This window comes from Janthinobacterium sp. NKUCC08_JDC (assembly GCF_019345575.1).
Classification (GTDB): Bacteria; Pseudomonadota; Gammaproteobacteria; order Burkholderiales; family Burkholderiaceae_D; genus Janthinobacterium; species Janthinobacterium aestuarii.
Genome location: NZ_JAHKQW010000003.1, coordinates 223,085 through 279,159 on the forward strand (window position 1 = coordinate 223,085; position 56,075 = coordinate 279,159).

A 56,075-nucleotide genomic window follows, 5' to 3' on the forward strand; every position below is an offset into this window, starting at 1 on the left:
CCATTGGCCGTACCTTCCAGGAATCGTTCCAGAAAGCCTTGCGCGGCCTGGAAGTGGGCGTGGACGGCATGAACGAAAAGACCAAGGACCGCGAAAAGATCGAAGAAGAACTGGGCGAGCCTGGTCCTGAGCGCATCTGGTACGTGGGCGACGCGTTTGCCCAGGGTTTCACCCTGGAAGAAGTGCACCAGCTGACCAAGATCGACCCATGGTTCCTGATCCAGATCAAGGAAATCGTCGACTTGGAACTGTGGCTCGATACGCAGAAACTGGAAAACCTGGACAAGAACACCCTGTACAAGTTGAAACAGAAGGGCTTCTCGGACCGCCGCCTGGGCTTTTTGCTGCAGACGACCGACACGGCCGTGCGCCAGCAGCGCCATGCGCTGAACATCCGTCCCGTCTACAAGCGTGTCGACACCTGCGCGGCCGAGTTCTCGACCGACACGGCGTACATGTATTCCACGTACGACGAAGAGTGCGAATCGAACCCGACCGACAAGAAAAAGATCATGGTGCTGGGCGGTGGCCCGAACCGTATCGGCCAGGGTATCGAGTTTGACTATTGCTGCGTCCACGCTGCCCTCGCCATGCGCGAAGACGGCTACGAAACCATCATGGTCAATTGCAACCCGGAAACCGTGTCGACCGACTACGACACTTCTGACCGTTTGTACTTCGAGTCCCTGACCCTGGAAGACGTGCTGGAAATCGTCGCCATCGAAAAACCGGTCGGCGTGATCGTGCAGTACGGCGGCCAGACGCCTTTGAAGCTGGCGCTGGACCTGGAAGCGAATGGCGTGCCGATCATCGGCACCTCGCCCGACATGATCGATGCGGCCGAAGACCGCGAGCGTTTCCAGCAGATGCTGCACAAGCTGGAACTGCGCCAGCCGCCTAACCGCACCGCGCGCACGGAAGCCGACGCTCTGGCGCTGGCGCAGGAAATCGGCTACCCGCTGGTCGTGCGTCCATCGTACGTGCTCGGTGGCCGCGCCATGGAAATCGTTCACGAGCAACGCGACCTCGAGCGCTACATGCGCGAAGCCGTCAAGGTCTCGCACGATTCGCCGGTGCTGCTGGACCGCTTCCTGAACGACGCCATCGAGTGCGACGTCGATTGCATCTCCGACGGCGAAACGACGTTCATCGGCGGCGTGATGGAACACATCGAACAGGCTGGCGTCCATTCGGGCGACTCGGCTTGCTCGCTGCCGCCATACTCGCTGGCGCCGGAAACCATTGAAGAACTGAAACGCCAGACGGCGCTGATGGCCAAGGGCTTGAACGTGGTCGGCCTGATGAACGTGCAGTTCGCGATCCAGAAGCAAGAGATCGATGGCGAAATGAAAGACGTCGTCTTCGTGCTGGAAGTGAACCCGCGCGCGTCGCGCACCGTGCCTTTCGTTTCGAAAGCCACCGGTCTGCAACTGGCGAAGATCGCCGCGCGCTGCATGGTCGGCCAGTCGCTGGCCTCGCAAGGCATCACGCAGGAAGTCGTGCCGCCTTACTTCAGTGTCAAGGAAGCCGTGTTCCCGTTCGTCAAGTTCCCTGGCGTGGACACCATCCTGGGCCCTGAAATGAAATCGACGGGCGAAGTCATGGGCGTAGGCCTGACGTTCGGCGAAGCGTTTGTGAAATCGCAACTGGGCGCCGGCGTGAACCTGCCAAAATCGGGCAAGGTCTTCATCAGCGTGAAAGCGTCGGACAAGCCGCGCGCCGTGCAAGTGGCGCGTGATCTGGTCGAGTCCGGTTTCACCGTGGTCGCCACCAAGGGTACCGCCGCCGTGATCGCTGCCGCCGGCATCGCCGTCACGCCAGTGAACAAGGTGATCGAAGGCCGTCCGCACGTGGTCGACATGATCAAGAACCATGAAATCGTGCTGGTGATCAACACCGTGGAAGAAAAGCGCAGCGCCATCGTCGATTCGCGGGCCATCCGCACCTCGGCCCTGGCGTCGCGCGTGACGACCTACACCACCATCGCGGGCGCGGAAGCGGCCGTCGAAGGCATCCGTCACCTGGATGAGCTGCGTGTGTACGATTTGCAAGGCCTGCACAAGACCCTGCAGCAAGCGTAGTCCGTGTGCCATTTGCAGTGACCGCCGTTAGGCGGTACACTGCATGCTTATCAACCACAGAGTTCCGTGCAGAGCAGCGCGCGGCCTCTGTGGTTTTCACTTGGTAAGGCCGTTAAACGTGGCAACACACTGCAACGGCGCCGATAACTAGCAGATAGTAGAGATAACATGACCTCAGTCCCATTGACCAAATACGGCGCAGAACTCTTGAAAGAAGAGCTGCATCATTTGAAGACCAAGGAACGCCGCATCGTCATCGATGCGATCGCCGAAGCGCGTTCGCACGGTGATCTGTCGGAAAATGCCGAGTACGATGCCGCCAAGGAGCGCCAGGCGTTCGTGGAAGGCCGCATCGCCGAACTCGAAGGCAAGCTGGGCGCAGCGCAAATCATCGACCCGACCGCGCTCGACGCGGAAGGCCGCGTGGTGTTTGCCTCGACCGTGAACCTGGAAGACCTGGAGTCGGGCCAGAAAGTCACGTACCAGATCGTCGGACTCGATGAAGCCGACCTGAAAATGAACAAGGTGTCCGTGACGTCCCCGATCGCCCGCGCGCTGATCGGCAAGTACGCCGGCGACGTGGTGGAAGTGCAGGCGCCATCCGGCCCGCGCGAATACGAAATCCTGGAAGTACTGTACATTTGATGCTCGCCCGCATGCGCATCCTCGTTGCCACCCTGTGGGCCGGCAGCTTGTGGACCATCGGCTTCATCGTGGCGCCGACCTTGTTCGCTACCTTGAGCGACCGCGTGCTGGCAGGCAATATCGCGGGCAGCATGTTCCGCGCCGAGGCCTGGCTGTCCATCGCGTGTGCGCTGATAATGCTGGCCTTGCTGCAATGGGCGCCCGGCGCGCTGGAACTCAAGCGCCGCCGCCTGCTGGGGGCGCTGGTGCTGTCGATGCTCGTGTGTGCGCTGCTCAGCCATTTTGGTATTTCGCCGCTGATGGCCGAACTCAAGGCGCAAGCCCCGTCGGGAATCATGGACGAGGCCATGCGCAGCCGCTTCGGCATGCTGCATGGCGTGTCGACCGTGATCTTTGCCGTGCAGAGTGTGCTGGCGGGCGTATTGATCTGGAAACAGCAGTAATTGTTGCCGTGTGTGTCGGATTACGCGCTGTGCGCTAATCCAACCTACCGATCGATGCGGTAGGTCGGATTAGCGGCGCCCTGGCGTCGCGTAATCCGACAAGCGCAATTGCAATAAAAAAGCGGAGCAGGGAAGATCCCGTGCTCCGCTTCTTGTTTCAACAGCCTTGCGGCTGCTGAACGACAGGCTTACTTGTTGCCCAGTGCGCTTTTCTTGGCGCTTTTCTGACGTGGCTTGGCACGCTTGATGGAACCGCCTTCGGTAACGCGCTCATTGCCCTTGATCATGACTTTCGTCACGCTCGGGCGCTTGGTGCCGCTGGCGCTGGCCTTGACGATGGTCACTTCGCGCATGCCTTTGCCGGCGCTGACCTTCTCCTTAACCACTTCTTTTTTCGGACGGTAGATTACCAGCAGTTTGCCAATATGTTGTACCGGGGCGGCGCCGAGATTGCCGCAAATCGTATCGTACATTCCGACGCGGGCTTCGCGGTCGTCGCCGAACACGCGGACTTTAATCAGACCGTGCGAATCCAGGCCAAGGTCGATCTCTTTGAGGACAGCAGGTGTCAAGCCCGCTTCGCCAATGATGACGATAGGCTTCAGCGCGTGTGCTTCGGCGCGCAGTGCGCTGCGCTCTACGGGTGTAAGTTTTAGCATAATAATATTTAGTAATTCCCTTAAAAGCAGTATTCTACGCGAATGGCAAAGAAGAAATTAAACAAAAACTGGTTGCACGACCACATAAATGATCCATATGTGAAGTTGGCGCAAAAAGAGGGCTACCGCGCCCGGGCAGCATACAAGCTCAAAGAAATCGATGAAGACGAAAAACTGATCAAACCTGGCCAGGTGATTGTCGACCTTGGTTGCACTCCTGGCAGCTGGGCTCAGTACACGCGGCGCAAGCTGGCCGGCAAGGACGGCGGCGGGGTCAATGGTACCCTGATTGGCCTGGACATGCTGGAAATGGAGCCGATCGCCGATTTCCACTTCATCCAGGGCGACTTCCGCGAAGCGCGCGTGCTGCGTCAGCTGGAAGTGGTGTTGCAGGGCCGCAAGGTGGACCTGGTCCTGTCGGACATGGCGCCCAACCTGTCGGGCATCGCCACGGCCGACGCCGCGCGCATGGAGCATCTGATCGATCTGGCCATCGAATTTTCGCAATTGCACCTGAAGCCGTCTGGCGTGCTGCTGGTGAAATGCTTCAAAGACATGGGTTTCAGCCAGATCGTGGAGAAATTCCGCGCTGAATTCAAGGTCGTGGTGCAGAAAAAGCCCAAGGCCAGCCGCGATAAATCGTCGGAAATCTTCCTGATGGGCCGTGGAATCAAGAATCCGCTGAAAAATGCCGTTGAAGAAGATGATTCCGCCCTTGATATTTAAGCGGGAATCCGCACATGGGAACGAGAAGTGCAGTAGCGTCTGATGGTATAAAAGCCTAAATTGTTTATACTGCATTTTTTTGCGTGAACGCGATTTTTTCGCGCGCACGGATCGGCGGGCTTTGGCACGGCCCGCTTATTGCGAGTAAAATCGTGTTTCTAGCTATAGGTAAAGAGATGCGCACTGCATCCAAGGAGTCTTCGTGAATAACATGTTTTCCAAATCTGCCATCTGGGTAGTCGTATTGCTGCTGTTGTTCATGCTGTTCAAGCAATTCGACAGTCATGGCGCCACAGGCGGCAGCAAGGCCATCGCTTATTCCGATTTGCTGGATGAAGTCAAAGCCAAGCGCGTCAAGGATGTCGTGATCGAAGGTTCGTCGATCACCGCCAAGCTGATGGACGACACCAAGGTGCGTACCACCGCCACCAGCCTCGACAAGGGCCTGATCGGCGACCTGCGCGACAATGGCGTGCATTTCGATGTGCGCCCGCCTGAGGAAGCGTCTTTCCTGCAAACTATTTTTGTTTCCTGGTTCCCCATGCTGCTGTTGATCGGCGTGTGGGTATTCTTCATGCGTCAGATGCAAGGCGGCGGCAAGGGCGGGGCATTCTCGTTCGGCAAGTCGAAGGCGCGCATGATGGATGAAGCCAGCAACACCGTCACCTTCGCCGATGTCGCCGGTTGCGACGAAGCGAAAGAAGAAGTCAACGAAGTGGTCGACTTCCTCAAGGATCCGAGCAAATTCCAGAAACTGGGCGGCCGCATTCCCCGCGGCGTGCTGATGGTCGGTCCTCCTGGCACGGGTAAAACCCTGCTGGCGCGCGCCATCGCCGGTGAAGCCAAGGTGCCGTTCTTCTCGATTTCCGGTTCCGACTTCGTGGAAATGTTCGTCGGCGTCGGTGCCAGCCGCGTGCGCGACATGTTTGAAAACGCGAAAAAGCATTCGCCGTGCATCATCTTCATCGATGAGATCGACGCTGTCGGCCGTCACCGCGGCGCCGGCATGGGCGGCGGCAATGACGAGCGCGAACAGACCTTGAACCAGTTGCTGGTCGAGATGGACGGTTTTGAAGCGAACTCCGGCGTGATCGTCGTGGCCGCCACCAACCGCGCCGACGTGCTCGACAAAGCCTTGCTGCGTCCGGGCCGTTTCGACCGTCAAGTGTCCGTCGGCTTGCCCGATATCCGCGGCCGCGAACAGATCTTGAACGTGCACATGCGCAAAGTACCTATCGGTACTGACGTGAAGGCCGATATCCTGGCCCGCGGCACCCCTGGTTTCTCGGGCGCGGACCTGGCCAACCTGGTCAACGAGGCAGCCCTGTTCGCGGCACGCCGCAGCAAGCGCCTGGTGGAAATGATCGACTTCGAAGATGCGAAAGACAAGATCTACATGGGTCCTGAGCGTAAATCGATGATCATCCGCGAGGAAGAGCGTCGCAATACGGCTTACCATGAGTCCGGTCACGCCGTTGTCGCCAAGCTGCTGCCGAAGGCCGATCCCGTGCATAAAGTCACGATCATGCCGCGCGGCTGGGCCCTGGGCCTGACGTGGCAGTTGCCGGAACACGACAATCTGTCCGCCTACAAGGACAAGATGCTGGAAGAAATTTCCATCCTGTTCGGTGGCCGTATCGCCGAAGAGATTTTCGTGGGACAAATGTCCACGGGCGCGTCGAACGACTTCTCGCGTGCCACCAAGCTGGCCCGCTCCATGGTGACCCGCTTCGGCATGTCCGACAGCATGGGCGTGATGGTCTACGAGGATAGCGAAAACGAAGGTTTCTTCGGTGGCGCCACCAAGACGATCTCGGAAGCGACCCAGCAAAAGGTCGATGCTGAAATCCGCAACATTCTCGACAAGCAATATGCTTTGGCGCGCACCTTGCTGGAAAGCAACCGCGACAAGGTGGAAATGATGACCAAAGCCTTGCTGGAATGGGAAACCATCGATGCCGAGCAAATCAATGACATCATGGCCGGCCTGGAGCCGCGTCCACCGAAAGTCATTCCGCCACGCCGCAATGCGGGCGACAGCGGCACGGGCGGCATCTCGCCAAACGTAACGGCGCCAGCCTGATAAAGGCCGCCCTGACGGGCGACACGCAAGGGTATGGCAAGAACGAGGGTAAGGAGCAATCCTTGCCCTTTTTCGTTGCCGCGGCAGTTTTTTCCTGACGACTACAAAGATTCACATGCGACATTATTTGCAATTCGGCCGTTTCGGCTTCAACCTGCAAGGCACGCAGGCGCTGGTGATGGGTATCCTGAACATCACGCCCGACTCGTTTTCCGATGCGGGCCAGTATCAACACCTGGAGTTTGCCATCTCGCGCGCCGAGCAGATGATTGTTGACGGCGTCGACATCATCGATATCGGCGGCGAATCGAGCCGTCCCGGCGCGCCGCCGCTGCCGCTGCAGGACGAGCTTGCGCGCGTCATGCCGGTGCTGTACGCCTTGCGCGACTGCGGCAAGCCCCTGTCCGTCGACACGTACAAGCCGGAAGTGATGCGCGAAGCCATCTTGGCGGGCGCCGACATGATCAACGACATCAATGGTTTCCGTGCGCCGGGCGCCATCGAGGCCGTGCGGGACAGCGACTGCGCGCTGTGCATCATGCACATGCAAAGCGTGCCGCAAACCATGCAGGACCAGCCGCAGTACGAAGACGTGGTGCGCGAAGTAATTGCCTTCCTGCGCGAGCGCATCGACACGATGACGGTGGCCGGCATCGCCCGCGAACGCCTGTGCATTGATCCCGGCTTTGGCTTTGGCAAGACGGTGGAACAGAACTATGCCTTGCTGCGCGCCACGCGCCAGCTGCGCAGCGAACTGGGCCTGCCTGTGCTGGCAGGGCTGTCGCGCAAGTCGATGATCGGCGCCGTCACGGGCCGTCCCGTCGAGCAGCGCTTGGCCGGCAGCGTGGCCGGCGCGCTGGCTGCGGTAGCGCAAGGCGCGGAAATTATCCGTGTGCATGATGTCGCGGAAACCGCCGATGCACTGAAGGTATGGCGCATGGCGCACTGAGCCTGTAAGATTCATTATAAACAACAAAAAGAGAAAACTATGACGCGTAAATATTTTGGCACCGATGGCATCCGCGGTCTGGTGGGCACGGCTCCGATCACCCCCGATTTCGTCATGCGCCTCGGTTATGCAGCCGGCAAGGTGCTGGCCAAGTCGCAAGGCGGCAAGGCGCGCCCGACTGTGCTGATCGGCAAGGACACGCGCATTTCCGGTTACATGCTGGAAGCGGCGCTGGAAGCGGGCCTGTCGGCCGCCGGCGTGGACGTGATGCTGGCCGGCCCCATGCCGACCCCGGCGATTGCCTACCTGACGCGGGCGCTGCGCCTGGCGGCCGGTGTCGTCATTTCCGCCTCGCACAATCCGTATCATGACAACGGCATCAAGTTCTTTTCCGGCCAGGGCACCAAGCTGCCCGACAGCGTGGAACTGGAAATCGAGGCGGCGCTCGACGAACCCATGGCTTGCGTGCCATCGGACAAGCTGGGCCGCGCCAAGCGCCTGGATGACGCCCAGGGCCGCTACATCGAATTTTGCAAGAGCACCTTCCCGAACGAACTGGACTTGCGCGGCCTGAAGATCGTCGTCGATTGCGCGCACGGCGCCGCCTACCATATCGCCCCGCACGTGTTCCATGAGCTGGGTGCGGAAGTCATCGCCATCGGCAACAAGCCCGACGGCTTCAATATCAACGCGGGCTTCGGCGCCACGGCAACCAAGGCCATGGCCGAAGCCGTCGTCGAGCACGGCGCGGACCTGGGCATCGCGCTCGATGGCGACGCCGACCGCCTGATCATGTGCGACGCCACGGGCCGTATGTACAACGGCGACGAGTTGTTGTACGTCATGGTCAAGGACCGCCTGGCGACGGGTCCCGTGGCCGGCGCCGTCGGCACCTTGATGACGAATATGGCGCTGGAAGTGTTGTTCAAGCAGCAGGGCATTGGCTTTGCGCGCGCCAAGGTGGGCGACCGCTACGTGCTGGAAGTCATGAAGGAAAAGGGCTGGATACTGGGCGGCGAAGGCTCGGGCCATTTGCTGTGCCTGGATCGCCACACGACGGGCGATGGCATCGTCTCCGCGCTGCAAGTGCTGTCCGCGCTCAAGCGCAGCGGCCAGAGCCTGCAGCAATGCCTGGCCGAACTGGTGCTGTTCCCGCAAACCCTGATCAACCTGCGCGTGGCACCCGGTTTCGACTGGCAGAAAAATGCCGCCATGGTGGCCGAGAAAGAGCTGGTCGAAGCCGAACTGGGCGATACGGGCCGCGTGCTGATCCGCGCTTCGGGCACGGAACCGCTGATCCGCGTGATGGTGGAAGCGAAAGACAAGGAGAAGGCCGAGAGCATGGCGCGCCGCATCGCCGATAAAGTCGGCGCTTAAGGGGCGGGCACGGGGCAGGGACGATAGTTATTTCCATCTAATTCGTCTATGGCAATTGACGAAATTGGGTGGGGGCGTTATTATCTTGTCTTCGGAGTGTGGCGCAGCCCGGTAGCGCACCTGGTTTGGGACCAGGGGGTCCAAGGTTCGAATCCTTGTACTCCGACCAAAGTCATAAGCGGGCTGTCAGAAATGACAGCCCGTTTTCTATTCCGCGCTGGCATTTCATTGCTGGCGCGCATGGACTAAAATACTGCACCTTCCGCCCATCGTTCAACGGATAGGACAACGGTCTTCTAAACCGTGAATGGGGGTTCGATTCCCTCTGGGCGGACCAGCTCATGCTGGCCATGCATGCGACAGCCTGTCGCATTGCCATCACTCTTCATCTCTGTTCTTCGCTGGCCTGCAAGCCGTGTCACGGCTGCGCAAACAGCACCACACTCAGCAAATACAACAGCGGCGCCGCGCACAGCAGCGCCGAGCATGCCGAAATGATTTTCCTGTTGGCCAGTCGGGCCAGGCGCAGCCGTTCCCGCACGGGCAGGTGCTGGCGGATCACGCTGCGGGCGCGTGACTGAAGCGGTTGTTCATGCATGAGTACTCCCTCGTCGGTCAGCAATGGATGCCGTCGAGCATAGCGAGGGGAGTCTAAAGATGGTGTAAAAAGCGGGACTTGCGCCGCAAGCGCGGTGTAAACGGGCCAAACAGGCCGCTGGCGTTGAGGGCGGCAGCGGACGCTGGTGCGCCGCTGCCGCAGATGAGGCTTACTTTCCCTGGCGGCGGCGTGCCATGAAGCCCAGCAGACCCAGGCCGGCCAGCAGCATGGCATAGGTGCCAGGTTCCGGCACGGCTGAAATGAAGGCCCTGTAATTGCTCAGACCTTTGGGCAGGCCCTCGATCGTGAAGGTGGTGCCGGCAGCCACGGGCGCGGCCCAGTGGAACACCAGTTCGCCCTGGCCGAAGTGGATGGCCAGGTAGTCATAGGCGGCCGCGCTCGTATACGAATTGACGCCGCCGCTCAAGCCTGCCGTGGTGCCGGCAGTGCAACCCGAGGTGGCGCTTTCGCAATACGAGACGGCGGTGCCCAGGCTGGTGCCGAACACGCCATTGATATAACCCTGGATGTCCGAGGGGCTTTGTGGCACGAGATTGTCGTCATAATATTTCACCTGCAGTGCCGGAGATGGTGAATAAGTGACGGTGCTGCCGTCAATGACGAAACCGCTGGCCGGGCCCACATCCACCCAGGTGGCGGCTTGGGCCGCACTTGCCAGTACGGTCATTGCGGCCAGCATGGATGCCTTGATGGCAATGCTCTTTACGCTTTTCATGAAAATCCCCTTGTGCTTGAGACAGTCGCTTCATAGTGTTGGGACGCGTCCCTACATACCGGGGAAGTCATCCCATTGCCCGTTTTTATCTATTTCTTGTGCGTAGAGAGTACGCAAATGCAAGCTTACTCTTGATATAAATTAATACAATTTAAATAATACTATTGGTTCAGTTGACAACATCGCATACGGCTATGTCTGCTTGTGTTAACGATAGACAACATAACGTTAGGAAACGGCGTGACAAGGCGCGCCAGCTTGTGCTAGCGGCGTCTCGGCTTATTTGGGAGGGGGGAGGCGGGTGCTTCAGTCGTTGTTGTTGCTGACGCCAAACAGGCGATCCTTGGCGTTGAGCAGCTTTTGTACCTTGGCGCCCATTTTCATCAGCTGCGCCATCGATTCGGGCGACAGGCGCTGCAAGTCGTCGAACCAGGTATTGGCCAGGTCGACCAGTTCATACATTTCACGCATGCGTTCCTGCGCATATTGATCCACGGGTTCCGTGGCCGGCGCCAGCAGCGATTCGCGCAGCACCGTCAGGGTGGGCGCCACTTCGCGGCGGCGGCGCTCGGCGGCCACCACGCGGAAGATTTGCCACACATCACCCAGCGAGGAAAAATACTCGCGCCGGTCGCCGGGAATGCGCGACTGGCGGATCAAGCCCCAGCCCTGCAATTCCTTCAGGCCGATGCTCACGTTCGAGCGTGAAAAACTCAGGTGTTCCGCGATTTCATCCGCGTGCAAAGGGTGCTCCGCGACAAATAACAAGGCGTACACTTGCCCTACCGTACGGTTAAAGCCCCAGCGGCTGCCCATCTCGCCGAAATGGCTGACAAAGGTCAGGATCAGCGGCGTCATTTGGATATGTTGAGTTTTCATAATTATCTGAATTTTTTCACGCCATACTGGTGGGGTCAATTGATATATGTCATGTTTCGCAGTATTATACAAAATATCGAATTTACAGAAAATTCTGAAAACTCAAGAAGTATAGAAGATGCCGACCACGTCCTTGTCCTTGCCCCGCTTTATTCTTCCCCGTGCCGCCAGCCTGGCGCAAGGCGGGGCCGCCTTGCTGTGGCTGCCGCAGGCGGCCTTGCTGGCCTGGGCCGTGCAAGCCATGCAAGACGGTGCACCCTGGCGCGCGGCCCTGTTGCCGGCCGCTGGCGTGCTGCTGCTGGGCGTGCTGCGCGCCGGCTGCGAAGCGTGGGGCGCGCGGCGTATGTATGCGGCGGCGCGCGCACACCTGTCCACCTTGCGGGAACAGGTGGCGCAAGCGCTGGCGCAGCGCTCGCCGCTGGACCGCCAGCGCGCCCAGTCGGGCCAGGCGGCCAGCGTCATCGCCGAACAGGCCGAAGCCATCGTGCCGTATCTGGTGCGCTACAAACCCGCGCGCTGGAAAGTCATGCTCGTGCCGCTCGTGATCCTTGCCGTGGTGACGCCGCTGTCGTGGATCGCCGCGCTGATCCTGCTCATCGCCGCCCCCTTGATTCCCGTCTTCATGGCGCTCGTCGGCATGGGCGCGCAAGCGGCCAGCCGCGCGCAGATGGTGGAAATGGGCAGCATGAACGCCTTCCTGCTGGACCGCCTGCGCGGTTTGGCCACCTTGCGCGCGCTCGACGCCGTCGACGCCACGGCCGAACGGCTCGATGCCTCGTCGCAATCCGTGCGCCGGCGCACGATGGTGGTGCTGCGCATCGCCTTTTTGTCGTCGGCCGTGCTCGAGCTGTTTTCCGCGCTCGGTGTGGCCATGGTGGCGGCCTTCATCGGTTTCTCTCTGCTGGGCAGCATCAATTTCGGTACCTGGGGCCGCGAGCTGAGCCTGGGGCAGGGCTTGTTCATCCTGCTGCTGGCCCCCGCGTTCTTCGAGCCGCTGCGCGAACTGGCCGCCGTCTGGCACGACAAGGCGGCCGGCGAAGCGGGCCTGGCCGGTTTGCACGACCTGGCGGCCGATGGCGTGCCTTTGCCTGGTTTTGGTGTGGAAGTGGCGGCCGTTTCCGCCGCCGCCATGGCTGTGGCGGCGGCGCCCGCCGTGGAACTCCGGCAATTGCGCTTTGCCCATCCCGGCGAAGCGCCCGTGTTCGACGGCTTTGACCTGACCGTGCGCGCTGGCGAACATGTGGCCCTGCTGGGCGCCAGCGGCGCCGGCAAGACCACCTTGCTGTCCCTGCTGGCCGGCTTGCTGCCCGCCAGCGGCGGCGACATCCGCATCGGCGGCGTGCGCCTGACCGACAGCACGGTCAACACCTTGCGCCAGCGTATGGCCTGGATGGGACAGCGTCCGCACGTGTTTGCCGCTTCCGTCAGCCAGAACGTGACCCTGGGCCGCGTTGGGGCGAACGCCGCGCAGGTGACGCAGGCGCTGCACCTGGCGGACCTGGCCAAGGTGGCGCAGGCGCAGCCGGCCGTCATGCTCAGCGATGGCGGCCAGGGCTTGTCCGGCGGCGAAGCCGTGCGCCTGGCCCTGGCCCGCGTGGCCCTGCATCCGCATGCCGACTTGCTGCTGGTCGATGAACCGACTGCTCACCTGGACAGCGAAACGGCGGCGCGCGTGACGGACGCCCTGCTGGCACTGGCGAAAGGCAAGACGATGATCGTCGCCACGCACGATCCGGTGCTGGCTGGCCGGCTGCAGCGCACGGCGCAGGTCGATGCGCATGCCCAAGTGCAGGAGTTGCGCGCATGAAAACTTCACTCATATCGAACCCCGTCTTGCGGCAATTGCTGCTGGCCCAGCCCCGCAAGCTGATCGGGGGCGCCTTGCTGGCGGCCCTGACGGCGGTGGCCGGCATGGCGTTATTGGGCTTGTCCGGCTGGTTTATCACGGCCACGTCGATTGCCGGCTTGCACGCCTCGACGGCCATCGTATTCGACGTCTTCGGCCCGTCGGCCGGCATCCGCCTGCTGGCCATCGGCCGCACGGGTTCGCGCTATGCGGAGCGGCTCGTCACGCACGACGCCACGTTCGCCGCGCTGGCCAGCATCCGCGTGCGCCTGTTCCGTGGCTGGTCGCGTCCGGAAGCGGCCAGCCGCTTGCTGCGCCAGCCCGCCAAGCTGCTGTTTCGCCTGACGGCCGATATCGACGCGCTCGAATCGCTGTACTTGCGCCTGCTCGTGCCGGCCTTCACGGCCCTGTGCGTGGCCCTGCTGGCCGGCGTGGCGCTGGGCGTGATGCAGTGGCAGCTGGGCCTGGGCCTGGCCGTGTGGCTGCTGGCCGCCGGTGGAGGCGTCAGTTGGATCGTGGCACGCGGCGCCCGCCGTCCCGCCATCGTGCGCTCGCGCGCCATCGAAAAATTGCGTTCTGGCACCATCGACCTCGTGGCAGGCCAGACGGATCTCGTGATGGCAGGCCGCATCGACGCCCAATGCGCGGCGCTGGGGCAGATCGACCGTTCGCTGGCGCAAGCCGATTTTGCCCTGCTGCGCCTGGAAACGGCGGCCGGCGCCGCGTATGGTGTGGCCGGCAGCGCGACTCTGGCTGGCGTGCTGCTGGCCGTGGCTGCGCTGGTGGAACAGCAAACGATGAGTTTGCCGCTGGCGGCCCTGGCCTTGCTGATCGCCCTGACGGCTGTGGAACCATTTGCCGGACTGCGCCGCGGCGCGCTGGAAGCGGGGCGCATGCTGCTGGCCGTACGGCGTCTGGCGCCGCGCCTCGATGTTGAAGAGATCGCTGCGCCGCCTGTCGACGCCGCACCGGGCCTGCGCCTGGAACACGTCAGCGCCGCGCATGCGGGCAGCAATAATGCCATCTTGCATGACGTATCGCTGCACATCGCCGATGGCGAGCGCGTCGCCTTGATCGGCCCCAGTGGCGCGGGCAAGTCGACCTTGCTGGCCATCGCCGCGTGCGAACTGGCGCCGCTGTCGGGCAAGGTGGCCGCGCCGCGCGCCTGCCTGTTTACGCAGAAGACGGAACTATTTCAGGACAGCTTGCGCGACAACCTGCGCCTGGCCGACCCGTCCGCCAGCGATGCGCAGCTGTGGGAAGCGCTGCAATCTGCCGGCCTGGACGACGAGGTGCGTGCGTTTGCGGGCGGCCTGGACACCATGCTGGGCGAGGGCGGCCTGGGCTTGTCCGGCGGCCAGGCGCGGCGATTGGCGCTGGCGCGGCTGTTCCTGCATGAATCGACCTTGTGGCTGCTGGATGAAGCGACGGAAGCGCTCAATGCGCAGACGGCGATTGACGTCTTGCAGCGCCTGCGCGCCCGCAGCGCAGGGCGCAGCTTGCTGATCGCAACCCACTTGCGGCGCGAAGCGGCGCTGGCGGACCGGCTGGTCAGCTTGCGCGATGGCCGTATCGTGGCTGATGCGCGGCGTGGCACGGATGCCTTCGAGACTGCTCTGGCGGGCTTGCGGGGGGACTGACGGGCAACCGGTCAGTATTGGAAAGGTAGCAAGTTTACACACAGTAAGGAAACACCAAGGAAATCATATGGACTTCGATATTGTCGCTTTATCCAGACTGCAGTTCGCGCTGACAGCTCTGTACCACTTTATATTTGTTCCGCTGACGATAGGCCTGTCAGTGCTGCTCGCCATCATGGAGACGGTCTACGTGATGACGAACCGTCCCATCTGGCGCGACATGACCAAGTTCTGGGGTGTCTTGTTCGGCATCAACTTCGCCATGGGCGTGGCGACGGGTGTCGTCATGGAATTCCAGTTTGGCATGAACTGGAGCTATTACAGCCATTATGTGGGCGACATTTTCGGCGCGCCGCTGGCCATCGAAGGCTTGATGGCTTTCTTCCTGGAAGCGACCTTCGTCGGCCTATTCTTCTTCGGCTGGGACAAGCTGTCGAAGCGGGGCCATCTGGTCACGACCTGGCTGGTGGCCATTGGCTCGAACTTCTCGGCCCTGTGGATTCTGATCGCCAACGGCTGGATGCAAAATCCCGTCGGCGCGGCCTTCAATCCGCAAACCATGCGCATGGAAGTGACGGACTTCGGCGCCGTGCTGACGAACCCGGTAGCGCAGGCGAAATTCGTGCACACGGTGTCGGCCGGTTACACGGCAGCATCGATTTTCGTGCTCGGTATTTCCGCCTGGTATCTGCTGAAGGGCCGCCACGTGCAGCTGGCCAAGCGCTCGATGACGGTGGCCGCCTCGTTCGGACTGGCCGCCACCTTGTCGGTGGTGGTGCTCGGCGATGAAAGCGGCTATCTGTCGTCGGAACATCAAAAGATGAAGCTGGCCGCCATCGAGGCCATGTGGACGACGGAGCCGGCCCCTGCCGCCTTTACGGCCATCGGCTTCCCCGATGCGCAAGCGCGCGAGACGCATTACGCCGTGCACATCCCGATGGTGATGGGCTTGATCGGCACGCGTTCGCTGACGACGGAAATTCCCGGCATCGAGCAGCTGGTCGACCGTGGCGAACTGCTGATCCAGGATGGCATCAAGGCGTATGACGCGCTGCAAACCATCCGCAGCGTGGCGCCAGGCGCGCCCGTGCCGCAGGACGCGAAGGATGTGTTCGAGTCGAAAGGCCAGTCCATGGGTTACGCCTTGCTGCTGAAACGCTATGTCGACGATCCGCGCCAGGCCACGCCCGAGCAGATCCGCAAGGCCGCGCTCGATACCGTGCCGCCCGTGGGGCCATTGTTCTGGTCCTTCCGCGTGATGGTGGGCCTGGGCATGTTCTTTATCCTGTTGACCGGCACGTTCTTTGTGCTGTCGACGCGCCGTACGCTGGACAAGCACCGCTGGCTGCTGAAGCTGGCCGTGTTCGCCATCCCGCTGCCGTGGGTGGCGATCGAGGCGGGCTGGATCGTGGCCGAAGTGGGCCGCCAGCCGTGGGTCATCGAAGGCGTGCTTCCAACGGCCGTGGCCGTCTCGAACCTGGGCGCTTCGACCTTGCTGATCACCATTGCCGGCTTTGCCGCTATCTACACCGTGCTGTTGGTTATTGAAATGAAGCTCATGCTCAAGGCCATCCGCAAGGGGCCGGAAGAGACGGCGCCGGCCCCCGTGCCAGCGGCCGCAGCCATTCATACTCAATGCGCCTGAGGAGGACCAGACCATGATTTTGCATGAAATGATTTCGTATGAAACTTTGCGCCTGATCTGGTGGCTGCTGATCGGCATCTTGCTGGTGGGCTTTGCCATCACGGACGGCTTCGACCTGGGCACGGGTATCTTGCTGCCGTTTGCCGGCAAGACGGACCTCGAGCGCAGAGTCATCATCAACAGCATCGGCCCCGTGTGGGAAGGCAACCAGGTATGGCTGATCCTCGGCGGCGGCGCCATCTTTGCCGCCTGGCCGCAACTGTACGCCGTCTCGTTCTCGGGCTTTTATCTGGCCATGTTCGTCATCCTCGTGGCGCTGATCGTGCGTCCCGTGGCGTTCAAGTTCCGCAGCAAGCGCGAAGATCCGCGCTGGCGCGCCCGCTGGGATACGGCCCTGTTCGTGGGGGGCTTCGTGCCGGCCCTGATCTGCGGCGTGGCGATCGGCAACGTGCTGCAAGGCGTGCCGTTCCGTTTTTCGCCGGACATGCACATCTTCTATGACGGCAGTTTCTTTGCGCTGCTCAACCCGTTCGCGCTGCTATGCGGCCTCGTCTCGGTGGCCATGCTGGTGATGCACGGCGCCACCTGGCTGCAAGTGAAAACGGACGGTGCCGTGGCAGAACGCTCGCGCCGCTACGGCAGCGTGGCGGCGATCGCCACCGTCGTGCTGTATGCGCTGGCCGGCGTGGCCCTGTGGCTGTGGGTCGATGGCTACCGCGTCACCAGCGCCGTTGTCACCGATGGCCCGTCGAACCCGATGCTGAAAACGGCGCAAGTGCATGTGGGCGCCTGGTTCCTCAACTTTGCCGCCCATCCGTGGACCTGGATCGCCCCTGCGCTGGGCTTGCTTGGGCCCTTGCTGGCGTTCGCCTTGCTGCGCGCACGCCGCGAAGTGCCTGCCTTGCTGGCCAGCGCGGCCAGCATCGCCGGCATCATCCTCAGCGTGGGCGCGGCCATGTTCCCGTTCATCCTGCCATCATCGATCGACCCGCGCGCCAGCCTGACGGTGTGGGATTCCTCGTCCAGCCACATGACCCTGTTCATCATGCTGGTCGTCACGGCCGTCTTCATTCCCCTCATCGTGGCGTACACGACGTGGGTGTATAAAGTGCTGTGGGGTAAGGTTGACGGCAAAGCCATCGAAGACGAAACCGGTCACGCCTACTAAGAATTTACGAAAGGAATTAACTATGTGGTATTTCGCCTGGATACTGGGTCTGCCGCTGGCGGCGACCTTCGCCGTACTCAATGCGATGTGGTATGAAATCGCCGATGGCGACACGACGCCCGAGCAGTACCGCGACTAGTTCAACTGGCCGCAGTACGGACTGAACAGCCCCGCCCGGCGCAATGCCCGGCGGGGCTTTTTGCTTTCTACAGCAAGATGAATTCGCCACGGATGCGCAGTTTCATGCCGCGTGGCGCGTCGGCACCCGCCGCCACGGCCCAGGCGGTAATCCAGCGTGCACAGCGTTCGCGCGCCGCCGCATCGGCCAGCGCCTCGTTCAGCCGCCGCAGGCGCGCATCGGCCCGGTCGATGCGCTGGGCCAGGTACAGGCGCTGGTCCATGGGATCCGTCTTTTTGCTGTAATGCTGCATGGCTTTCCCTTTCCGCGTGGTAACAAATCAGGTGATGGCATAGCCATCTACGCACGGGAGCGTCATTTGGATGTGGTGCAGGCATAACCACCATGGTGGTGGCTTTGCGAGCTTGCAATTGTGGCGTCGTCGGCTTACGCGCTGCGCGCTAAGCCGACCTACGGGCTGGCGGATGGGGTGCTGGCGGTGGGGAGGTAGGTCGGATTAGCGCGCAAGCGCGTAATCCGACAATATTGTTGGCCGCGACGGTGGTGTCGTCGGCTTACGACCTACCGGCAGGTGGCTTGCTCGGCGGTTTGGGTGTTGCAATGGCAATCGGGTCGCTGGCCGGAAAGCTTTCCTTCAGCGCTTCATCGAGGATTTCCTCGGCGTGGCTTTCGCTGGCCGGCGTGGGTGAATCGCGCTCCGGTGGCGGGGCGGGTGCGGTGGCGGCGTTGGTGCTCGAATGCATGATGATCTCCTCGCGGTGGTGCACCACGCTGCCGAGGTGGCCGTGGCGCGTGCTGCTGTTTCCAGCCTAGCACATCGTGCAGGAATGGCGCGCCGGATGCGCCTGCCGAAGCGATGGTGGCGGCGTCTGCTACACTGCGCTCCACTTTTATCGATGGAACCGCCATGACCTCCCTATCCCTGCCATACCGCGCCACCGCCTTTGACGCCTGTGCCTGGCTGGCGCAACAGACAGGCACGCCGTGGACCCTGGCGCGCTTGCTGGAGCAGGGCGGCTTGCCGTACGTCTGGCTCGATTACAGCGAAGCGTGGGCCGAGCTGTTCCATGACGGCGTGACGCGCTACGCGGCGCCCGTCGTGTTCATCGGCGACAAAGAGCATCTGGCCTCGGGCGCCGACGATGTGTGGCTGCGTTTTACGCGCGATTCAAGCAACATCGCCATCGAACTGAAGGCGCCGGGACTGCGCGTGCCGCTGGACGGCTTGCATTTCCAGGAGCGCGATCTGCTGCGTTTGCTCAAGGAATTGCAGCACCCGCAGCTGGCCGAAGCGGAAGCGGAGAAGGCGCCCGCCGTTCTGCCCAGCGCCCTGAAGGGTCTGGGGCGCGAGCAGATTCTGATGGCCTTTGCCGGTGTGGGCAAGGTTGACCTGGAACAGGGGCTGGCTAGTGGCGTGGGTATCTTTGGCGATGATGGCGCGCGCGTGCGCAAGAATTCGCGCGGCGGCAAGAACAGCCACCTGTGGCATCCGGTGACCCTGGCGTTCGGTTTGCACGACGTGCACCGCGTGCCGATGGCGCATCTGAAAAAGGCCTTCGCCACGCAACCGTTGCTGCGCGAATGGAAGGCCGACTGGCTGGAATCGCTGCGCCTGCTGGGCGAATAACTAGACGAAGCTAGCCTGCCGCGCCGGCGTCTTGTTAAGCGGCATATGCCTTCCGGCCGTTTATTGGCTTTCCTCGATCCTGCCGCCGCACTGCGTATAGCATGCTCTGTAATCGGAGTCGCATTGCCATGTCGATGCGCTGGATGAACAATATTGGCGTTTCTTCGCGCATAGTTCGCGGTCCGCATCTGTTTTCGCCACGGCCAGGCAGATGGAAACGGTACTGGTGTTGCGCATCTCACAAGCCTGTGCCTGGCTCGCCGCAATCTGCTCTTTGCCGGCAATGCATATTTGCTGATTGGTCCCGCAGCTCGTCACGCATTGACGGCCCGCATCCGAATCCGGAGGAATATAGCGATAGCTTGTGCAGCCCGCCAAGGTGATTGCGAAACAAATCGCAACAGCAAGGCGGAACAAGTAGAAATTGTGGATTTGCAAAGTGCGCATGGTCGAAAAGTGCTTTCCCGTGTCGATGAATTAGGTTGATTGCCGGATATATTGATATTCTGACAGGCGAGCTTTTCACCTACAACGCGCCGCAATAACTGTTGCATTTTCGCGTTGATAGATTTACAGCTCGATGGGTGCCACTTCGGTGCCGATATCGGGCGCCGCGTAATGCATGCTGAAATACACGAAAGCGCCGATATTGACGGCGACCGTGATCCAGAACAGCACGCGGAATGAGCGCTTGCTGGACTTGTGGCGCAGCCATTGCTGGGCCAGCAAGGCGCCAGGCCAGCCGCACAACAATCCCAGCAGCAGCAAGGTGCGCTCCGACGTGCGCCAGCGGCCTTCCTTGGCGGCGGACTTGTCGATCGCATAGGCAACGAAGCAGCTCAGGCTCAGCACGCCATACACGAGGGCGATCAAGACGGGGATGTGGAAAAAGAACGTGGCCAGCAAATACAGAACGACAAAGAACAGGATGACAAGGTAGGGCATAGGATGTGTTGGCTTGAGCGGAGGGCGTGAGTATCCCACAAGGGAAGCGATGCCGCAGCCTAAAACAGACAGCCTTGCGCCGTATCAACCTGCTTGGCGCGGCGGCGCGCGTGGCCCGTCTTCAGCGCTTCGCGGTCGCTGGACAGGGTGATGCCTTCCAGCGCCAACAAGGTTTCCTTCGCATGCAGGCCGCCCGCAAAGCCCGTCAACTCGCCCGTGGCGCCGATGACACGGTGGCAGGGGGCGATGATGGAAATGGGATTCTTGCCATTGGCGGCACCCACGGCGCGTACGGCGGCGGGGCGGCCGATCTGGCGCGCGATCTCGCCATAGCTGCGCGTCTGGCCGTACGGTATCGTCAGCAGCGCGCGCCACACTTCCTGCTGGAATGGCGTGCCGGCAAAGTCGAGCGGCACGTCGAATTGCTGGCGCGTGCCGGCGAAATATTCAGCCAGCTGGCGCGCCGTTTCCTGCAGCACGGCGCAACCGTCATCGACGCGCATGGCGCCCAGACGCACCCTGTTCGGCTTGTCGTTTTCCCACAGGATGGCGGTCAGGGCTTCTCCGCGCGCCACCAGGGTCAGCTCGCCCACGGGCGAGGGCACCACGATGCAGTCGTATTCCATGTTTGTTCCTCGGTCAGATGGCGCCAGTGTAGCAGGATGGCGGCATGCCGCATATTGCGTGTAGGATGGCGTTTTCGGCATGGAGCACAGGCTTTGACGACGATCCCCACTTATGACGATATCCGCGCCATTGCCCTGCGGCTGGTGCACGAACGCTATCCCTCGGCCGTGGCGGCCATCATCGGTGGCTCGTTCGCCACGGGCCGGCAAACGGCCACTTCCGATATCGACTTGCTGCTGCTGTTCGACCACGTCGACTGCGCCTGGCGCGACACCCTCGTCGCCGAAGGGCGCACGGTGGAACTGTTCGGGCACGACGTGGCCACGTTTACGTATTTTTGCAAGGAAATGGATGCGCCCGGCGGCAAGGTGCCGCTGGCGATGATGGTGGTCGAAGGGGAAAACATTGTCGCTGCCGGCGACGCCTACGCCCGGTTGCATGCGCTGGCGCACGCCATCGAGACGGCCGGACCGCCCGCGCTCGACGTGGAAAACCTGCAGCGCCGCCGCTACGCCGTCACCACCGCGCTGGAAGACCTCGTCGACAGCACACACCCGGGCGAGGCGCTGGCCGTCGCCTGTCAGCTGTACGAAGCGCTGGCCGACCTGCAATTGCGCGCGGCCGGCGAATGGAGCGGCGGCGGCAAGCATCTGTTCCGGCGCCTGCAAGCGTTCGATACCGCCATCGCCGCGCAGCTCGACGGCGCGTTGCGCCTGGTCGCCAGCAACTTGCCGGCCGGCCAGCGCGCCTTCGAGCAAGTCGCCGCCGCCGTGCTGGCGCCCGTGGGCGGTCCCTTGCTGGAAGGATTTACCCTGCCGGCGCCCGCGCACTGGCGTGCTTAAAACGCAGTGCGCACGGAGAGGCTGATGTTGCGCGGTTCGCCCCAGAACACGCCGTCAAAGAAGCCCACGTTGCGGTAGTACTTTTTGTCGAGCAGGTTATTCACGTTCAGCTGCACGCTGGCGTGCCGGTTGAGCGCGTAGCTGGCCATGGCGTTGACCAGCGCGTAGCCCGCTTGCGGGATATTTGTGATCGCGTTCGATGGCGGCCGGCCGTACCACGATTCGCTGTAGGTGGCGCTCTGCGCCGTCATGCTGGCGCCCGCTCTCAAGCCGGCCAGCTTGCCGTCGAAACGGTAGCTGGTGGCCAGGCGCAGCAAATGGCGCGGCTGCGTGGTGGCGGCGCGGCGGCCATCGGCCTCGGCCGCGTGCAGATAGGTATAGCCGCCGCCCGCTTCCCAGCCGGGCGTGATCTGGCCGGCAACGTCGAACTCGACGCCCTTGGCCGTCACGCCTTTGCCATTGGCCACCATGGCCTGGCCGCCGTCGGGCAGCAAGAAGCCGGGCGGCACCGTGCGGTCGAGTTCCGCCAGGTTCTTTTTCTTCGTGTGGAACAGGGCGGCCGATGCGTTCAGCTTGCCTTCATAGAATTCGCCCTTGATGCCCAGTTCCGCGTTGTCGCCCGTTTCCGGCGCCAGGAACTTGTTGTTGCGGTCCTTGCTCGATTGCGGGTTGAACAGCTGCGTGAAGCTGGCATAGGCGGCATACTGCTTGTTGATGTCGAACACGGCGCCCACATAGGGCGTCACTTCATTGCGCGTCTCGGCAAAGTCGCTATTGTCCGTGTGCACGCCCCGTGTATCGTAGTTGCGCGTATCGGTGCGGTAAGTGCTCGTGCGCGCGCCGATGATGACGTGCAGCGGATCGGCCAGGCTCAAACGCGTGGCGACATAGCCGCCCGCTAGGCGCGTAATGGTTTCCGAGTGCGAACCGTCCGGATGGAAAACGGGGCGGGGAATGTTGCCCGTCCAGCTGCGGTAATCGGGAACGAAGGCCGGGTAATCGATGTCCGCCTCGCCACCGAGCGAACGGGCGCGCTGGTTGCCGCCGTTCCAGCCGACGATGGCCGTGTGCTTGCGTCCCAGCAAGGTGAACGGGCCGCTGGCGTACAGGTCGAAGTTGTCGTTGGTGGTCTTGCCCGGACCATAGGCGCCCGTCCACAGGAGCATGCCTGCGCCGGTGGTCGGGTCTGGATGGCCGCCACCCGCATAGGCGACGGTGGTGCGGTTCGTGCTTTCCGTGCGCGCGTAGCCCAGATGCATATTCCAGTTGCCGGGCAGACGCTGGTCCAGCGACGTGAACAGCGTGTGCTGCTTGTTGGCCCAGGTGCTCCATGGCGTCGTGAAACTGGTGTTGCGCGGCAAGTTCGCCAGGCTGCCATCCGCATTCCAGTAAGGCACGGCACCCCAGGTGGCGCCCGTGGGCTTGTTGTCCTGGAAGTCGACGCCGGCCGTCAGCAAGGTGCCGGGGCGCAAGTCCGCCTCGACGATGACCATGCCGACCGTCTTGTGTTCGTGATACATGTCCAGGTAGGAATCGCGTTTTTGCCAGGCCAGGGCCGTGCGCGCCCGCACGCTGCCCTCCGCGTTCAGCGGCGTGGACAGGTCGGCTTCGAAGCGCTGGTCGTCCCAGCGGCCCATGATGAGGCCGGCGCTGACCTGGAATTCCTTCGTGGGCCGCTTGCGTATCATGTTGATGGTGGCCGACGGATCGCCCGTGCCGCCCATCAAGCCGGTGGCGCCGCGCACGACTTCGATACGGTCATACAGGATCGTGTCTTGCAGCGGCGCATTGCCGCCGCGCGCCATGCCGTCGATCTGGAGATTGTTGATGCCGAAGCCGCGCGCATAAAACCGCGTGCGCTCCGTGTCGTTCTGGCCCACCTGGATGCCCGTCGTCTGCGCCAGCGCCTGGTCCAGCCGCACGGCGCCCAGGTCGTCGAGCAACTGGCGTGTGATGACGCTGACCGATTGCGGCGTCTCGCGCAAGGTCAGCTCCATGCGCGTGGCGCTACGTGCTTCGCCTGCCGTGTACGACTGCGTGCCTTCCGTCGTCGCCGTCGACTGGCCCAGTACGGTGACGGCCGGCATGGTGACGTCGGCCGCGGCCGCGGCCGCGTCGGCGGCCTGTGCGGGCAAAACCACGCCGGCGGCAAGGCTCAGCAAGCTGATGTGTAACAGATGGGGGCGCAAGGCGGGCTGGCGCGAAGAAGAGGAGACTGTCGTTGATTGCATCATTTTCCTGGAATATTTTTAGTCGTGAGTGTTCCTATCTCGTCTGGCGAGGTGCGCAGTAGCTGGGGGGATGGCGTGACGCTGGCCCGTGGTCTGGCTTGGATAGCAGTTCCACCGCAAGGCCCGGCGCGGACGGGCAGTGGAAAGGAAGGGCGCGCGATTCCCTTCAATTTCGTGAATGGGAATCATTATCAATATAGGTGGTATTTGCCAAATAATCAAGCGTGCGCACCAAAACTGTGCAGAAGCCCATGGCGGCGTAAGGTCTGGCCTTCTGCGATAATGCAGGCGCTGACAAAATATTTTCCTCATTGAAAGAAATGCATGCGTACATGGATCGCTTGTGCTGGATGGTTGTGTGTCGTGTCGCTGGGCCAGGCCCAGGAACACGCGACGCCGCTGGCTGTTCCCGCGCCGCTGCAGAGCGCCAGCGTGCCGCCCGCCACCGATACCATGCCAGCACCTCTTGCGCCGGTCACGCCCGCCGCGCCAGTGGAAGAGGCGCTGCCACCGCAAACGGTGACGATCACGGCCAGCAGCGACGCCAAGGCGCCACGCGTGCGCTTCACGGCTTACCGCGAAAGTTATCTGACGGCCAGGAAAGTGTGGCAAGTGTCGAGCGGCAGCGTGGTCATGGCCCTGCGCCTGATTCCTGCCAAGCTGAGCGCCACCATCGACGACGTGCGCGTAGCCTTGCAAGGCAATGGCGCGCCCATGCCGATCAAGGTGTCTGACGGCGGCGTGTTTGTCGTGCCGCTCAACGACGATATCGCCGCGCAAGATGGCACTTTCCTGGTGAACAAGGGCAGGGGTGAGCTGACGGCGAATATCGTCCTGCAGCCCGCCGTGGCGCGCGATGCGTGGAACGTCACGCGCGTGGGGCAAGTCTTGCACGACGCCCGGCGCGCCGTGCGGGCCATCACCCCGTGGTACAAGCGGCCGTTCGCCAGCGACGTGCAATCGCTGGCCTTTTGCGCGGCCGAGCGGGGCAGCGCCTTGCAGTTGATGGATGGAGAACAGCTGATCGCCACCTTGCCCATGAACGAGGCGGCCGTCAACGACATCAACCAGCCCGTGTTTTGCAAGATTTTCGACGGCGAAGACAAATACCCGGGACACTACCGCGTGGTCATGCCCGAGCAGGCGACGGTGCTGCTGCTGTAGCGTCTAATTGGGCTGGCGCTGCACCAGTTCCAGCGCCGCCGCCAGGGCCAGGTCCATGGTGGCCTGGTGGAAGATCAACCATTGCGGCAACAGCGACAGCGCATGGCGTCCCTGTTCCAGGTCGCCTTCATCGACGGCGGCCCAGGCATGGTGCAAGCCGCTGAGCACGCGCGCATGCTGTTCGCGGTGGTTGGCCAGCGAGGGAAAGGCGATTTCTTCCATCAAATCCTCTTCCTCGCGGAAATCGCGTTCGACGGCCGCAATCAGCTCGCGAAACGCCACGCTGAAATGCTGGTCGCCCAATTGCTGCAGCCGCGCCAGCTCCTGAAACAGCGCCTCATGCGCCTCGTCGATGACGGGAACACCCAGCGCCATCTCATCCTTCCAATGCGATTTACCCATGCCGATGCTCCCGGTTAAGTCCGTCGCGGTGCGAAGCGGACTGTTCCAGTGTGGGCGCAGCCACGCTTCAAATCCATGACCTGGATCAAAAATATGCTGAAGAGGGGAGGGGGGGGCACTGAGAAATGAAGGAAAACGGGGAACAAATCCCCATCCGCAATAAAGCGGTTTTCCTCAATGCGACGTGTTACCGAGCGCGTATTATTGCTTGGGCCAATGGCTCCACATGGCATGCGCATCGACATTGGGCACCTGCAACTGCTGTCCGGCTGATAGCTGCATCGTATCCCTCAACACGAGGGGCGCAAGCATCAGGGCCGACAGGGCAAGGCAGGCCAGCACTTTGAGCGTCAACATGGTCGTCTCCCGGTGTCCCGGCGGCGGCGCGGGGATGCGGTGCCTGCCGGTCACTTCCATATGTACTACCATGCTTGCAGTTTAGTTCACCTGGTCGTAACTTCAACTTATTGCTGTGATGCACTGCACCAGTTCGCCTGCTCCCAAGGGCCTATTTGGCCTTGCGGCTGCGCCGTGGCTTGCTTGCGGGCGGCAGGAAGGAATCGAACCACACTTGCGTCAACTGCCGCGTATTTTTCGCCGCCTCGCGCTTGACGGCGGCCGTGGCGTGGCCGCGCGCCGTGTTGGCGATGCGGTTGGCGGCGCTCAGGTACATGCTCATCCAGGGATTTTTCATGGCTAGCCTCTCAGGCAGTGGGTGGGAATGACTCCACTCTAGTGCGATGGCTGGTGCTGACCGTGCGCCTGCCCACATAGCCGGGCGGCGCGGGCGGCAGCCTGATCTAAGTCAATACACGTCGCGGCGGTAGCGTCCGGCCGCCAGCAGGGCGTCGAGGCCCTCCTGGCCCAGCACTTCTTGCAGTACAGCATCGATTCCTGCCGCCATGCCTTGCAGGCTGCCGCATACGTAGACGATGGCGCCTTGCGCCAGCCACTCGCGCAACTCTTCAGCGTTGGCGCGCAGGCGGTCTTGCACGTATTCCCGGGTTTCGCCATCGCGCGAAAAGACCCTGTCCAGGCGCGCCAGGTGGCCAGCGTCGAGCCAGCCTTGCAACTCTTCGCCGCAGACGCTGTCAAAAGCTTGCTGGCGCTCGCCGAACAGCAGCCAGTTGTGGGCTAGCCCCGCCCGGTGGCGCGCGCGCAAGTGGGCACGCAGGCCGGCCAGGCCGGAACCGTTGCCGATATAAATGCAGGGCACGTCGGCCAGGGCGGGCGCGAAGGCGGGATTGGCTTGCAGGCGCAAGCGGATGGGGCCGCCCAGAGGGGCGAAGCGCGTGAGCCAGCCGGAACAGACGCCAAATCCCTGGTTGTCCTCGCCCGCATGGCGTTCCTGGCGCACCAGCAACTGCAGTTCGGCATCGGATGGCAGCGAAGCGAGCGAATAGCTGCGGGGCGCGTGCTGGCCGTGATGCGCGTCGCCCTCGCTGCCATCCGCGTTGCGGGCGATGATTTCCGCCAGCGCGCCCGCTTCCCAGGTGGCGCCGGCCGGGCCCGTCAAGGTGATTTCATGCAATTCGCCGCCCAGGCTCCCCGGGTTGAGCAGCACGCGCCGCGTCAGGCGCCACTCGGCATACGACGCTTCTTCCTGTACGCCGATGGCGTCGATGGCGCTGCCGCTGCAGCGGGCCAGTGCTTTGGACCAGTCGGCCAGGGCAGCGGGGTCGTGCTTGTCCACTTCGATCAGCGGGAATAATGGATGGGCGCCCAGCGCTTGCAATTGCTGCGCCAGCGCATGGCCAAAACCGCAGAAGGCGCTGTAATGGCGGTCGCCCAGGGCCAGCATGCCGAATTCCAGGCCCGCCAGCGGCCTGCCCGATGTTGCGTGCAGCAGGCGCGCGAAGCGGCGCGTGCCGTCCGGCGCCTCGCCTTCGCCAAAGGTGCTGGCGATGATCAGCGCCCGTTCGTACTGGCGCAATTGCGCAGGATCAAACCGGTCCAGCGACTGCACGTCGACAGCGACCCCGGCCTGCTGCAGGGCGCGTGCGCTTTCCAGGGCCAGGCGCTCGGCCTGTCCCGACTGGCTGGCGTAGGCGACGAGGGTGGGCAAGCCGGTATTTTGCTTGTCCGCTGCACCGGCGCCCAGCATGGCGCGCTGCGCCTGGACAGCCCGTTTTGCCTTGCGGCGGCCCAGGTACAGCATCCAGCCCGTGATGGCGAACAAGGGCAGGCCCAGGCTGGCCAAGGTAACGATGATGCGGCCCGGCAAGCCGAAATACGTGCCCATGTGCAGCGGATAAATGATGTTGACGAGGCGTGCACCGAGCGCTTGCTGGCTGTACGGCTCGTTTTCCGTGATGCTGCCGTCGGCCGGTGCAATGCTCATGCGGCTGCGCGCCCGTTCGTGCGGCGCATCGCTGGCCAGCCACGTGAATTGCACGGCTTCGCCGGCGCGCGTGGGCAGGCGCACGCTGGCCAGGGTCCAGCCGGCGGCGTGCTGCTGGAAGCTGGTCCAGGCCAGGCTGATGTCGGCGGCGGGCGCCTTCTCGTTGCCGCCGCCTTTTTTCGCGGGTGCCTGTGCCATCCTTGGCGGCTTGCCGGCCCAGGCGTCGATATTGTCGCGCACCACGTCATAGCTCCAGTAAATGCCCGTCAAGGTCAGCGCCACGTAGACGATCAGGCACCAGGTGCCGGCCACGGCGTGCAGATTCCACAAAAAGGAGCGGCCCTTCAGGGCGGGATCGAAGGTCAGCCACGTGCGCCAGTCCAGCGGACGGCGGGGCCAGCGCAGATACAGGCCGGACAGGGCTAACCCCAGCAGGCACAGGGCCAGCGCACCCGCCACTTGCCGGCCCGGATCGCGCGGCAGCAGCAGCCAGCGGTGCAATGACTCCGTCCACTCGAAAAATTCCGCCCCCGCCAGCGCAGGCTGGGTCGCGCCCGTGTACGGATGCACATAGATGGACTCGCCGCGCCGCTGGCCGTTCTTCGGCGCGAAGAACAACCGTGGCGCCGTGCCCGCTTGCGCATACATGGTGATCGACGCCACGCGCTGGCCGTGTTCGGCTGCGGCAATGCTACTTAACTGGGCCGGCGTCAGCGGGGCGTGGGTTTCCACGGACACATGGCGCACGCCGGGGTTCATGACATCGAGTAATTCCTCCTTGAAGGCCAGGGTGGCGCCGCTCAGGCCAATGATCACCAGCACCGTGCCGGCAGTGATGCCGATAAACCAGTGCAATTGAAACCATATCTGCTTCCAGGTCCAGTGCCAGCGCCGTTGTTGCGGGGCGGCGCTTGGCTGGCGCACTGCGGGCACGGCGTCGGTGCTGGCGCGCAACTGGGGGAGGGAGGAAGTGGTCATGGCGGCTTTCGATAGCGCCGCCATGCAGGACGTCAGGCATGGCGGGAAGAAGGAAGGCTGATATTTTAACGCAAACGAGAATCATTCGCAAATGATGGTGCCCTGTGTTCACGGGGCGGGGGCCATCCCCGTTTGCCTGATCGGGCGTCATAGGCGCTACAATAGGGATACTGTTCACTAGTTCCCATTGCTGCCATGACCACTTCCACACCGAATCTCGTCGTCACCCCGTCCGCCCACCCCTTGTCCGACGCCGAGCGCGCCGCGCGCATGGTCAATCCCGCCTTTGGCCGCATCTTCACCGACCACATGGTGGTGATTCCTTACCGTGACGGCAAGTGGCAGCAGGGCGAACTGAAGGCTTACGGCCCGCTGATGCTGGACCCATCCGCTTCGTCCCTGCACTACGGCCAGGCCATCTTCGAAGGCTACAAGGCGTTTGCCCAGCCGGACGGCAGCATCAAGACTTTCCGCCCGGAACAAAACGCGGAGCGCTTCAACCGCAGCGCCGCGCGCCTGGCCATGCCGGCCATTCCTGTCGAGCTGTTCCTGGAAGCGGGCGACGCGCTCATTTCGCAAGACCGCAACTGGGTGCCGAAGAACACGGGCGAGAGCCTGTACATGCGTCCGCTGATGATCGCTACCGATCCTTACCTGGGCGTGCGTCCATCGGAAGAATACCTGTTCGTACTGTTCGCCTCGCCAGCCGGCGCCTACTTCCCGAAAGGCGTGAAACCCGTCACCGTATGGATCAGCGAAGACTTCGTGCGCGCCGCGCCGGGCGGCACCGGTGAAGCCAAATGCGCGGGCAACTACGCGGCCAGCCTGATGGCGCAGTCGCAAGCGCAAGAGAAGGGCTGCGACCAGGTCGTGTGGCTGGACGCCGTGCACCGCGAGTTCATCGAGGAAATGGGCGGTATGAATTTGTTCTTCGTCTACAAGGATGGCGAAAAGATCACCGTCGTGACGCCGGAGCTGACGGGCACCTTGTTGCCAGGCATCACCCGCCGCAGCCTGCTGGAAATGGCGAAAGACCTCGGCTATGCGACCGAAGAGCGTAAATTGTCCGTCCAGCAATGGCGCGACGACATCGCCTCGGGCCGCATGACCGAAGTGTTCGCCTGCGGCACGGCCGCCGTCATCACGCCTGTGGGCGTGGCCAAGGCCAATGGCTTTGAAATGACCATCAACAACAATGAAAACGGCGCCGTCACCCTGGCCCTGCGCGAAGCGCTGCTGGGCTTGCAGCATGGCACTGCCGCAGACACCCACGGCTGGATGCATAAAGTTTGCTGATGTACACGTTTGACTGATACCGCGCCGGCACCCAGTTGCCGGCGTTTTTATATCTTGAAGGAATTACGATGAAAATTCGCTCTGTCTTGCCTGCGCTGGCCGCCGTTTTCCTCAGCCTGTCCGCAACTGCCGCCCATGCGGCCGACGCCAGCTGCGCCATTCCGCGCAACGTCAGCTATTACGATTACGACGTCAAGCCGTCGGACGAGAAAAACACGTGCTACAAGCAAAGCACGAACGTGCCCACCGATTACTTCATGCTGGCGCTGTCGTGGTCGCCAGGCTTTTGCGACAGCCAGCGCCGCCGTGGCGCCGTGTCGAAGAAGGCCGCTTTCCAGTGCGCCGAGAGCAACCAGTTCGGCTGGATCGTGCATGGGCTGTGGGCGCAGTCGAACAATCCCGCCACGTGCGAAGACATTTCCGTGACGCCGCCGCGCAAGACGGACATGCATCCGCGCTACTGCAAGGGCAATTTGCCGAAACTGGCGCCGTCCGACATCTTGCCCTACATGTGCATGCAGCCGGGCGAAGCCTTGCTGCAGGGCGAATGGGAAAAGCATGGCGCCTGCGATTTCGATACGGCGAAGGAATATTTCGAGAAGGAACGCGAACTGTTCCAGGCCTTGAAGTTGCCGGACTCCACCATGCCGAAAAACGAGCTGTTCCAGTGGATGAAGCAGCACAACCCACAGCTGAAAGGCCGCTGGCTCGGCTATGAAAAGCACTCGGGCGAGTTGCGCATCTGTTATTCGAAAGATTTCAAGGTCATCGACTGCCAGAAGTGATGGACCTTGCCTGCCCGGCAGAGTCCGCCCATCCATGCTAGTGTATTGCCCGGATCAGCAAGATGAACAGGTAGTGTATTTATGCAGAAGCAGCACACGCAAGCCGTCATGGTGGGCGAGGACGGCTTGCCGCCCGGCGCCCGTTTATGGGCCATGCTGGCGCTGGCCATCGGCGTGGGCATGGCTTCGCTCGATACGGCGATTGCCAATACGGCCTTGCCGGCCATCGCCAGCGAGCTGCACACGACGCCGGCCGCCTCCGTGTGGATCGTGAACGTGTACCAGCTGGCCATGGTGGCGACCTTGCTGCCGTTCTCGGCACTCGGCGAAATCGCCGGCTACCGGCGCGTGTTTATCTCCGGCATGTTCCTGTTTACCTTGGCCTCGCTCGCCTGCGCACTGGCCTGGTCCTTGCCGTCGCTGGTGGTGGCGCGGCTTTTTCAAGGCGTCGGCGCCAGCGCCATGATGAGCGTCAACACGGCGCTGCTGCGCGCCCTGTACCCGAAACATTTGCTGGGCCGCGCGTTTGGCAACAATGCGCTGGTGGTGGCCGTCGCGTTCGCCATCGGGCCCACGGCCGCGTCGCTGATCCTGGCGACGGCCTCGTGGCCGTGGCTGTTTGCCATCAATGTGCCGCTGGGCGTAGCCGGCTTTTTCCTCGCCAGCCGCATGTTGCCGGCGACAAAACTGTCTGGCCACACGCTCGATGCGCGCACGGCGCTGTACAACGTGGGCGCCTTCGGCTTGCTGATTCTGCTCTTTGGCGATGCGGCCCATCACGCGGCCCTGTCGACCTTGCTGCCGGAACTGGTGGCCGTGGCGGTCTTCTTTGTCTTGCTGCTGCGCCGCCAGGCGGGGCACGCGGCGCCGATGCTGCCGATCGATCTGTTCCGCCGTCCATTATTCCTGCTGTCGTCGCTGACGGCCATCTGCACGTTTGCCGCGCAGGGGCTGGCGTTTGTGTCTCTGCCATTCTATTTTGAAGTGACGCTGGGCCGTTCACCCGTCGAGACGGGCTTCCTGATGACGCCATGGGCCGTGCTGGTGGCCGTGATGGCGCCTGTCGCCGGGCGCCTGAGCGACCGCTATTCGCCGGGTGTGCTGGGGGGCATTGGCCTGGCGGCGCTGGCTGGCGGCTTGCTGACCCTGGTGTGGATACCGGCGCACCCCAGCGTTTTTGATATCGGCTGGCGCATGGCCTTGTGCGGCATCGGCTTCGGTTTTTTCCAGGCGCCCAATCTGAAAGCCATCATGGGCAGCGCGCCGCCCGAGCGGGCCGGCGGCGCCAGCGGCGTGGTGGCCACGTCGCGCCTGATCGGCCAAGCCACGGGCGCGGCGCTGGTCGCGTATTGCTTCACGGTTTCGGCCAGCCGGGGCACGACGTATGCGCTGTGCCTGGCGGCAGGATTCGCCGCCGTGGCCAGCATCGCCAGCTTCTCGCGCCTGGTGGTGGCGCAGCCGGCGTGGCTGTCCGGCAAGCACGAGTAATCAGACGTCGATGGCCTTGTCCGACTGCATGCGCTTGCGCAGTTCGAATTTCTGGATCTTGCCCGTCGATGTGCGGGGCAGGGGGCCGAAATAAATGGCTTTCGGCACCTTGAAACCGGCCAGGTTGTTCTTGCAAAACGCAATCAATTCCGCTTCCGTCACCGTGCCGCCTTCGCGCAATTCGACGAAGGCGCACGGCGTCTCGCCCCATTTCTCGTCCGGCTGGGCGATGACGGCGGCGGCCAGTACTTGCGGATGGTGGTACAAAGCGTCCTCCACTTCCACGCTGGAAATGTTTTCTCCGCCGGAAATGATGATGTCCTTGCTGCGGTCCTTCAGCTTGATATAGCCGTCCGGATACATGACGCCGAGGTCGCCCGTGTGGAACCAGCCGCCGGCGAACGCTTCCTGCGTCGCCTTTTCATTTTTCAGATAGCCCTTCATGCAGATATTGCCACGGAACATGATCTCGCCGATCTGTTCGCCGTCGGCCGCCACAGGCTGCATGGTTTCCGGGTCGAGCACGGCGACGGCGCTTTGCAAGTGGTAGCGCACGCCCTGGCGCGATTTCAATACGGCGCGCTCTTCCTGGCTCAAGGCCGCCCACTCGTCCTGCTCGGCGCAGATGGCGGCCGGGCCATACACTTCCGTCAAGCCATACGAGTGGATCAAGTCGAAACCCATGGCTTCGATCTTTGCCACCATGGCCGCTGGCGGCGGCGCGCCGGCCACCATGCCGCGCACGGTCCAGGCTATGCCTTCGCGCCAGTTGGCGGGCGCGTTGGCCAGGGCCGCGTGCACGATGGGCGCGGCGCAATAGTGGGTGATGCGCAATTCGCGCATCAGGTCGAACACGAGCTTCGGTTCGAACTTGCGCAGGCAGACGTTCACGCCGGCACGCGCGGCCACGGTCCACGGGAAGCACCAGCCATTGCAGTGGAACATCGGCAAGGTCCACAGGTAGACGGCGTGCTTGGGCATGTCCCATTCCAGGATATTCGACAGGGCATTGAGGGCCGCGCCCCGGTGGTGGTAGACGACGCCTTTCGGGTCGCCCGTGGTGCCGGACGTGTAGTTCAGGGCGATGGCGTCCCACTCGTCCGCCGGCGGCTGCCAGTCGTAATCGGGGTTGCCGCTGGCCAGCAAGCTTTCATAGTCGAGCTCGGAAAATGCTTCCACTTCGGGCCCCAGCACGTCGTTGACCTGGATCACGCGCAAGCCGGGAATCTGCGCCGCCATCTGGCGCGCCAGCTCGGCAAATTCCGTGTCGGCCAGCAAGACTTTCGCCTGGCCATGGCGCAGCATGAAGGTCAATGAGGCCAGGTCGAGGCGGATATTCAAGGCATTGAGGACGGCGCCGGCCATGGGGACGCCAAAGCTCGCTTCCACCATGGCGGGCGTGTTCGGCAGCATCACGGCCACCGTATCGCCCGTGCCCACGCCCAGCTTGATCAAGCCCGAGGCGAGGCGGCGCGTGCGCGCATACGTTTCTTGCCACGTCTGCCGCACGGCGCCATGTGCAATTGCCAGGCGATTGCCATATACTGCGGCTGCCCTGGCGATATAGTCGAGCGGGGTGAGGGCGGCGTAGTTGGCGCTGTTTTTGCCGAGGCCGGTGTTGAAATCAGCTGTCATGCTTGTCTCCTGGTAAAAGAATCTTGTAGCTCCCTGTTTCGGGATTGATACCGGTTAGCATAGCACCGGTGCTGGAAAATCACTGTCATCTTAGTGACAGGTCTGAAGGATGGAATGGATAGCAACGATAGTGTAGAACGTGCGATGCCGGAATTCGACAGCCACGACTGGTTCGCGGCCCTTGATCCCCGGCATCAGACCCTGTTGCGCGCCGGCAGCGTGATCAAGCATTGCGAAGCGGGCGCCGTCATCACGCGGCGCGGCGAACCGTCCGTGCACTGGATCGGCGTGCACACGGGCTTGATCAAGCTGGCCGTCTACAACGCCGATGGGCGCGGCGCCACGTTTTCCGGCGTGCCGGCCGGCGGCTGGTGCGGCGAGGGCAGCGTGCTCAAGCGCGAACTGCGCCGCTACGACGTGGTGGCCGTGCGCGCGTCGAGCATCGTCCTCGTGCCCGTGGACCTGTTTCATCTGCTGCTGGCCGAGAGCCTCTCCTTTAACGCCTTCGTCATCCGCCAGCTGAACGAACGCATGGGCCAGTTCATCGCCACCATCCAGAACCAGCGCCTGCTGGCCGTCGACGCGCAAGTGGCGCAAGCCATCGCGCAGCTGTTCCACCCCATGCTATATCCGCGCACCTCCAGCGTGCTTGAGCTGTCGCAGGAAGAAATCGGCTTGCTCACCGGCATTTCTCGCCAGCGTGTGAACCAGGCGCTGGGCCATCTGGCCGAATTGAAACTCATCAGCATTGCCTACCAGTCGATCCGCGTGGTCGACCTCGACGGTTTGCGCCGTTATGGCGTAGCGTCGCTGTGATGACAGACTGCCCGCGCGATGTGTGGCATGCTGGCGGCTCGTTTACCATATTGACCTGACGCATGGCCCTTGTTTCCGATCATCCCTTGCATTTGCTGGGCTTGCGCTTTCCGCTCCGGCTGCGCGTCACCGTGCGCCAGGGTTTTGTGACCTTGCACAATGAAATCACGACCAAGAAACTGGCCAGCGGCGACAGTTTCGTCGTGCCCGCCTTCTTGCGCTTTGCCTGCGACGTGATGCCGGGGCGGGGCAAGCCGGCAGTGTTCACCTTGGCGCTGGAAGATGATGAACCCGATGGCGGCCACGGCGGCGGCAAGCGCTGGAGCCAGGCGCTGGCCCAGCACATCTTTGATACGCCGCAAGGCAAATGGACGGCGGCGCGCCTGGCGGCCCTGTGGCAAGTGACGCCGCACAAGGCCCGCGCGCGGCTGTTTGCCGAAGGCGAGGCATTACTGAGCCTGGTGCGGGAACAGCGCCTGGCACACGCGCTGCACACGGCGGCGCAAGCGGGCGCCGATGGCGAAGACGGCGAGCGCGATCTGGCGCAAGTGGCGGCCGGCTCCGGTTTTTCCTCGATCCCCGCGTTCTGCGACGCCTGCGTGGATGTGGCCGGCGTGCGCCCCAGCCTGTTCCTGCGCGGCCAGGCGCCCGGATAGCCAGACTCCGTTATAATCGGGGCCATGGGATCTTTATTGAAGCGCAAACAGTGGCACATGTGGTTCGCCTGCCTGGCGATACTGCTCAATGCGCTGTCGCCGTCCCTGTCCTATGCGTTTGCTTCGCAGCACGCGAACGCGAACAATGCCGCCGTCGACATCTGCTCGGCCAGCGGCGCCGTCTACACGCAGGCCGACCTGGCGCCTGCCGCCACATCCACCACCGGTTCCGTGCTGCACCACATCGAGCATTGCCCATTCTGCATCAGCCATGCGGGCAGCGTGGGCCTGCCGCCGCCGTCTTCAGCGCCGTTACCCGTCATCATGGGCCACGACGACTATCCACCCTTGTTTTACCAGGCGCCGCGAGCTCCGTTCGCGTGGCTGGCCGCCAGCCCGCGCGGTCCCCCTTCGGCTGCCTGAACCCCAAGTCACGCCTTCCACGTCTTAACTGTATCCACTACGCCCATCGGGCCGGAATTATCATGAAACGTCGTCTTTTCCTTCTCGCCGGCACGGCGGGATTGCTCACGCTTGCCGCTTGCGAGCCAGCGCCGAAACCCCATTACAACGGCCTCGACTTGACGGGAGGCGATTACAAGCCCGACTTCAAATTGAGCGGCCCCGACGGCAAGGTGTACACCCTGGCCGACTTCAAGGGCAAGTATGTGATGGTCTTCTTTGGCTTCACGCAATGCCCGGACGTGTGCCCGACAGCACTGTCGCGCGCGCTGGAAATCCGCCAGAAGCTGGGGCCGGATGCCGATAAACTGCAAGTGATCTTCATCAGCATCGACCCCGAGCGCGATACCCCCGAGTTGCTGGGCGAGTACATGCGCGCCTTCGACCCCAGCTTCCTCGGCTTGCGCACGGACCCGAAGAACACGGCGCAGACGGCCTTCAATTACAAGGTCTTCTACCGCCGCGTACCGAGCGGCAGCTCGTACACGATGGACCACACGGCCATCAGCTATGTGCTCGATACGGAAGGGCGCATGCGCCTGGGCTTGAAACACCAGCTGACGGGCGACGAGTGCGTGCAGGACATCAAGACCCTGATGAAATCGAAATACACCTTATAACCATCGCGAGGAAATAATCATGACCCATTTGAAAACCCTGCTGGCCACGGCCCTGACCGTGCTGTCCTTCTCCGCCGTCGCACAAACCAGCGTGCAGATTTCTGACCCGTGGGTGCGCGCCACCGTGCCGCAGCAAAAAGCCACGGGCGCCTTCATGCAGATCACGGCGCCGAAAGCGATGCGTTTGCTGGAAGTGCGCTCGTCCGTGGCCGGCGTGGCGGAAATCCATGAAATGAGCATGGCGGACAATATGATGCGCATGCGCCAGGTCAAGGAAATCACCTTGCCAGCCGGCAAGGCCGTCGAACTGAAGCCGGGCGGCTACCACGTCATGCTGCTGGACCTGAAAGGACAAGTGAAGGCGGGCGACAAGATTCCGCTGACCCTCGTCGTCGAAGGCGAGGACAAGCGCCGTGAAACCATCGAAGTCAATGCCGTGGCGCGTCCGCTGGGCGCCACCTCGGCCCCGATGCCTGCCATGAAGCACTGATCGCCATCATTTTGGCCAGAAGCCCGGTGCGCCGGGCTTTTTTGCGTCCGCCTGAAAGTTAAACGCTTGTTTGATATAATTCCGCACAATATTAAACAGCTGTTTAAATGATGGGAATGGCATGACGCAAGACAATAAAATCGAGAAAGAAAGCGAGAAACAGAGCGAACCGGCGCGTGCGCGCATCCTGCAGGCGGCCGTCCAGCTGTTTGCCGATGAGGGCTACAAGCTCGCGTCCGTGCGCAGGATCTGCGAGGCGGCCCACGTCAACGTGGCGATGGTCAATTACTATTTTCATGGCAAGGAAGAGCTGTATCTGGCTGCCTTCGACCATGCGCGCGAACTGGCGCGCGCCTCGGCTGCGGACGTGGCCGCCGCCAGCGCGCAGGCGCAGCTGCCGCCCGTGGAACAGTTGCGCCTGGCTATCGAGGCGCTCGTCTCCGACATGCTGCGCTCCGGTTCCGCATCCCTGTTCAGCCGCCTGGTGGCGCGCGAACTGATCGAGCCGACGGCGGCCATCCACAAGCTGGCCGAGCGCAATGTGCGGCCGCAGCATGCGCTGTTCACTCGCCTGATCCGTGGCGTAGTGGGGCCGGCCATGCCCGACGACGCGGTGCAGAAATGCGTGTTCAGCGTGATTGGCCAGGTGGTGTTCTATGCCCGTTCGCGCATCGTGCATGAACTGGTGGTGCCGGAAATCACCTATGACGAGGCGGGTATCGCCGATATCGCCCGGCATGTCGCCGCGTTTTCGCTGGCGGCCCTCGACGGCTTGCGGCGCCAGCATGTTGCGCAGGAGCTTGCATGAAGACCAGAAACCTGACTCTCGTGCTGGCCGGGCTGGCTATGCTGGGCCCGTTCGCCACCGATACCTTCTTGCCATCGTTTCCCGCAATCGGCACGCATTTCGACGTCAGCAGCGTGCTGGTGCAGCAGACCCTGAGCGTCTACCTGGCCGCCTATGCCTTCATGACCTTGTTCTACGGCACCTTGTCTGACTCGTTTGGCCGCCGCCCCGTGATCCTCGCTTCCCTGCTGATCTTTGCCGCGGGCTCCATCGGCGCCGCGTTCGCGCCCAGCTTTGGCTGGCTGCTGTTCTTCCGCGGCATGCAGGGCGCTTCGGCAGGGGCGGGCAGGGTGATCGGCCAAGCCATCGTGCGCGACACCCTGTCGGGCGCGGCCGCGCAAAAGATGCTGGCCAATATCATGATGGTGTTCGGCATCGCGCCCGCCATCGCCCCCATCATCGGCGGCTGGCTGCACGTGGCCTACGGCTGGCAATCGACGTTCGTGTTCACCTTTTCCGTCACGGTACTGTTGTTGCTGGCTTGCCTGAAAGGCTTGCCGGAAAGTTTGGCCGTCGAGGAACGTCAACCCTTCCACCCAGGCAACATCGCGCGCAATTACTGGCTGGCCTTGCGCCACCGGGCTTTCCTCTTGCGTTCGCTGGCCGTCGCCTTCGCCTTTGGCGGCTTCGCCTTGTACATCGCGTCGGCACCGCATTTTATTTTGGAACTGCTGCGCCTGCCGGAAACGGCGTTCGGCTGGATGTTCATCCCCATGGTGGCGGGCCTGGTGGGCGGTTCGGCGCTGTCGGGCAAGCTGGCCCACGCGGTGAAAAGCACCGTGCTGGTGCGCTGGGGCTTGCTGGCCATGGCGGCCACGGGCGCGCTCAATATTGCTTACAACCACTGGTTCGCGGCCAGCATCCCTTTCGCCGTCGTGCCCGTGATGCTGTATGCGTTCGGCATGTCGCTGGCCTTGCCGGGCATGACCATGTCGACGCTCGACATATTCCCCCAGATGCGGGGCCTGGCCGCCTCCTTGCAAAACTTCGTGCAAATGCTGGTGTTTGCGCTGGTGTCCGGTTTTGTCGCACCATTGCTGTTCGACAGCGCATTCAAGCTGGCGCTGGGGCAAGCCTCGGCCGTGGTGCTGGCCGCGTTTCTCTGGTGGCTGGGTACGCGCCACACCGCAGCGCACGGTGCTACCGGGGTTGCCAAAGCGGCATGAGCGGGGTTTGAAAAGGTAGGCATGCTTCCTGCTTTGTTACACTGTGACAATCAGACCCCTGCTGCGTCAGCGCAGCACGCGCTTGGGTCTAAGCAGTTTTGCAACTTTACCTTTGGCTATCATGCACTTGATTAACTCCAGTTTGAACCACGCCTTGCGCGTGCCGCTGGCTGCGGAAATCCACTCGCGGCCGTTTTTGCAGCTCGATGCCCCCGAACTGATCACCCATCTGGCCGTGTATAAAGATGACAGCGCGGTGACTGGCGCGTCGAATATGGCGGCCCAGCACGCCACCTTGGCGGCCCTGTGCACGCATTTCGGCGTCACGCCCCCTAGCACCGAAGCCAAGTATTTTTATTACGATTTTGGCCGCTTCCGCCTGAAATGGGAATGCCACACGGAATTTGCCACGTTTACCTTTGCCGAGCATCCTGGTGCCGCCTTGCCCCTGGAACAGGCGTTCGAGCGCATGCCCCTGGAGCAATTGCCGCAGCAATGGCTGGTGGGCTTGAAGGGCAAGCTGATGGTGGCGGCCCACGTGGTGCTCGAGCAGGCGACCGAGCCTGCCGAGATCTTCATGCAGGGTTTGTCGCGCGTGTTCGAGGGCAATACCCTGGCCGGCAGCAAGGTGCTGCAGGGCGGAGAGTTGTGGACGGATTTCACGATCCAGTCGGACGGTTTCAGCCGTTTCGTCATCCGCGATGCGGGCATGCGTTCGCAGCAGTCGGGCCGATTGGTGCAGCGCGTGCTGGAAATCGAAACCTACCGCATGATGGCGTTGCTGGGCTTGCCCTACGCCATGCAGGCGGCACCATCGTTGAATGCCATCGAAAACGAACTGGCCACCCTGGCCGCCGCCATGGTCGACACGGACGACGCACCGGGCCTGGCCAAGAGCGACGACGGTGTCTCCGAGCAAGGCTTGCTCGACCGCATCACGCGCCTGGCCGCCCGCATTGAAAAGCTTTCACTCGACAATAGCTACCGTTTTTCCGCGTCGAAAGCCTACATGGGCCTCGTCAAGGCGCGCATCGACGAGTTGCGCGAAGTGCGTATCGAAGGCATCCCGACGGTTGAGGAATTCATGGACCGCCGCCTGACACCGGCCATGAACACGTGCGAAGCGATGGCGAGCCGCCAGGAAGCGATGGCGCAGCGCATTGCCAACACGAATGACTTGCTGCGCACGCGCGTTGGCATCGTGCAGGAATTGCAGAACCGGCAAATCCTGCAATCGATGAACGCCCGCGCGGCGCAGCAGCTGCGCTTGCAGCAGGCGGTGGAAGGCCTGTCGGTTGCCGCCATTTCCTATTACGTGATCGGCCTGTTCAGCTATACGGGCAAGGCGGCCAAGGTGATGGGACTGCCCGTGAATCCGGAAATCCTCGTCGGCGCCCTGGTGCCGTTCGTGGCGGCCGCCGTCTGGCTGGGCCTGCGCCGCATGCACCACAAGCTGCACGCGGACTGAACAGGACGACGCTGCGCTGTCATATTTGCTATCTTTCAACATTCGACCGTCAGGTGTTTTGAAAGGAAGTTGCGTGCTACCGAATGTTGGCGATGTTTACAGTGTGTTTTCGTCCGAGCTGCAGCAGTATGTGGCTTGCCAGGTCACCCGCATCAAGGATGCGTCCTCGTCCAGGCCGGTAGCTGCCGTGCTGGAGCTGGACTGGACCGGCGACGCCTTGCCCGATGCGGCGGCCGTGCAAGCCATGCGGCCGCTGCTGTGCGACTATTTCTTCTGGAATAATCGCCACGACCACTGCTATGCCACGGCAAACGTGCCGCCTGGCCATACCCTCGTTGGCAACATCGCGCCTTTAGTGGATGTGGAAGTCAACAGCTACCGCAGCAGCTGGAACGTGGGCGACAGCGTGCTGCGCCAGCGCAACTGGGAGCGCATCGATCCGCTGCGGCGCCAGCAATTCAAGGCCGCGTCGGACGAGCGTGAAGTAACGCTCGGCGGCCAGGTTTTCCGGCAGGACGCAACGAAAATCGATGACAGTGTCTTGCAGGCGCTGGACGACATATCCGAGCTGGAACAACTGCCTTGCCTGATGGCTATCGAGACCAGCGAAGGCACGCAGACCTTGATGGAGTTTATCCAGGGCAATCCCTTCATCAATGAGCTGCACTGGCAATCATCGACGGTGCAGGCGCTCGATTTCAGTGGCAGTGGCTTGAACCGGCTGATCCTGCAGCCCGATGGCGTCACCAGCCTGGTCTTGAACGAAGGCTTGAGCCTGCTCGCGCTGCGCGGCGCGCCATCGCCGGCGCTGCGCATCGACGATGACGCCGATGGCCGCCATCTGACACTGCAGTGCAAGCAGACGCTGGCGCCGTTCCACGGCCTCGGCCAGTTGGGCGGCCTGTCGCTGGTCAGCATGAAGGAAGTTGACCTGGCGCAAGTGGCGCGGCGCTTTCCCCATCTGACGGCCTTGCGCATCTGGGGCAAGCCGGGGCTGGCGTCGCACATGGCCAGCCTGGCGCAGCTGAGCCAGCTGCGGATGTTCACCGCCTATGACTTGTTTGGTTACACGGCTGAGGAGTTTCCATCGGCCACGCAATTGCCGCAGCTATCGGCCTTGTGGCTGACCAGCTTGCCCGCCGATGTGGCCAAGGCCATCAAGGCCGGCTACAAGAGGGCGGCAGCGCTGGGATTGGACTTGTCGGTGACCAAGGCGCGCAAGCCGGAATGGCTGGCGGACAACCTGCTCAACCCGTTCCGCGACTGGGATGGCCGCGAACATATTTCCCCTGCGTATGCGAAAAAGGCGGCGCTGGCCTACAAGAACATGCTGGCCGTGACGCGCGGCATCGATGCCGCCATGGACGCAACGGCGGCCGCCGACGCGCTGGAGGCGATGGTCGCCGCCTATGTCGATGCATTCAACAAGATCGAGCGGCGGGCCAGCATCATCGAGACGGTCGAGCGCGAGGAAATCTACTCGGTGCTGGCGGAACTGCTGGCGCAGCTGCGGCAGCAATTGTGCGGGCAGGGGGCGGCGCTCGTCGATGAGGCGGCATTGCTGGACTTGTTCGACCGCTTGCGCGAATTTTAGTTTTTCACGAACTAGAAAAAAAGTTCTAGACATCGAGTTCTAGAATCGGTATTCTGGCGGCATGTTAAAAAATACCTCCACTCCCCATCCCACGGCCGCCGAACTGGACCTGCTGCGCATCCTGTGGCAGCGCGGTCCGTCCGACGCCCGCGCCGTGTATGACGCGCTGGCCGCCGAGCGTGCCGACGCCAGTTACGCCACCGTGCTGCGCCAGTTGCAGCTGATGCATGGCAAGGGCTTGCTGAGCCGCGATGAAAGCCAGCGTCCGCAACTGTATGCGGCCGTCGAAGCGCAGGAAAAGTTGCAGACCAGCTTGCTCAAGGACTTGATCGGCAAGGTGTTTTCCGGTTCCGGCAAGGCGCTCGTGCTGACGGCGCTGCGCGAGCATGTGAGTGACGCGGAACGCCTGGAAATTGAAAAAATCCTGCGCAGCAAGGACGGCGGCGCGCCATGAACCTGGACATGGGCATGGGCGTTGAGTTGGGCAAGCTTGTCCCTGCGCTGGGCTGGGTGCTGCTGTATTTTGTCTGGCAGGGCGTGATCGTCGGTGCCGTTTCCACAGTCCTGCTGTGGCTGCTGCGCCACGCCAGCGCGCGCTGGCGCTATGCCGTTTGCGCGCTGGCGCTGTTGTTGTGCTTGTGCATTCCCTCGCTTCACCTGTTGTCTCTGTTGGCCGGCACATCGCCAGCCCAGCTGCCCGTGGACGCGCCGCCGGCCTGGCGCGCCGCGCTGCAAGCGTGGATGCCAGCACTGGTGCTGGCCTGGAGCGCTGGTGTTGGCCTGATGAGCTTGCGCCTGTGCCTGGGCCTGGCCTGGGTCGGCAAGCTGCGCCGCCAGGTCGTGGCCGCCCCGGCCATCTGGCAGGCGCGCCTCGATGCGCTGGCCCTGCGCATGGGCTTGCACCGGCGGCCGCCGCTCAAGCTGCATGCGGGCTTGGCCAGTCCTGTGACGGTAGGCTTTTGGCGCCCCGTCATCCTGTTGCCGGCCGCCTTGCTGAGCGGCATGCCCGTCGCCTTGCTCGAAGCGCTGCTGGCGCATGAGCTGGCCCACGTGCGGCGCTGGGATTATCTGGTCAACCTGCTGCAAAGCGTGGCCGAGGCGCTGCTGTTTTTTCACCCTGTTGTCTGGTGGCTGTCGGCGCGCATGCGAGCCGAGCGCGAACAGGTGGCCGATGCCCTGGCCGCGCAAGCGCTGCAGGATCCGCAGCGGCTGGCCACGGCGCTGCATGCGCTGTCCTTGCACACTGCCGCGCCAAACCATTCTGGCTTGTTGATGTCGGCCCGGGGCGGGGCGTTGCTCACGCGCATAGAACGCTTGATGGCGCCCGGCCTTGATACCGGCAGCTGGAAGATGGCCGTGCCCGCATTGCTGCTGGCCTGCGCCACCTTGCTGCTGCAGACGCAGGGCAAGCCCGAAGTCAGCGGGGCGATCCTGGCCGAAGCCGCCGCCGGCATGCTGGACTTGCCCGTCAGCGCCAAACACATGCTGGTGTTCGATGACGCCAGCGGCAAGGTATTGATGGCGAAAGACGCGGACGCTGTCGTGCCCATCGCCTCGATCACCAAGCTGATGACGGCCATGGTGGTGCTCGACGCGGGGCAGGATAGGGATGAGCAGGTGCGCATCGTGCGCGCCGACGGCGATGCGTCATTGCAGCGCCACAGCCTGCTGGCCGATGGCGTGGCCGTGTCGCGCGGCGCGCTGTTGCAACTGGCGCTGCTGCCATCCGAAAACCGCGCCGCCGCCGCGCTGGCGCGCACCTATCCGGGCGGCAGCGCGGCTTTTAATGACGCCTTGCAAGCGAAGATCCGCAGCCTGGGCTTGCGCCGTACCACCTTGCTGGACCCCGTCGGCAGTTCGCCCGCGAATACGTCCACGGCCAGCGAGGTGGCGAAGATCGTCGCGGCTGCCGCGCGCTATCCGGACATCGCGCGCATCACCAGCCACCCGCAAGCGAGCGTGGCCGTCAATGGCAAGACGCGCACCTTGCACAACACCAACCCGCTGGTCGGTGGCAAGGGCTGGGACATTGTGCTGTCCAAGACGGGCAGCAGCCACGAGGCGGGCAGCTGCCTGAGCATGCGCATGCGCAGCGGCGGCAAGCACGTCACCGTGGTGCTGCTGGACGCCGACGGCGCACAGCGCCGCTCGCTCGACGCGGGACACATCCGCGACACTCTGGCCGACAGGACCGGCCGCATGCATTGACACCCCCCGGGCGCGCCAGTGCGGGCGCCCTTTTTTTACACTCTGGAGATGAAGATGGCACTATTGGCGAAGTTGATGCTGGCTACGGTTGCGACCATGGCGGCTGGTACGGGGCAGGCGAAGACGCCGGCGACTGTGCAGGATAAACCGGTCAATTGCGACAATTGCAAGGAATGGAACGCGCCCGTCAAGCCGTTCAATGTCTTTGGCAATACCTGGTATGTGGGCACGGCCGGCCTGTCCGCCGTGCTGGTGACGAGTCCGCAGGGTCATATCCTGCTCGACGGCGCGCTGCCGCAATCGGCGCCATTGATCATCGCAAACATCAAGGCGCTGGGCTTTCGCATCGAGGACGTGAAATACATCCTCAATTCGCACGCGCATTGGGACCATGCGGGCGGCATCGCCGCGCTGCAGCGGGCCAGCGGCGCCACCGTGATGGCCAGCGCAGCGGCCGCGCCCGTGCTGCAAAGCGGCACCAATGGCAAGGACGATCCGCAGTACCAGGCCGATCCCGTCGTGCATGTGTCCAAGGTAAGCAAGGTCAGCCTGGTGGCCGAGGGCGATACCGTCAAGCTGGGACCGTTGACCCTGACGGCCCACATGACGCCAGGGCACACTCCCGGCGGCACGACGTGGACGTGGACGTCATGCGAAGGCCAGCGCTGCCTGGACGTCGTGTATGCGGATAGCCTGAACCCATATGCGAGCGGCGATTTCCGCTATACGGGCAAAGGCGCGGGCAAAGGCGGCACACCCGATATCTCGGCCTCGTTCGAAGCGAGCATCGCCAAGGTGGCCGCCTTGCCATGCGATATCATCATCCCCGTGCATCCGGGCACGACGGATGTGCTGGGCAAGGCCGCCAGGCGCAGCGGATCGGACAATCCCCTGATCGACGCCAGCGCCTGCCGCGCCTATGCGGCCGAAGCGGGCGGCTTGCTGGCCAAGCGCCTGGCGAAAGAGCGGGGCGAGGCGGCGCCTCTTGACGCCAAGGGCGCCGCGCACGTGCATTAAGTTTTTTACTCTGCCGCCTGGCGCTGTTTGTGCAGGCGTTTCAGGAACACCGTCATTTCCTTGACGGCTTGCAGGTCGCCTTGCTGCTGGGCCACCGTCACGCCGGTGGTCCAGGCGGCCTGCGCTTCGTCCAGCCGGCCCAGCTGGTGCAAGGCCTTGCCCAGCAGTTTCCAGGCGGCGGAATATCCGGGCTGCTGCACGGTGGCTTGCGCCAGGTGCAGGGCTGCTTGCTCGGCGTCATGGTCTTTCAGGCAGGCATCTCCCAGGCCAAAGCGCAGCAGCGCGTTGTCGCGCCCCTGCGCCAGCAGTTTTTCCAGATTTTCACGCATCAAGAGCTCCGTTAATATGCAAGTTTATTCTTGTATATTAACGTTTCCGCTTGCAAGTAACAAGCCCGCGTTCAATCCCGCACCTCTACCACCAGCTTGCCGCGCGCGCTGCCGTCCGTCTGCGCCGCGTGCGCCGTGTGCAAGGTAAAGCGGCGTGGATCGAGCCGCACCTGCAGCTTGCTCGCCTCGATCAGCTTGTTAGCTTCGCGCAGGATGGCGCCATGGCGCGCATGATGCTCACCGCTCAACAGGGGCAGCAGGGTGAACACGCCCGAGTACGTCGCCGCGCGCGCCGTCAGCGGGCTCAGCGCGAACGTGCCCCAGCCGAGGCAGCTGACGACGTGGCCGCCGTAGAGGCGTGCCGCCTGGAAGCTGGCGTCCAGGGTGGCGCCGCCCACCGTGTCGTAGACGATGTCGAAGCCGGCGCCGCCCGTGTATTCGGCCACGTAGTCGTCCACCGTGCTGGTCCGGTAATCGATGAAGCGCGCGCCCAGCGCCTCGATGGCGTCGCGGCTGGCGGCGCTGCCCGTGGCAAACACCGTGGCGCCAAGGGCCACGGCGAGCTGCACGGCCATGTGGCCCACGCCGCCCGCGCCACCATGCACGAGCACACTGTCGCCCACCTTCACGTGGGCACGATCGACCAATCCTTCCCAGGCCGTGATGAAGACGAGGGGCAGGGCGGCTGCTTCGCGCATGCTCAGCCCAAGCGGCACGGGCGCCAGCAGCGCGGCGTCAAAGACGCCGTACTCGGCCAGCGAGCCCTGGATGCCGCCGATGCCGCCCGCCATGCCATACACTGTTGCGCCAACGTGAAAAGTCGTCACGCCATCGCCGACGGCTTCCACCGTGCCGGCCACGTCGATGCCGAGGATGGCAGGCAGGCGGGGCCGGGCGTGCGGGGCGGCGCCGGCGGCGATTTTCGTGTCGAGCGGATTGACGCCGCTGGCAGCGATACGCACGAGGACTTGCCCGGGGCCGGGCTGCGGCACGGGAACGTTTTCGATGGTCATGGGCGCGGCAAAGCTGGTGAGGACGAGGGCTTGCATGGTGTTCTCCTGTGGTTGATGCTTCAGTCTAGGCGGTGACGGCACAAAGAAAAACAGGGCGCGGCCCCATGCACTATTTCGATATCGTGGATAATCATAGGCAAACGGGAGGGAGTGCATGGACAGGCTGGAAGCGATGCAGGTGTTTTGCGCCGTGGTCGAGGCGGGCGGCTTCAGCAAGGCGGCGCAGCGCCTGGGCATCTCGACCTCGTCCGTGACGAACCAGGTGGCGGCGCTGGAAAAACACTTCGGCGTGCGCCTCTTGCAGCGCACCACGCGCAGCATGTCGCTGACGGCCGAAGGCCGGCAATGCCATGCGCAGGCGCGCCAGATGCTGGCCGATATGGCTGCGCTGGAGTCCAGTCTTGAACAAGCGGCCGGGAAACCATCGGGCAGCTTGCGCGTGGATATGCCCAGCAGCATCAGCCGCAATCTCGTGGCGCCCGCTTTGCCCCGCTTTACGGCCGCCTATCCTGACATCACCCTGCGCCTGACGGTCAGCGACCGCCTGGTCGACATGGTGGAAGAGGGCATCGATGTGATGCTGCGCATCGGCGAACCGCAGGATTCGTCACTGGTGGCGCGCAGCCTGCTGAACATGGATTATCTGTGCTGCGCCTCGCCCGCCTTTGTCTCCCGGCATGGCCTGCCGCGCACGCCGCAGGAGCTGGACCAGTTTGCCTGCCTGCATTTCCTGTATCCGAAATCGCGCCAGGTGCGGCCTTGGCTGTTCCAGGCCAAGGCTGGAGAGGAGGGCGACGCGGCATATGCGCATACGCCGCCGGCCGCCCTGGCCTTCGACCATATCGAATCGATGATTGCCGCCGCCCAGGCCGGCTGCGGTATCGTGCAGGCGTTGTCCGTTTCCGTGCTGCAGCCGCTGCGTGAAGGCAGCCTCGTGCCCGTGCTGCAACCGTTCCGCACGCGGGGGCCGGACCTGTGGGCGCTGTTCCATCCGCGTCAGCTGCGCGCGGCCAAGGTGCAGGTGTTCGTGGAGTTTTTGACGCAGATGTTTGATGAAGGCTTTAATGAGAATTGATTATCAATTATAATGCAAGCCTATTGCATTGAATTGCCCATTGTCAGGAATCCCATGTCCGTGTTTTTACGCCGCCCCATGGCGCTCTTGCTGGCCACCGCCAGCCCCCTGGCGCTGGCAGCCGATCCTGCCGCCGACCAGCCCGACGCGCAGGACGTCGTCACCGTCAAGGCCGAGCGCCAGCATTACCGCAGTTTATCCGCCACGGGCGCCACCAAGACGGATGCCTTGCTGATGGACTTGCCGCAAAGCGTGCGCGTGCTGACCGGCGACTTGCTGCGCGACGCGGGCGTGACGACCCTGGCCGGCGCGCTGGACCTGGCCAGCGGCATTGCAAAACAAAGCCCGCTGGGCGGCCTGTGGGACAGCTACGCCATGCGCGGCTTCACGGGCGACCCGAATTTCGGTTCCGACTACATGGTCAACGGTTTCAGTTCCAGCCGCGGCTACAACGGCATGCGCGACGGCGGCAATACGCAGGCAGTGGAAGTGCTGAAAGGCCCCGCGTCGGCCCTGTACGGCCGGGGCGAGCCGGGCGGCACGGTGAACATCACGACGAAAAAGCCGAAGTTCGCGCCGGAATACAGCGCCGATGTATCGCTCAGCAGCTTCCAGACGCGCCGCGCCGCCCTGGATTTGACGGGACCCTTGAGCGGCAACATCGCCTACCGCCTGAACGCGGCGCATGAAGAAGGGCACAGCTTCCGCGATACTTTGAAAGTCGAGCGCAGCCTGTTTTCGCCGTCCTTCCTCTGGCTGGTGGGCGAGCACACGACCGTGTCGTATGAAATCGAAGCCGTGCGGCAGCGCGCGCCGTTCGACCGGGGCGTCGTCGCCGTAAATGGCCAGCTGGGACTTGTCCCCGTGTCGCGCTTCCTGGGCGAACCGGGTGATGGTCCCATGACGGTCAAGTCGCTGGGGCAGCAGCTGTTCATCCACCACGTGCTGTCCGACGACTGGACGGTGCAGGCGGGCGCTTCCTACCGCGACAGCGAATTGACCGGCTATTCGACCGAGGCGAACAGGCTGCTGGCCGATGGCCGCACCCTGCAACGCCAGCGTCGCCACCGCGATTTCTCGGCCACCGACGTGTCGGCACGCGTTGAAGTGCTGGGCAAGTTCAGGACGGGCGCGCTGGCGCACGAGGTACTGGCCGGCGTCGACGCTTATCACTTCGACGACCACCGCGTGCAGCTGCGCCGCAATCCCTCGGCCGCGAATGGCTATGTCATCGATATTTTCAATCCCGTGTACGGCGGCAAGGCCGATCCGCTGGCCCTGTCCATCGACACGCAGGAAGGGCAAAGGGCGCGCGGCCTGTATGCGCAGGACCAGATCGACCTGGGTGCGCAATGGAAGGCGCTGGTCGGCGTGCGCCACGATAGCTACACGCAGGACGTGAGGAACAATCGCCTGCACGTGAGCAACCGCCAGTCGCTGTCGGCCACCAGCCCGCGCGCGGGCCTCGTCTACCAGCCGACGAAGGCGTGGTCGCTGTATGCGAGCGCGGCCAAGGGCTTCCGGCCCAACAGCGGCATCAGCATAGCCAACCAGGCGTTTCCCGCAGAGCGCAGCCGCTCGTATGAGCTGGGCGCCAAGCTGGAAACGGGCAAGCTGACGGGCACCGTGGCCGTGTACGACATCCGCAAGAGCAATGTGCTGACGACCAATCCCGCCAACACGGACTTCGCCATCGCGGCGGGCGAGGTGGGCAGCCGGGGCCTGGAGCTCGACGTGTCGGGCGAAATAGTGCGCGGCTTGCGCGTCTCGGGCGCCTATGCCTACACCAACGCCACCGTCACGCGCGGCGACAATACGATCGTGACGGGCAGCCGCTTCGCCAACGTGCCACGCCACAGCGCCAATCTGCTGGCCACCCAGCAATTCGCACTGGGCACGGGCACGGCCAGCGTGGGCGGCGGTGTGCAATACGTGGGCGAGCGCCTGGGCGACGTGGCCGTCAGCAGCAAATTTACCTTGCCGGCCTATACGACGGCCAAACTGCTGGCATCGTACTCGCCGAACCCCAAACTGCGCCTGGCGCTGAACGTGGAAAACCTGTTCAACCGCAGCTATTATGCGAGTTCCTATAGCCAGCTGTGGGTGGCGCCGGGGGCGGAGCGTATGGTGACGTTGAATGCGCATTACAGGTTTTAACTGTGGCAAGCTGAGCATGCCACAGAATTGTTTGAGCCCAGCAGCGTAGAGCCGGGGTCAGTTCCTTCGGAATCGGAATGCGCCCCACTGGGGCGTATTCCCCCGGCGGGTCTGACCCCGGTTTTTGCCTGTGGGCTGAAATAACACTGTCGACTCACTAAAGTTTTTACATCAACCAATGACCACTCCCCTGACTTCCCCCGCCACCCTGCGCGCCCGCATTGCCGTCATCGACGTCATGCGCGGCCTCGTCATGCTGATCATGCTGTTCGACCATGTGCGCGAAACGTTCTTTCTGCATCACCAGGTCAGCGACCCGATGGATGCTGCCCACGTCGACCCGGCCCTGTTCTTCACGCGCCTGGCCGCCCACGTATGCGCGCCCATGTTCGTCTTTTTGACGGGACTGTCCGCCTGGCTGTATGCGCATCCTGCCGCCGGTCCGCGCAGCGCTACCGGCTTTTTGTTCAAGCGGGGCTTGCTGCTGGTCGTGCTGGAACTGGTGTTCGTCAACTTTGCCTGGATGGGTACTTTCACGCCGGCGATCCTGTATCTGCAGGTGATCTGGGTCATCGGCCTGGCCATGATGGCGCTGGCCGTGCTGCACAAGCTGCCGTTGAAAGTGCTGGTTGTGCTGGGCGTGGCGATGGTCGCCGGCCAGCATTTGTTTACCTGGCTGCACGCGGAAGAGGGCAGCGTTGGCTACTATCTGCTGACGGTGCTGCTGCAACGCGGTTATCTGGTCGCCGATGGCGCCATGAAAATCAAGGTCAGCTATCCGCTGCTGCCGTGGATAGGCGTGATCGTGCTCGGCTATGCGGCTGGCCCCCTGTATGCGCGCGGGCTGTCTGCCGAAGGACGGCGTCGCCTGCTGCTGGCGCTGGGCGGCGGCAGTTTGCTGCTGCTGGCTGTGTTGCGCGGCTTCAATCTCTATGGCGAGACCTTGCCGTGGGTGGCCGGCGACACGGCCTTGCGCACGGCCATGAGCGTGCTGAACTTCACCAAGTATCCGCCGTCGCTGGACTTCCTGCTGTTCACCCTGGGCCTGGGCTTGCTGGGCATGGCTTGGCTGGAAAGCGTCGATAACTGGTTTACGCGGGCTTGCGCCACCTTTGGCGGCGCGCCCATGTTCTACTATCTGCTGCACCTGTACCTGCTGCTGGCCATCGGCATCACCTTGACGGCTGTGCTGGGCGCCAACCATGGCAACCGTTATGGCGTCGAGCACATCTGGCAAGTGTGGCTGATCGCGCTGGCCCTGATGCCCGTGCTGTATTTCCCTTGCCGCGCGTTCGCCAATTACAAGCGCACCTCGAAGCAGGCCTGGGTGCGCTACTTCTAAGCTCGCCTATTTGCAGTAGAGGCGGTCAATGCTGTGCGGCGACGCCAGGTAATGGCGCGTCTGCCAACCGATGGCCACCCGGTAGGCGCACGGCGGATCGAGCGCCACGTTGACGGGGAAGCCGCCATTGTTGCCCGATAAATGAGGCCCGCCCGCGCCGCCACGGAACAGATAGTTGCTGGACGGTGGCGGCGGGGTGAAGCTGGCGGCCGGCAGCGGTGGCGGCGGATGCGTAATGCCGTTGTTGTTGGAAATCGTGACATTGAAAAAGCGCAGATGCGGGTGGTCGATCGTGTACAGGATATGCACGAGGCCGCCCGCGATGGGGTTGCAGGCATTGCTGCGCAACTCTTCCAGGTCCAGCGCCACGATGACGGGCGAGTTGTCGAAGACGATGGAATCGAGTCCGTCCGTGACCACCAGCGCAAGGCTGATGCCGTCGCGCACTTCGAAGCCCAGGCGGTAGCGGCGTATCGGTTCGCTCTCGGCCGCCGTCAGGCTGCGGCCCGCGTCGAGGATGGGCAAGCCGCCCGGCAGCTTGGCCGGGTGCAAGCTCGTGATGGCCGGCGTATTCACGGTCAGCAAGTCGAACGTGCGCAGGAAGATGCTGGGCGCCACGTTGACGATGGCCGTCGTGCCGTCGCGCATGTCCACGGTGACGGGCTTGCCGTCCACCCGTATCCAGCCGCCCGGTTTCAAGTCGCCCGCATCGATGATGACGGGCGCTGAATCGCCGAGACCCAGTCCGTTCGTATAAAACACATAGCCGACGTGCGTGCCGAGGATTTGCGTCAACGGCGCCAGGCTGGCGGGCGCCACCGGGGGGATGGCCGTCGGGTCGTCGCTGCCGCCGGGCCATGTCCATTCGCCGATGAGGAAACGGTATTCGAGCGGGTTGGCGGGAATGGCGCTGTTGCGCAGCGGGCAATTGCCCTTCAGGGTGACGCCGCCGGCGAATACATACGAGGCGCCGGGGCCGCCCGCATAGCCTTGCGCGGAAAAGCCGGCCAGCGAGGGAAACGGGTGGATGTCGAAGATTTCCACCTGCTGCCAGTGGGGCACGCCTTCCACGTCGGGCGGCAAGACTTCTTTCGAGCACAATTCCACGCAGAAACAGTGGCCCACGTTTTCGCGGCCCGGCTGGCGCCCGTTGGCCTGCGTTTCCGACAGAATGGTCACGCTGCCCAGTTGCGCCGTGAAATACACGTCGGGGCCGCTGGCGAACTCCACGTTGATGAACGGAGAAAACGGTGTGAGCGTGAAGTCCGACGTCAGGTAATCGATGCGGAAGCGCCCGCTGGCGTCCGTCACCGCAACACCGAACGCATCGTCCTGCAGCCAGTCGGCGTCGAAGGCCCGCACGGTGGCGCCGGCGATGGGCGCGTGGGGAGCGTCGCAGGTGCGCAGGCGGCCGCAGATGGTCCAGGCGCCGAAGCGGGCGCGCACCAGGCACCAGAAGCGTTGCGGCAGGCAATAGTCCCAGATGGCGAGATAGTCGTTTTCGGCCTGGCGCCAGCGGGGCTGAATGGTGGTAATGGAAAACTGCAGCGGCACGGGGTCTTTCGGCCCCGGTTTCAACCGTGGCACGGTAGGGCACAGGATATCGACTTCCACAGCCTCACCCTGGTAATCGTTTGCCAAGGTGAAACTGTAGTTGCCGTCCTCGTCCGTGCGCGCTTCGGCCAGCAGGAACGGTGCTTTCGCCTGCACCTCTTCTTCCGTGAGGATGGCGAAGGTTTCCTTTGCGCTGGCCATGGCCAGCGCCGTGACGTTTTGCGACTCGCGCGGCCGGTACAGGCGCACGATGACGTGGGACAAGGCTTCAGGACACTCGGCACAGATCAAGCCGCATAGCTTGCCTCGCAGGATATAGGCCATGATGGCTCCCTTGCTGATGTGGACGGCGCGCCGCTCGGAATGGCGGCGCTGTTACCAAGCTAGCAAATGGGCAGCGGTCGGGCTTGATCCTGCGTAAAAGTATGGCTATTTGATCAGCGCCAATACCTCGCGGAAACGCGGGTGCTTGCAGTCGCGCAGCCATTCGAAGGCCAGCATCTCCACCGTCACCAGATGGGCGCCCAGCTTGCCCAGGCGGGCCAGCGCCGCGTCGCGGCTGGCTCCCTGGCGCGAACCGACGGCGTCGATGGCGATGATCACTTCGTAGCCCAGTTCCAGCAGGCCGATGGCCGTCTGCAGCATGCACACATGGGCTTCGCACCCCGTGACGATGATCTGTTTGCGCCCGGCGGGCAGCATCTGCTGCAAGCCATCAAAACAGGCGCCGAAATGCGTCTTGTGCAAGGTCCGTTCGCACAGGGCGGCGATCTCTTCCACGTTCGGCCCCAATCCCTGGCGGTTCTGTTCCGTGCCCAGCACGGGCACGTCGAGCAGGCGGGCGATCTTTGCCAGGCGCAGGTTTTGCGCCAGCACGAGGCCCGCATCGTGGATGGCCGGCATCAGGCGGCCTTGCAGGTCGACAATGACCAGTACGGCCTGGTTCGCATCCATCAGCATGGCGTTCTCCTTATTAGTATGTGGCGACAGTGTAGCGCGCGGCAGCGTGCTCAAGCTGGCCAGCTGGGCGTGGCCGTTTCGCCCATCAGGTAGGCGTGGTTCAAATCGATGGCGCTGCGCAGGTAGTTCCACAGGGCGCTGACCCTGGCGATATTGCGCCGCTCGCTCGGCGAGATCATCCAGAAGGCGCGCAGCAGGTCGATCTCGCCGTCGAGCACGGGCACCAGTTCGTTCGACTGCTGGGCCACGAAGCAGGGCAAGATCGCCAGCGCCTGGCCCGCGCGCGCCGCGTGGTACTGGGCGATGACGCTGGTGCTGCGAAACGCGCGCAGGGAGTCGGGCGCCACGTTGTCCATGTAGCGCAGTTCCGAACTGAAGACCAGGTCGTCCACGTAGCCGATGATCGGGTGCTGCGCCAGTTGCGCCACGCTGGTGATCGGTGCGTGACGTGCCAGGTAGGCTGGCGTGGCGTACAGTTTCAGCCGGTAGTCGGACAATTTGGTCACCACATACGGGCCGGACAGGGGGCGCTCGATGGAAATGGCCACGTCCGCCTCGCGCTTGGACAGGCTGACAAAACGGGGCACGGCGATCAGGTCCACGCTGATGTGCGGGTATCTGCCGCAAAACTGTGCCAGGTGGGGCGCCAGCACGATGGCGCCGAAGCCCTCGGTGGCACCCAGGCGCACCTGGCCCGACAGCAGCCGGTTATGTTCGCCCAATTCCTCGGTGGCGGCAAACACCGTGCTTTCCATCGTTTCCGCGTATTCCATCAGGCGGTGGCCCTCGGGCGTCAGCTGGTAGCCCACGTAGTTGCGGTCGAACAGCTGCGTGCCCACCTGCTCCTCGAACTTGCGCATGCGGCGCGACACGGTGGAGTGATCGATGCCCAGCTTTTTCGCCGCATCGACAAGGCCGGCGCTGCGCGTCAGTTCCAGGAAGACCCGTACATTGTCCCAATCGAGCATGGCAAACCCTCTCTGTGCATTTTTGCAAAGGAATTATGCATTAATTTCACTTGAGCGCATATTTTTACACATGCAGAATGCATCTACACATATAAGAAAAACCCATCCACCTGGAGACACGCATGAAAAAAACCGTTCTGGCCATGGGCGCGCTGGCGCTTACCCTGTCCTTTGGCGCGCAGGCGCAGATTTCCGATGGCGTCGTCAAGGTCGGCATCCTGACCGACATGTCCGGCCCGTATTCGGCCATGGGCGGGCGCGGCTCCGTCGTCGCCAGCCAGATGGCCGTCGAGGATTGTTTGAAGGCCGAATGCAAGGGCATGAAGATCGAGATCCTGTCGGCCGACCACTTGAACAAGGCCGACATCGCCGCCTCGAAGGCGCGCGAATGGATAGACCGCGACAAGGTCGACGCCATCGCCGACCTGACCAATTCCTCGGTGGCCCTGTCCGTGCAAAAGCTGATGAAAGAAAAGGGCGGCATCGCCATGTTCAGCGGCCCCGCCACGGGACGCCTGACCAATGAAGACTGCTCGCCGAACGGCTTCCACTGGATGTTCGACACGTATTCGCAGGCGGCCGGCACGGCGGCGGCGCTGACCAAGCTGGGGCAAAAATCGTGGTACTTCGTCACCGTCGACTACGCGTTCGGCCACTCGCTGGAAAAGGATGCCAGCGACGTCGTCAAGCGCAATGGCGGCACCGTCGTGGGCGCCGTGCGCCATCCGCTGAACGCTTCCGATTTCTCGTCCTTCCTGGTGCAGGCGCAAGGCTCGAAAGCGCAGGTGATCGGTCTGGCCAACGGCGGCGCGGACACGGTGTCGGCCATCAAGCAGGCGCGCGAATTCCGTATCGGCAGCGGCAAGGACCAGCGCCTGGCCGCCCTGCTCGTGTTCCTGTCCGACGTGCACGCGCTGGGGCTCGATACGGCCCAGGGCCTCGTCTACGCGGACGGTTTTTACTGGGATTACGACGACCGCAGCCGCGCGTTTGCCAAGCGCTTCGAAGCGCTCAACAAGGGCGCCAAGCCGACGATGGTGCAGGCGGGCGTGTATTCGAGCGTTTACCACTACCTGAAATCGGTGGCGGCGGCCAAGAGCGACGACTCGAAGATCGTAGCCCAGAAGATGCGCGAGCTGCCGATCAAGGATGCCGTCATGAACAACGCCTCGATCCGCCCCGACGGCCGCGTCATCCACGACATGTACCTGGTGCAGGTCAAAACCCCGGCCGAATCGAAAGGCGCGTGGGACTACCTGAAAGTGCTGTCGACCATCCCCGCCGACCAGGCGTTCAAGCCAATGGATGCTGCGGCGTGCAATTTGGTTAAAAAGTAATTTTAGTCTATCGACGGAGCA

54 protein-coding genes and 2 tRNA genes (1 of these 56 cut by a window edge) are annotated in these 56,075 nt (G+C 63.1%); 36 read left to right on the forward strand and 20 right to left on the reverse strand.

The window, feature by feature from the left end; genetic code table 11:
* The 3 genes from carB to KO538_RS10910 form a co-directional block, all read left to right on the forward strand.
* A protein-coding gene (carB, locus tag KO538_RS10900) for a carbamoyl-phosphate synthase large subunit (protein ID WP_034757425.1) crosses the window boundary here: on the forward strand, positions 1-2,081 show its 3' portion. 1,156 nt of this gene lie to the left of the window's left edge; only the last 2,081 of its 3,237 coding nucleotides appear in the window; its start codon lies beyond the left edge, outside the window; the stop codon is at positions 2,079-2,081.
* 168 nt (positions 2,082-2,249) lie between these two features.
* A complete protein-coding gene (gene greA, locus KO538_RS10905) occupies positions 2,250-2,726 on the forward strand; it encodes a transcription elongation factor GreA (RefSeq protein WP_034757428.1) in 477 nt (158 codons plus the stop codon).
* Positions 2,726-3,169, forward strand: coding sequence for a DUF4149 domain-containing protein (locus KO538_RS10910; RefSeq protein WP_219328322.1), 444 nt, complete (start codon positions 2,726-2,728; stop codon positions 3,167-3,169). The genes greA and KO538_RS10910 overlap by 1 nt, the downstream gene beginning before the upstream one ends.
* Before the next feature lie 188 nt (positions 3,170-3,357).
* On the opposite strand, the gene KO538_RS10915 is transcribed toward KO538_RS10910, so the two are convergent.
* The gene (locus tag KO538_RS10915) at positions 3,358-3,828 is read right to left on the reverse strand and encodes a YhbY family RNA-binding protein (protein WP_219328323.1); all 471 of its coding nucleotides are present in this window, start codon (positions 3,826-3,828) and stop codon (positions 3,358-3,360) included.
* 42 nt (positions 3,829-3,870) lie between these two features.
* Between KO538_RS10915 and KO538_RS10920 the strand changes: the two genes are divergently transcribed.
* The 6 genes from KO538_RS10920 to KO538_RS10945 all read left to right on the forward strand — a co-directional run bounded on the left by KO538_RS10920 (position 3,871) and on the right by KO538_RS10945 (position 9,300).
* Positions 3,871-4,554, forward strand: coding sequence for an RlmE family RNA methyltransferase (locus KO538_RS10920; protein WP_034757436.1), 684 nt, complete (start codon positions 3,871-3,873; stop codon positions 4,552-4,554).
* 202 nt (positions 4,555-4,756) lie between these two features.
* A complete protein-coding gene (ftsH, locus tag KO538_RS10925) occupies positions 4,757-6,637 on the forward strand; it encodes an ATP-dependent zinc metalloprotease FtsH (RefSeq protein WP_034757438.1) in 1,881 nt (626 codons plus the stop codon).
* A gap of 115 nt (positions 6,638-6,752) precedes the next feature.
* Positions 6,753-7,586, forward strand: a complete 834-nt coding sequence (folP, locus tag KO538_RS10930) for a dihydropteroate synthase (RefSeq protein ID WP_219328324.1) — start codon at positions 6,753-6,755, stop codon at positions 7,584-7,586.
* 39 nt (positions 7,587-7,625) lie between these two features.
* The gene (gene glmM / locus KO538_RS10935) at positions 7,626-8,963 is read left to right on the forward strand and encodes a phosphoglucosamine mutase (RefSeq protein ID WP_072454632.1); all 1,338 of its coding nucleotides are present in this window, start codon (positions 7,626-7,628) and stop codon (positions 8,961-8,963) included.
* A gap of 92 nt (positions 8,964-9,055) precedes the next feature.
* Positions 9,056-9,132, forward strand: a tRNA-Pro gene (locus tag KO538_RS10940).
* A 93-nt stretch (positions 9,133-9,225) separates the two neighbouring features.
* Positions 9,226-9,300, forward strand: a tRNA-Arg gene (locus tag KO538_RS10945).
* 81 nt (positions 9,301-9,381) lie between these two features.
* On the opposite strand, the gene KO538_RS10950 is transcribed toward KO538_RS10945, so the two are convergent.
* From KO538_RS10950 to KO538_RS10960, 3 genes are all read right to left on the reverse strand, one after another.
* Positions 9,382-9,585 carry a hypothetical protein gene (locus tag KO538_RS10950; protein WP_219328325.1) on the reverse strand — a complete coding sequence of 68 codons (204 nt, stop codon included), beginning with the start codon at positions 9,583-9,585 and terminating at the stop codon, positions 9,382-9,384.
* A 145-nt stretch (positions 9,586-9,730) separates the two neighbouring features.
* Positions 9,731-10,297, reverse strand: coding sequence for a PEP-CTERM sorting domain-containing protein (locus tag KO538_RS29365; protein WP_070304357.1), 567 nt, complete (start codon positions 10,295-10,297; stop codon positions 9,731-9,733).
* 306 nt (positions 10,298-10,603) lie between these two features.
* Positions 10,604-11,155, reverse strand: coding sequence for a GbsR/MarR family transcriptional regulator (locus tag KO538_RS10960; protein WP_175560510.1), 552 nt, complete (start codon positions 11,153-11,155; stop codon positions 10,604-10,606).
* 139 nt (positions 11,156-11,294) lie between these two features.
* On the opposite strand from KO538_RS10960, the gene cydD reads away from it, so the two are divergent.
* The 5 genes from cydD (at position 11,295) to cydX (ending at position 17,614) form a co-directional block, all read left to right on the forward strand.
* Positions 11,295-12,983: a thiol reductant ABC exporter subunit CydD gene (gene cydD / locus KO538_RS10965; RefSeq protein ID WP_219328326.1), complete on the forward strand. Its 1,689-nt coding sequence runs from the start codon at positions 11,295-11,297 to the stop codon at positions 12,981-12,983.
* Entirely contained in the window at positions 12,980-14,662 is a 1,683-nt protein-coding gene (locus KO538_RS10970) for an amino acid ABC transporter ATP-binding/permease protein (RefSeq protein ID WP_219328327.1), read from the forward strand. The genes cydD and KO538_RS10970 overlap by 4 nt, the downstream gene beginning before the upstream one ends.
* A gap of 67 nt (positions 14,663-14,729) precedes the next feature.
* Positions 14,730-16,307, forward strand: a complete 1,578-nt coding sequence (locus KO538_RS10975; protein ID WP_219328328.1) for a cytochrome ubiquinol oxidase subunit I — start codon at positions 14,730-14,732, stop codon at positions 16,305-16,307.
* Between the two features lie 13 nt (positions 16,308-16,320).
* On the forward strand, positions 16,321-17,475 hold the full coding sequence (gene cydB / locus KO538_RS10980) for a cytochrome d ubiquinol oxidase subunit II (RefSeq protein ID WP_219328329.1): 1,155 nt from the start codon (positions 16,321-16,323) through the stop codon (positions 17,473-17,475).
* A gap of 22 nt (positions 17,476-17,497) precedes the next feature.
* Positions 17,498-17,614, forward strand: coding sequence for a cytochrome bd-I oxidase subunit CydX (gene cydX, locus KO538_RS10985; RefSeq protein ID WP_034757467.1), 117 nt, complete (start codon positions 17,498-17,500; stop codon positions 17,612-17,614).
* A 67-nt stretch (positions 17,615-17,681) separates the two neighbouring features.
* Here the strand turns inward: cydX and KO538_RS10990 are convergent, their stop codons facing one another.
* Both KO538_RS10990 and KO538_RS10995 read right to left on the reverse strand, forming a co-directional pair.
* Positions 17,682-17,906 (reverse strand): hypothetical protein, encoded by a 225-nt coding sequence (locus KO538_RS10990; RefSeq protein WP_034757471.1) that lies wholly within the window; start codon positions 17,904-17,906, stop codon positions 17,682-17,684.
* Positions 17,907-18,168: 262 nt separating this feature from the next.
* Positions 18,169-18,357: a hypothetical protein gene (locus KO538_RS10995; protein WP_070304418.1), complete on the reverse strand. Its 189-nt coding sequence runs from the start codon at positions 18,355-18,357 to the stop codon at positions 18,169-18,171.
* Positions 18,358-18,521: 164 nt separating this feature from the next.
* Between KO538_RS10995 and KO538_RS11000 the strand changes: the two genes are divergently transcribed.
* Positions 18,522-19,241: a hypothetical protein gene (locus KO538_RS11000; protein WP_219328330.1), complete on the forward strand. Its 720-nt coding sequence runs from the start codon at positions 18,522-18,524 to the stop codon at positions 19,239-19,241.
* 60 nt (positions 19,242-19,301) lie between these two features.
* Here the strand turns inward: KO538_RS11000 and KO538_RS11005 are convergent, their stop codons facing one another.
* The 3 genes from KO538_RS11005 to KO538_RS11015 form a co-directional block, all read right to left on the reverse strand.
* Positions 19,302-19,688 (reverse strand): hypothetical protein, encoded by a 387-nt coding sequence (locus KO538_RS11005; protein ID WP_139143464.1) that lies wholly within the window; start codon positions 19,686-19,688, stop codon positions 19,302-19,304.
* A gap of 123 nt (positions 19,689-19,811) precedes the next feature.
* Positions 19,812-20,186 (reverse strand): DUF1294 domain-containing protein, encoded by a 375-nt coding sequence (locus KO538_RS11010; RefSeq protein ID WP_219328331.1) that lies wholly within the window; start codon positions 20,184-20,186, stop codon positions 19,812-19,814.
* Positions 20,187-20,245: 59 nt separating this feature from the next.
* Positions 20,246-20,812 (reverse strand): methylated-DNA--[protein]-cysteine S-methyltransferase, encoded by a 567-nt coding sequence (locus KO538_RS11015; protein WP_070304363.1) that lies wholly within the window; start codon positions 20,810-20,812, stop codon positions 20,246-20,248.
* A 93-nt stretch (positions 20,813-20,905) separates the two neighbouring features.
* On the opposite strand from KO538_RS11015, the gene KO538_RS11020 reads away from it, so the two are divergent.
* Positions 20,906-21,655 (forward strand): nucleotidyltransferase domain-containing protein, encoded by a 750-nt coding sequence (locus KO538_RS11020; RefSeq protein WP_034757490.1) that lies wholly within the window; start codon positions 20,906-20,908, stop codon positions 21,653-21,655.
* Here KO538_RS11020 and KO538_RS11025 read toward each other — a convergent pair.
* Positions 21,652-23,886 (reverse strand): TonB-dependent siderophore receptor, encoded by a 2,235-nt coding sequence (locus tag KO538_RS11025; protein ID WP_219328333.1) that lies wholly within the window; start codon positions 23,884-23,886, stop codon positions 21,652-21,654. The genes KO538_RS11020 and KO538_RS11025 overlap by 4 nt on opposite strands.
* A 324-nt stretch (positions 23,887-24,210) precedes the next feature.
* Here KO538_RS11025 and KO538_RS11030 point away from each other — a divergent pair, with 324 nt between their 5' ends.
* Positions 24,211-25,050 carry a hypothetical protein gene (locus KO538_RS11030; RefSeq protein ID WP_219328334.1) on the forward strand — a complete coding sequence of 280 codons (840 nt, stop codon included), beginning with the start codon at positions 24,211-24,213 and terminating at the stop codon, positions 25,048-25,050.
* 3 nt (positions 25,051-25,053) lie between these two features.
* Here the strand turns inward: KO538_RS11030 and KO538_RS11035 are convergent, their stop codons facing one another.
* The 4 genes from KO538_RS11035 to KO538_RS11050 all read right to left on the reverse strand — a co-directional run bounded on the left by KO538_RS11035 (position 25,054) and on the right by KO538_RS11050 (position 28,771).
* Positions 25,054-25,452 (reverse strand): bacteriohemerythrin, encoded by a 399-nt coding sequence (locus KO538_RS11035; protein ID WP_034757497.1) that lies wholly within the window; start codon positions 25,450-25,452, stop codon positions 25,054-25,056.
* Between the two features lie 201 nt (positions 25,453-25,653).
* Positions 25,654-25,809, reverse strand: coding sequence for a hypothetical protein (locus KO538_RS11040; protein WP_219328335.1), 156 nt, complete (start codon positions 25,807-25,809; stop codon positions 25,654-25,656).
* A 151-nt stretch (positions 25,810-25,960) separates the two neighbouring features.
* Positions 25,961-26,146, reverse strand: coding sequence for a hypothetical protein (locus KO538_RS11045; RefSeq protein ID WP_139143467.1), 186 nt, complete (start codon positions 26,144-26,146; stop codon positions 25,961-25,963).
* 111 nt (positions 26,147-26,257) lie between these two features.
* A complete protein-coding gene (locus tag KO538_RS11050) occupies positions 26,258-28,771 on the reverse strand; it encodes a sulfite reductase flavoprotein subunit alpha (RefSeq protein ID WP_219328336.1) in 2,514 nt (837 codons plus the stop codon).
* Positions 28,772-28,966: 195 nt separating this feature from the next.
* Between KO538_RS11050 and KO538_RS11055 the strand changes: the two genes are divergently transcribed.
* The 3 genes from KO538_RS11055 to KO538_RS11065 all read left to right on the forward strand — a co-directional run bounded on the left by KO538_RS11055 (position 28,967) and on the right by KO538_RS11065 (position 32,340).
* On the forward strand, positions 28,967-30,067 hold the full coding sequence (locus KO538_RS11055) for a branched-chain amino acid aminotransferase (protein ID WP_058050799.1): 1,101 nt from the start codon (positions 28,967-28,969) through the stop codon (positions 30,065-30,067).
* Positions 30,068-30,135: 68 nt separating this feature from the next.
* On the forward strand, positions 30,136-30,852 hold the full coding sequence (locus tag KO538_RS11060) for a hypothetical protein (protein WP_080698773.1): 717 nt from the start codon (positions 30,136-30,138) through the stop codon (positions 30,850-30,852).
* Positions 30,853-30,933: 81 nt separating this feature from the next.
* The gene (locus KO538_RS11065) at positions 30,934-32,340 is read left to right on the forward strand and encodes an MFS transporter (RefSeq protein ID WP_219328337.1); all 1,407 of its coding nucleotides are present in this window, start codon (positions 30,934-30,936) and stop codon (positions 32,338-32,340) included.
* On the opposite strand, the gene KO538_RS11070 is transcribed toward KO538_RS11065, so the two are convergent.
* Positions 32,341-33,975 carry an acyl-CoA synthetase gene (locus tag KO538_RS11070; RefSeq protein WP_219328338.1) on the reverse strand — a complete coding sequence of 545 codons (1,635 nt, stop codon included), beginning with the start codon at positions 33,973-33,975 and terminating at the stop codon, positions 32,341-32,343.
* Between the two features lie 114 nt (positions 33,976-34,089).
* Between KO538_RS11070 and KO538_RS11075 the strand changes: the two genes are divergently transcribed.
* The 12 genes from KO538_RS11075 to bla all read left to right on the forward strand — a co-directional run bounded on the left by KO538_RS11075 (position 34,090) and on the right by bla (position 45,319).
* The gene (locus KO538_RS11075; protein WP_175560509.1) at positions 34,090-34,791 is read left to right on the forward strand and encodes a Crp/Fnr family transcriptional regulator; all 702 of its coding nucleotides are present in this window, start codon (positions 34,090-34,092) and stop codon (positions 34,789-34,791) included.
* 62 nt (positions 34,792-34,853) lie between these two features.
* Complete coding sequence (locus KO538_RS11080) at positions 34,854-35,447, forward strand: hypothetical protein (RefSeq protein WP_139248381.1); 594 nt, start codon at positions 34,854-34,856, stop codon at positions 35,445-35,447.
* A gap of 36 nt (positions 35,448-35,483) precedes the next feature.
* Positions 35,484-35,870 (forward strand): DUF2946 domain-containing protein, encoded by a 387-nt coding sequence (locus KO538_RS11085; protein WP_219328339.1) that lies wholly within the window; start codon positions 35,484-35,486, stop codon positions 35,868-35,870.
* A 62-nt stretch (positions 35,871-35,932) separates the two neighbouring features.
* A complete protein-coding gene (locus tag KO538_RS11090) occupies positions 35,933-36,529 on the forward strand; it encodes an SCO family protein (RefSeq protein ID WP_034757529.1) in 597 nt (198 codons plus the stop codon).
* 19 nt (positions 36,530-36,548) lie between these two features.
* Positions 36,549-37,019, forward strand: a complete 471-nt coding sequence (locus KO538_RS11095; protein ID WP_152546547.1) for a copper chaperone PCu(A)C — start codon at positions 36,549-36,551, stop codon at positions 37,017-37,019.
* A 121-nt stretch (positions 37,020-37,140) separates the two neighbouring features.
* Entirely contained in the window at positions 37,141-37,827 is a 687-nt protein-coding gene (locus tag KO538_RS11100; RefSeq protein WP_219328340.1) for a CerR family C-terminal domain-containing protein, read from the forward strand.
* On the forward strand, positions 37,824-39,032 hold the full coding sequence (locus tag KO538_RS11105) for a multidrug effflux MFS transporter (protein ID WP_219328342.1): 1,209 nt from the start codon (positions 37,824-37,826) through the stop codon (positions 39,030-39,032). The genes KO538_RS11100 and KO538_RS11105 overlap by 4 nt, the downstream gene beginning before the upstream one ends.
* Positions 39,033-39,153: 121 nt before the next feature.
* Entirely contained in the window at positions 39,154-40,500 is a 1,347-nt protein-coding gene (locus KO538_RS11110; RefSeq protein WP_034757534.1) for a DUF3422 family protein, read from the forward strand.
* Positions 40,501-40,573: 73 nt separating this feature from the next.
* Entirely contained in the window at positions 40,574-42,094 is a 1,521-nt protein-coding gene (locus KO538_RS11115; RefSeq protein WP_219328343.1) for a hypothetical protein, read from the forward strand.
* A 61-nt stretch (positions 42,095-42,155) separates the two neighbouring features.
* Positions 42,156-42,548, forward strand: a complete 393-nt coding sequence (locus tag KO538_RS11120) for a BlaI/MecI/CopY family transcriptional regulator (protein ID WP_034757543.1) — start codon at positions 42,156-42,158, stop codon at positions 42,546-42,548.
* A complete protein-coding gene (locus tag KO538_RS11125; RefSeq protein ID WP_219328345.1) occupies positions 42,545-44,302 on the forward strand; it encodes a M56 family metallopeptidase in 1,758 nt (585 codons plus the stop codon). Before KO538_RS11120 ends, KO538_RS11125 begins: the two co-directional genes overlap by 4 nt.
* Positions 44,303-44,377: 75 nt before the next feature.
* Positions 44,378-45,319 carry a subclass B3 metallo-beta-lactamase gene (gene bla, locus KO538_RS11130; RefSeq protein ID WP_257620292.1) on the forward strand — a complete coding sequence of 314 codons (942 nt, stop codon included), beginning with the start codon at positions 44,378-44,380 and terminating at the stop codon, positions 45,317-45,319.
* 5 nt (positions 45,320-45,324) lie between these two features.
* Here bla and KO538_RS11135 read toward each other — a convergent pair whose 3' ends face one another.
* Together KO538_RS11135 and KO538_RS11140 are read right to left on the reverse strand one after the other, a co-directional pair.
* Positions 45,325-45,648 carry a tetratricopeptide repeat protein gene (locus KO538_RS11135; RefSeq protein ID WP_046683746.1) on the reverse strand — a complete coding sequence of 108 codons (324 nt, stop codon included), beginning with the start codon at positions 45,646-45,648 and terminating at the stop codon, positions 45,325-45,327.
* Between the two features lie 71 nt (positions 45,649-45,719).
* Positions 45,720-46,697, reverse strand: a complete 978-nt coding sequence (locus KO538_RS11140; protein ID WP_219328346.1) for a zinc-dependent alcohol dehydrogenase family protein — start codon at positions 46,695-46,697, stop codon at positions 45,720-45,722.
* Between the two features lie 118 nt (positions 46,698-46,815).
* On the opposite strand from KO538_RS11140, the gene KO538_RS11145 reads away from it, so the two are divergent.
* The 3 genes from KO538_RS11145 to KO538_RS11155 all read left to right on the forward strand — a co-directional run bounded on the left by KO538_RS11145 (position 46,816) and on the right by KO538_RS11155 (position 51,235).
* Positions 46,816-47,736, forward strand: coding sequence for a LysR family transcriptional regulator (locus KO538_RS11145; RefSeq protein ID WP_219328347.1), 921 nt, complete (start codon positions 46,816-46,818; stop codon positions 47,734-47,736).
* A gap of 54 nt (positions 47,737-47,790) precedes the next feature.
* Complete coding sequence (locus tag KO538_RS11150) at positions 47,791-49,893, forward strand: TonB-dependent siderophore receptor (protein ID WP_257620293.1); 2,103 nt, start codon at positions 47,791-47,793, stop codon at positions 49,891-49,893.
* A 178-nt stretch (positions 49,894-50,071) separates the two neighbouring features.
* Positions 50,072-51,235, forward strand: a complete 1,164-nt coding sequence (locus KO538_RS11155; protein ID WP_219328348.1) for a DUF1624 domain-containing protein — start codon at positions 50,072-50,074, stop codon at positions 51,233-51,235.
* Positions 51,236-51,241: 6 nt separating this feature from the next.
* On the opposite strand, the gene KO538_RS11160 is transcribed toward KO538_RS11155, so the two are convergent.
* From KO538_RS11160 to KO538_RS11170, 3 genes are all read right to left on the reverse strand, one after another.
* Positions 51,242-53,113, reverse strand: coding sequence for a carboxypeptidase-like regulatory domain-containing protein (locus tag KO538_RS11160; RefSeq protein WP_219328350.1), 1,872 nt, complete (start codon positions 53,111-53,113; stop codon positions 51,242-51,244).
* Between the two features lie 105 nt (positions 53,114-53,218).
* On the reverse strand, positions 53,219-53,749 hold the full coding sequence (locus KO538_RS11165) for an isochorismatase family protein (protein WP_219328351.1): 531 nt from the start codon (positions 53,747-53,749) through the stop codon (positions 53,219-53,221).
* Between the two features lie 50 nt (positions 53,750-53,799).
* Positions 53,800-54,717 (reverse strand): LysR family transcriptional regulator, encoded by a 918-nt coding sequence (locus KO538_RS11170; RefSeq protein ID WP_034757572.1) that lies wholly within the window; start codon positions 54,715-54,717, stop codon positions 53,800-53,802.
* A 122-nt stretch (positions 54,718-54,839) separates the two neighbouring features.
* On the opposite strand from KO538_RS11170, the gene KO538_RS11175 reads away from it, so the two are divergent.
* The gene (locus KO538_RS11175) at positions 54,840-56,054 is read left to right on the forward strand and encodes an ABC transporter substrate-binding protein (RefSeq protein ID WP_219328352.1); all 1,215 of its coding nucleotides are present in this window, start codon (positions 54,840-54,842) and stop codon (positions 56,052-56,054) included.
* The last annotated feature ends 21 nt before the right edge of the window (positions 56,055-56,075 follow it).

Bases quoted from the DNA above. Each gene is read 5' to 3' on its own strand.
- greA (WP_034757428.1), top strand. From the start codon at position 2,250: ATGACCTCAGTCCCATTGACCAAATACGGCGCAGAACTCTTGAAAGAA.
- KO538_RS10910 (WP_219328322.1), top strand. From the start codon at position 2,726: ATGCTCGCCCGCATGCGCATCCTCGTTGCCACCCTGTGGGCCGGCAGC.
- KO538_RS10915 (WP_219328323.1), bottom strand. From the start codon at position 3,828: ATGCTAAAACTTACACCCGTAGAGCGCAGCGCACTGCGCGCCGAAGCA.
- KO538_RS10920 (WP_034757436.1), top strand. From the start codon at position 3,871: ATGGCAAAGAAGAAATTAAACAAAAACTGGTTGCACGACCACATAAAT.
- folP (WP_219328324.1), top strand. From the start codon at position 6,753: ATGCGACATTATTTGCAATTCGGCCGTTTCGGCTTCAACCTGCAAGGC.
- glmM (WP_072454632.1), top strand. From the start codon at position 7,626: ATGACGCGTAAATATTTTGGCACCGATGGCATCCGCGGTCTGGTGGGC.
- KO538_RS29365 (WP_070304357.1), bottom strand. From the start codon at position 10,297: ATGAAAAGCGTAAAGAGCATTGCCATCAAGGCATCCATGCTGGCCGCA.
- KO538_RS10960 (WP_175560510.1), bottom strand. From the start codon at position 11,155: ATGACGCCGCTGATCCTGACCTTTGTCAGCCATTTCGGCGAGATGGGC.
- cydD (WP_219328326.1), top strand. From the start codon at position 11,295: ATGCCGACCACGTCCTTGTCCTTGCCCCGCTTTATTCTTCCCCGTGCC.
- KO538_RS10970 (WP_219328327.1), top strand. From the start codon at position 12,980: ATGAAAACTTCACTCATATCGAACCCCGTCTTGCGGCAATTGCTGCTG.
- KO538_RS10975 (WP_219328328.1), top strand. From the start codon at position 14,730: ATGGACTTCGATATTGTCGCTTTATCCAGACTGCAGTTCGCGCTGACA.
- cydB (WP_219328329.1), top strand. From the start codon at position 16,321: ATGATTTTGCATGAAATGATTTCGTATGAAACTTTGCGCCTGATCTGG.
- cydX (WP_034757467.1), top strand. From the start codon at position 17,498: ATGTGGTATTTCGCCTGGATACTGGGTCTGCCGCTGGCGGCGACCTTC.
- KO538_RS10990 (WP_034757471.1), bottom strand. From the start codon at position 17,906: ATGCAGCATTACAGCAAAAAGACGGATCCCATGGACCAGCGCCTGTAC.
- KO538_RS10995 (WP_070304418.1), bottom strand. From the start codon at position 18,357: ATGCATTCGAGCACCAACGCCGCCACCGCACCCGCCCCGCCACCGGAG.
- KO538_RS11000 (WP_219328330.1), top strand. From the start codon at position 18,522: ATGACCTCCCTATCCCTGCCATACCGCGCCACCGCCTTTGACGCCTGT.
- KO538_RS11005 (WP_139143464.1), bottom strand. From the start codon at position 19,688: ATGCGCACTTTGCAAATCCACAATTTCTACTTGTTCCGCCTTGCTGTT.
- KO538_RS11010 (WP_219328331.1), bottom strand. From the start codon at position 20,186: ATGCCCTACCTTGTCATCCTGTTCTTTGTCGTTCTGTATTTGCTGGCC.
- KO538_RS11015 (WP_070304363.1), bottom strand. From the start codon at position 20,812: ATGGAATACGACTGCATCGTGGTGCCCTCGCCCGTGGGCGAGCTGACC.
- KO538_RS11025 (WP_219328333.1), bottom strand. From the start codon at position 23,886: ATGCAATCAACGACAGTCTCCTCTTCTTCGCGCCAGCCCGCCTTGCGC.
- KO538_RS11030 (WP_219328334.1), top strand. From the start codon at position 24,211: ATGCGTACATGGATCGCTTGTGCTGGATGGTTGTGTGTCGTGTCGCTG.
- KO538_RS11035 (WP_034757497.1), bottom strand. From the start codon at position 25,452: ATGGGTAAATCGCATTGGAAGGATGAGATGGCGCTGGGTGTTCCCGTC.
- KO538_RS11040 (WP_219328335.1), bottom strand. From the start codon at position 25,809: ATGTTGACGCTCAAAGTGCTGGCCTGCCTTGCCCTGTCGGCCCTGATG.
- KO538_RS11045 (WP_139143467.1), bottom strand. From the start codon at position 26,146: ATGAAAAATCCCTGGATGAGCATGTACCTGAGCGCCGCCAACCGCATC.
- KO538_RS11050 (WP_219328336.1), bottom strand. From the start codon at position 28,771: ATGACCACTTCCTCCCTCCCCCAGTTGCGCGCCAGCACCGACGCCGTG.
- KO538_RS11055 (WP_058050799.1), top strand. From the start codon at position 28,967: ATGACCACTTCCACACCGAATCTCGTCGTCACCCCGTCCGCCCACCCC.
- KO538_RS11060 (WP_080698773.1), top strand. From the start codon at position 30,136: ATGAAAATTCGCTCTGTCTTGCCTGCGCTGGCCGCCGTTTTCCTCAGC.
- KO538_RS11065 (WP_219328337.1), top strand. From the start codon at position 30,934: ATGCAGAAGCAGCACACGCAAGCCGTCATGGTGGGCGAGGACGGCTTG.
- KO538_RS11070 (WP_219328338.1), bottom strand. From the start codon at position 33,975: ATGACAGCTGATTTCAACACCGGCCTCGGCAAAAACAGCGCCAACTAC.
- KO538_RS11075 (WP_175560509.1), top strand. From the start codon at position 34,090: ATGGATAGCAACGATAGTGTAGAACGTGCGATGCCGGAATTCGACAGC.
- KO538_RS11080 (WP_139248381.1), top strand. From the start codon at position 34,854: ATGGCCCTTGTTTCCGATCATCCCTTGCATTTGCTGGGCTTGCGCTTT.
- KO538_RS11090 (WP_034757529.1), top strand. From the start codon at position 35,933: ATGAAACGTCGTCTTTTCCTTCTCGCCGGCACGGCGGGATTGCTCACG.
- KO538_RS11095 (WP_152546547.1), top strand. From the start codon at position 36,549: ATGACCCATTTGAAAACCCTGCTGGCCACGGCCCTGACCGTGCTGTCC.
- KO538_RS11100 (WP_219328340.1), top strand. From the start codon at position 37,141: ATGACGCAAGACAATAAAATCGAGAAAGAAAGCGAGAAACAGAGCGAA.
- KO538_RS11105 (WP_219328342.1), top strand. From the start codon at position 37,824: ATGAAGACCAGAAACCTGACTCTCGTGCTGGCCGGGCTGGCTATGCTG.
- KO538_RS11110 (WP_034757534.1), top strand. From the start codon at position 39,154: ATGCACTTGATTAACTCCAGTTTGAACCACGCCTTGCGCGTGCCGCTG.
- KO538_RS11120 (WP_034757543.1), top strand. From the start codon at position 42,156: ATGTTAAAAAATACCTCCACTCCCCATCCCACGGCCGCCGAACTGGAC.
- KO538_RS11125 (WP_219328345.1), top strand. From the start codon at position 42,545: ATGAACCTGGACATGGGCATGGGCGTTGAGTTGGGCAAGCTTGTCCCT.
- bla (WP_257620292.1), top strand. From the start codon at position 44,378: ATGCTGGCTACGGTTGCGACCATGGCGGCTGGTACGGGGCAGGCGAAG.
- KO538_RS11135 (WP_046683746.1), bottom strand. From the start codon at position 45,648: ATGCGTGAAAATCTGGAAAAACTGCTGGCGCAGGGGCGCGACAACGCG.
- KO538_RS11140 (WP_219328346.1), bottom strand. From the start codon at position 46,697: ATGCAAGCCCTCGTCCTCACCAGCTTTGCCGCGCCCATGACCATCGAA.
- KO538_RS11145 (WP_219328347.1), top strand. From the start codon at position 46,816: ATGGACAGGCTGGAAGCGATGCAGGTGTTTTGCGCCGTGGTCGAGGCG.
- KO538_RS11150 (WP_257620293.1), top strand. From the start codon at position 47,791: ATGTCCGTGTTTTTACGCCGCCCCATGGCGCTCTTGCTGGCCACCGCC.
- KO538_RS11155 (WP_219328348.1), top strand. From the start codon at position 50,072: ATGACCACTCCCCTGACTTCCCCCGCCACCCTGCGCGCCCGCATTGCC.
- KO538_RS11160 (WP_219328350.1), bottom strand. From the start codon at position 53,113: ATGGCCTATATCCTGCGAGGCAAGCTATGCGGCTTGATCTGTGCCGAG.
- KO538_RS11165 (WP_219328351.1), bottom strand. From the start codon at position 53,749: ATGCTGATGGATGCGAACCAGGCCGTACTGGTCATTGTCGACCTGCAA.
- KO538_RS11170 (WP_034757572.1), bottom strand. From the start codon at position 54,717: ATGCTCGATTGGGACAATGTACGGGTCTTCCTGGAACTGACGCGCAGC.
- KO538_RS11175 (WP_219328352.1), top strand. From the start codon at position 54,840: ATGAAAAAAACCGTTCTGGCCATGGGCGCGCTGGCGCTTACCCTGTCC.